Raw genomic sequence first — 57,671 nt, 5'->3', positions numbered from 1 at the left:
TGCTCCAACTCATGAAGGTTTATCCTGTCGCGATTTAGCCCATGAGCTGCATGACACGCCGTCCGGTAGAATTATCTTGCGGCAAGCAGAATCGGATGGTCCGGCGGAAAAACTAGCATTGTATGAAGGCCGCACACTGACGCTTGGTCAGCGTCGACCGCGACTGGAATTGCGCGACAAGTTGAGACGCCTCGAGAACCAGGAGGCCTATCTTGCTACAGGAATCAAGCTGATGCTGAGCGACCCTTCGGTGTCGCCATACTTGCTGGAGGTCTACCGAGATACGGGGGATTTGCCCCTAGCGGTTAGCTCATTCATTCGCCACGAGCTCGATCCGGAAAAAGGTCGCATCTTGCCGGCACAGGTCAGGCTAAGACTTTACGCGCCTCAAGATGCTGAAGTTCGAAGATCAATGTACATGAGCCAAGCACAAGGCTCCTTGATCATGAAGCTCATGCAGAAGCGCATAAAGAAATACAAGAAGCCCCTCACCGATACAGTCGACGAATTACCCGACAAGGTTCGCGCTCGGATCGCGATCCCAGGGGTGATTGCCGAGATTCTTCGCCAGCTCGAAGAGGGCCGATCCATCGATGAACTCCGGCGTGGAGGGTTTCTCGATATTGGCCACTGGAAAATTGAGATGGGTTGAGAGAATGCCGCCATCAGCGAAGATGCTTCATCTCCTCGACCAATCTCGCCCGCGCATCCATTTGCTCTCGCGTCGGCAGGTATATGAACATCTCGCGTTGCCATTGACCGAGACCTTGCACGTCAAAATCCACTCGAACGGATAACCTATTGCTCGTTGGTTCTTCCGCCAGCAGTTCGACGCCGCGGACGCGAGTAACGCAGTGCAGAGGCGTTCGTTTAACGCCCATCGAGCTATCGTCGCGGGGAATAGCGGCCTGACGCACAAGGTCGAGCTTCATCATGAGCGCGAGCCACGGCGTTCCCTTGAAGGTTTGGTAGTATTCAAAAAAGCGCATCCCGGCAGAGGGTGCAAAGACATTTTCATCGCGTTGCATCGACAATACGGATTGAACTTTCTGCGGGAAATAATCCAGACCCGAAAGGCGCGCGATGCTACCCTTGGAATCCAGATAGAGGTCGTGTGTTTCCGGGTGCAGCGCCAGGCCGCTTCCCAGCCTTTGGACATCAACGCGAGGAAATCCCGGAGCGACAGGGCACAACAGACTGTAGCCGTCATCATGCTTCGAGAGCCGCGGCGCGTTTGATAGTACCCGTCCATCGCCAATTGCGTTGGAGAGTACATATTTGTCTTGAGGCGCAGCCTGACCGAATTCATCGACGAAAGAAATCAGAGCATTTATGTCACCGACGACGAAATGCCGTAGCCTCAATGTCCAACTTGCGGCTGAAATATCGGTGACATCGCCAGCGAAGACTACATCGGGACCGACAGCTAGAAGGTCCGCACCTAAGTCTGGATTTGCACCTGTCCGAAGCGCCTTCGCGCAGGCTGCTTCGTGACGAACTTTCATCGTGCGAAGCGTTTCGATCGGGTATGAAACTTCATCCCTATCAATCAATGCGGCATGATCTGCACAAAGCCAGATAGCGTTGTCGATGCTGGAGCGCTCATCGCTGGTCATCTTGGCGTCGTAACGCCGACTTCCTGGTCCCGACGCCGCCCCGCTGATATGTGCGGTAATGCCGATTGAGGTGACGGCTGTCGATGACTCCTCGCTTGGACCGACGGTGAGCTTTGGACACCCGTCAAAAGAACAACGCCACCCCGCGCGTGCGGCAACCGCCCTTTTGATCCTAGGAGAGAACTCGTCGCGGTTGTTCATGTCTCGCTGGCGTTCTGCGCGCTTCCCTGCGAATGCAGTTCGCGGCATGCCTCCTGCTCTTTTCGATTGAGTTCGGCCACGTAGTCCTTCAGCTCTTTGTTGTCGTCAACGGCGAAGAAGCGGAGTGGCAGCGGCGCGGGCTGGCCTTGCACCATTATGGGGTCGGCGGCGTCATCGGGCAGGAACTTGATCTTCCCGTTGCGGTCGAGGGGCGCATGGCGGCGCTCTGGGTATGGTGTCACGTCCACACGTTCTCCCTCGGGCGACACCCACACGGCATGATGGGTCAAGTAAATATAGAGCGGGAGCCCTTCGATATTCTGGGCGAACCGATGGTGGAAGGTATAGCCGGACTGGGCGCTGCCTCCGCATTCGGCAATCTTGCGCGCGACATTGCGAAAGCAATCCGTCGGCCGGGCCCACGGCTCGGGCCGATGAACCACCAGCTCGATGGGCTGCTGGCTCACCTGTTTGCCTATCGTGGCAAAGATCGCATCTGAAACTGACCTAACGATCATGTGGCCATGCGGCTTCCGGCTCAAAGACATGCAACTCCTGAAGTTAGGGTGCCCCGTTCTGCCTTCAAGGTCCAGGGCGCTCATCATCGGAGGCGTCGGTGATGACCATGATCGACCTGTTGATGTTGTTGATGCTGCTGCCGGTGATGATCGAGATCATCATCATGTTCACCTACGCCGCCCCGCCCTTCAAGGCGCGCGCCTTCCCGGCCCGAGGCATCAGGAATTCCGCGAGCGTGTTCGCGACCTCGGTCAGCGGTCCGGGATCGACCGCGACCTGCTTGGTGAACGCCGCCCACTGATCCTTCTTGCCGGCGTCCTCGGTGAAAGCCGCAGTCAGCGCGTCGGGGCGCACGGTCGGAATCTCCGTCTTGCGGCGCTCAAACGTGGCCTTGATGGCGCGCGCCAGCGCGTCGCCCTCGAACTTGTAGGAACGGATCAGCACCCATACGTCATAGAAATCCTTCATGCGGCTGCTCGCGAGCCCCAGCGCGACCATGGCCTGGAATTTCTCGGCGATCACGGTCTCGCGGGGATAGGAGCGCAGCTTCGGCGCTGGGAAGTCCAGCAACACCGGCAGGTCGGTTTCCTGCAAGCCGGGCTCGGTCGCGTCGCCGAAGGCGATGTCGATGACGACACGGACGCGGGCGTTGTCGACCGTGGCGTTGCCCTTGATCCGCACGCCGCCATATTCGGTTTCGTCGCGGATGCGGTCGACCGTGAAGCTCTTCGGATCGAAAGTCACGCCATCCGATGCGTCGATGGCGGCGAGTTCCTTGAAGATCGCCAGCAACGCCTCGGGGTCGGGATTGCCCATGCCGAGAAGATCGAGGTCGCGGGTCGGCCGGAACTGGTTGTCGACCCAGGTCGCGAGCAGCATCGCGCCCTTGAGGACGAAGCGCTCGCGGTACTCGGTCGAGCCGAGACGATAGAGCAGCCGCTCCAGCACATAGCGCGTGAGAAGCAGCTCGAAGGGCTGATTGCGCTCTTGGCTAAGCGCGAGCAGCCGCGCGCGCACCGAGGCGCCGACATTGCGGAGTTGGTCAGCCATTCGCGGTCATCGCCTCCAGATAGGGCTCCATCGCCTTCCATACCCCGGCCTTGCGCGCGTAGTCCGCGATCTCGGCGGGTTTTGCCTTGCGCGTACGCAGCGCCTCGCGCAGGCCTTCGAGCGCGAGATTGAGGCCGGTGCTATGGCGATACCGTGTTCCCGCGCTCTTGCGGTAGCGAAAGAGGTCGACCACGGTCTTGGCCGGATTGAAGATCTTCACGGGCACGCCTTCGATGAGATGGGTCTCAACGCCCTCCACCAGCCGTTCGGGCTTGAAATGGACGAACTGCATGGGTGGATGGGTCTGACGAGGTTGCCGGTCCTTCGGGCCGATGGCCAGCCAGACTCGCGAGGGGATGGTGTCCGTCAGATCGTGATAGGCGAGCGCCGAGGTCAGCGCGACGACCCCCTTGGGAGCGCGCTTGGCGGCCTCGGCGAGCGTATGATGCGTGTCAATCGGCGCGTCGGGCAGTTGGTAGAGCCCGCGGCCAAGCTGGCTGACGAGTCCCTTTTTCTTCATGCGGGCGATGGTTGCCGGGGTGATGCCGGCGGCGACAAGCTCGGAGAGACGCACGATGCCGCGCTCCTTGAGGAGCGTGATGGCTTTGTCCTGCTGGGTCGGTGACTTTGTCATGACACACATATGGTTTGTTCCGCAGGATATAAAATATCTATATCCTACTTTTTATATCATAAGGGAGCCAACCCTAACAACCGGTAAAACGCCATCTAACCCTTTGATCTAACTATCTTTCATCATGGCACAAAATCCGACCAGGTCCGATTTGCATTCTTGACCGGTGCGGGCTTGGTCGGGCTTTCGATGGTCGCCGCGATCGCATCCATGGCCGCCGCGTGGCTGTCGGACCGAAACAGATGGCCATATCGATCCATGGTGACTTGCAGGATGGAATGCCCCGCGAAGGTCTGCACCGTCTTCGGCGGAAGGCCCGCGTCGATCCAGCAGGAAATCGCGAAATGACGCAGCGCGTGCCAGTTGAAGAATTCCGGCCGGTCGTTGCGCTGCTGCTCCTGCCAACGCGCGGCCAGGCGCTTGAACAGCGGACGCCATTTCGATTTGACCATGGCGTCATGACTCCAGTACCCGCCCTTGAAGTTGGGGAAGACGAGGTCGGCGGGCTGCGGATAGCGCGTCTTCTGCCGCCAGCCTTGCAGGGCGCGGATAACGGCTTCGCCGAGCGGGACGGAGCGCAGGCCCGCGCGGGTCTTGGGCACGTCCTCGGTCCGGAAGCTATCGACGCGGGTCTCGATGCGAACCTCGCGGCGCTGGAAATTAACGTGCTTCCAGCGGAGGGCGTGAAGCTCGCCCGCGCGGACGCCGGTCGAGGCCGCGAACATCAGGAGGACGCGAAAGCGCTCGTCGGCAAGTTCGATCAATTGCCGCATCACGTCGGGATCGGGCGGAACGATCTGGCGGGCCTCGTCGGCGCGGCTCGCGATCACTTCAACGTCCTTGGCGGCGTTGAAGGCGAGAAGATCAATCGAGATGCCATAAGCCAGCATCACTTGCAGCATTCCGATGATCTTGCGGGTGGTCGCGACGGAAAGGCCCGTCGCGCGGAGATCATCGCGGAAGCGGTTGACGACGCCGACGGTGAGGTCGGCGAGCTTGTGGCCGCCAAGGCCTTTGTCGAAGTAGCTGAATTCCGTGCCGGGCTTGGCGTGCTTGGCGGCGTGCCATTCGGGATCGGGGCAGATGTAGTTGCGGACGTAGCCCTCGTAGACCTGGAAATTCCGGCGGGGCATGCGCTCGCCGCGCTCCATGCGGCCGCGGCAATGGTCGAGGAACGTCTCCGCCAGCTCGCTAACAAGAATCTTTGTGGCCTCCGGCCGATATGTGCCCGTGCGGATTACCACCGCTCCCGCCCGCGCGATGACATCCGCGCGCGAACACATCCTCGCCGCGCAAGGCCTCGATCTCGGCTTCGAGGCGCTCGGCCTCGGCCACCGCCTCTTCGGAATCGTAGTCGATTTCGAGGGCCTCGTATTGCTCTTCGAGCGCCGCGAGGCGCAATTGCTCGTCCTCGCTCATCGGGCGCGTGTCCGGATAGACGCGGCGGCACGCGGCGAGCGCGGTATGATCGAAGCGCGGCATGATCTCGACCCACTTCCAGCCTTCCGCCCGCACGGGTCCGGCGGCGGCTTCAAGCTTCTTGGCCGCGAGATCGAACAGCAGCGCGGCATCGGTGAAGAAGCCTTCGTGTTCCTCGTCGAACAGGTCGGAGAGGATCGCGCCGCCCGCCGCGCAATAGGCGTCCTTGCCAATAAAGATAGCGCGGGGATCGGACGCCGCGACATGCGCTTCCGTGAGAGCGTCGATGATTTCCTGCCGCGTCACGTCGGGCCCAAGGTCGTTCCAGACCTGCTCCTGACGTTTGGTGTCATCGGTGATGGCGAAGGCGCTCAATTCAGCGAGCGAAAAGCAACCCTCGCGGTAAGCTTCAATCAGCAGCGGGCTGACGGCGGCGAGCTTGAGGCGCTGCCTGACCACGGCGGGGGTCACGCCGAACCGTGCGCCGATGTCCTCGGCGCCGAGGCCCTTTTCGGTATGGAGCGCATGGAAACGCTCGAACTGGTCGGCGGGGTGCATCGGGGTGCGTATTTCGTTCTCGGCGAGCGAGATTTCTTCCGCGTCATGTTCGGTCTCGATGATGCAGCGGATCGGCTCGGTCTTCTTGATTTCCTTGCGCTTGACCGCTTGACGGATCGACCAGGATTCTCGGTTTTAGCCGGAACAGCACCCCGGTCGGGACGTGGCGAAGATCGAGATAGGTCGTCGCAATCCGCCAGTCGTGCGATTGCCTCACAAAGTCTTGCATGGCGAACCTCAGGAGATTTTCGATCCTGTAGAGGTTCGCGCAGGCGAAGCGGACGCGCCATGGACGCTTCCCTTGCGTTACATAATCGCGCCAAAGATTCCGCTCGCTGCATCAGGGCCGGGCGCCCAGGCCGGAGCGAAGCGGAGGCAGGAGAGATGGCACCCGCAGGAGGGTCAGCATAGCGCCGACGCGGAACGCGGCGGGACCCGGGACCGAGTGCAGTCGCGAGACCGGTTAACAAGGCACCCGCGTTCGGGGCAGTGATAGCGGTGCCGCGAAGCGGCAGCCCCTAACGCGAGTGCCTCCGGCGAGCGACACCATATCGCGCAAGGGATCGAAGCCGAATGGCCGAGACGCAAGGCGACTCGGTTCACGAGAGCCCGTTCCGCGACCAGCGGGTGCGCCAAAGCTCGCTAGTTGGGAAAGCACCCACAGCCACCGTTGCCCCGATATGAATGCATTCTGGTGCATTGGTCCGTTGGCAATCGACGCACGCGTAGTGCGTTCCCATGTTGCAGCCGTTGTGTGTGCGTCGCCACTCATCCCGTTGCCGCGCGAGTGCCTGTTGCTGCTCCTGCAGCTGCTGCTGCCGCTGGAGCTGCAATTGCAACTTTTGCTGGGCAATTGCATTCTGGCGGTCAATTTCATCCTGAGCGGCTTTCTGTTTCGCCTGTTCCTGAGCGCGGATGCGATCCTGCTCATCTTGCTGGCGTTGGCGGGCCGCAGCGGCTTGTCGGTCAAGCTCCTGTTGCCGTGCTCTTTGGGCCTCTTCAGCACGCCGCCGCTCCTCGGCCTTTACCGCGGCTGCCCTGGACATAATGTCCTGGGCGATCTCTGACGTAATGGGCAGAAGAGGACTTCCTGTCATCGGATCAAAACCTGGCGCGTCGTAGAGCGTGTAGGCCCCTGCTTGACTCAGCAAGTACCAAATGCGCGGCTTTGAAGTGGTTGGATCGAAGAATTTTAGCGTCGCGACGTCGGCTGTAATTTCGTGGGGCGCTGGCGTCCCATACTCAAAATAACGGTCTCGAATAAAATAGCCCGTGGTGACTAAAGCGACGAGACCGGCAAGGACGGCCAGAGCCTTATGGTTCTTGCCCCAGTCCGAAAATACGGCTCCTCCGGTCGCAATGTATGGGAGCGCAAACAAGAACCACTCGATCAGGCGCATCGATCGTCCATTCGGCAAGCGGGTTCTCCGATTGACGTACAGCGATGGCTCAACCTTGACAAGTTGAGTATCTAATTACCGCCTCGTTGCTCGGCCTGATGACCCTCTGTCGCGGCACCTGCGGGGTGGCGGCGCGGAATTCCCAATGAAGCCGCCACAGACAGCAACTCTATGAGCCGAGCCGCCGCTCCAAGAGACGCCGCGACTGTTCCTCATAAGTTTCCTTCGATAACGCGAGTGCCTCCGGCGAGCGACACCGAAGGGTAACTTGGTCTCGACTATCGAAAAACTTTGGATCCAATCTAGCTGGACAAAGTATCGCGAAGCGATTTCAGAAGACTAGATGCTTCGTCGATCTTCTTGAGGATATGGGGATCCTTCTTTAGGTCGTTTAGAGCGGTCCAAGGCAAGCCTTTCACTGACTCAACGATCGTGTCGAGATCACCCGAAATACCGCCCTTCTCTTTCTTCGGCGCCCCCGCCAATCGAAGCATCGCGGTCTCTAGGTCGCCGTCTTCAGAGAGGAAATTCTGTCTTGCAACGGGATCTGGCAATATCTGTCGCAGCTTGCGCAAGTCCTTGGAGTTCGTGATGCGTTTCTCGGCGACTTTTTTGACGACTGCGTCAATGACGCTTGGTGTTCTCAGGTTCTTGCTGACACCAATCAACTCCCTCGCCCAGGTGATGCTTGAACTAACGTCCTTTAGCTCCTTGAAGCGCTCGGATAACTCAAAGATTTCGACCAGCCGGTCGAGTTCTTTGAAGGAAATTCCTAGAATGTCGGCAGCGCTCGCTTTGCCAACGAGCTGAATAAGCTGGTAGGCCACCATCTCCTTCTCTTTGGCGTCCCATTCCTTGCGTTGCCTGTGTATATAAATCCAGACACGCAAGCGATCTTCGTCACTCAGCGTGCGATCTGTAACCTCGACTGGAATTTTCCGATATTGGTCTTTGCCATTCGCAACTAGAATACGCGAATTGGTCCAACGCCGTTCGCCGTCAATAATCCGGAATTTTCCTTTGAATTCGGGATGCGGCTCGACGAGCACTGGCTCAAATACACCTTCATTCTCCTTGATCTGCCGCTGCAGCTCGTCATCTTCTTTTGGACCGAGACGGGGCTGCTTGGGATTTGGAATGAGATCGTCAATATCGGCTTTGGTCCGATACGTTCTCAATACGGTTCGACCAAGCGGTCGCTCCTGGAGGCCGATAACGCGGCCGCTGCTTGTTTCGACGTTTGGCATGGCTACTCCGTGTCTGCGGTACCGACGATGCGCGCAACGTCTAACCGCAATTTTGCATGTAGTCGCCGCGACCCCAGATAGAGCTTCTCGCGCGACTCTGACGTCTTCTTATGACGCTTCCTGTCTTCTTCCTCAATTTCGATAAGTTTGTCGACGTTGGTATCGAGAGATACGAGAACATTGTTGAACTGCTCGGAAGTGATGAATTCGTACAACCGCAGTGTCTTTTTGCCTCGGTCCTCGTCACTCATGCGTTGGGCGAAGTTGCGGACGACCTCGTCCCTAAGAAGTTCGGCAATTACCAATGCGCGAGCCGGATGCACGAGTACAACACCACCAGAAATATGAATCTGCTGCACCCCTCTCGGAAACTTGGTCGTGGTGAGTATCGCGTGCATCGCCTGTGCGTTGACCAGGTCGTCGTGAAGGTTGTTCGCGAACTTGTCCTGCCAAATCTTCCGATTTCTGGAGTCATAAACAATCTTGCCGCAGATTTTCTTATTGTGCTTGACGGTGTGAATGATGTTGGCGCCGTCCTTTTTGTCGACGCTCACGATGTCGTCATTTGGAAAGGTTTCTTTCAGGGCTTCCAAAAGGTCAATGTCCTCGCCCTCACCTTCTACGCCATCCAATTTGCGCTGAACGGCTGCCAACTGGTCCGACAACTTCTGTATGGCGGCAGCGTGCTCGGCATCTTTCACCTTCATCTTGTCGGCGTTGTCCTTTTCGAGGGCGGTCCGTGTCTCGGCTGCGCGCGCTGCCGCGATGGTTTCGGTTTGAGCTTTGAGGGCCTCAAACTGGCTGACGGCCTCTAGGCGCTTGCCTTCGGCTTCGGCGGCTTTCAGGGTAGCGGCTTCGCGCTCGGCACTTAGCGACTCGATTTTTTGCCGCCCGGCTTCTTCGGCTGCCTTCTTGGCTTCCTCCAAGGCTGCGTTTTTCTCGGCAAGAGCCGCAGCCTTGAGTTTTTCAATTTCCTCCTTCTTCGCCGTCTCCATGGCCACCTGGGCGTCGGCGATAGCCTTGTCGGCCTGCACCTTCAGCGCGGCCGCGGCCTGCTGTTGCTTGAACTCAAATCGCGAGCGGACCTCTTCGGCACGATCATTCGGGATCGGCTGATCGCAATACGGGCAGGTCTCGTCGGCGGGATGCTGATGAGCGGCAATGGATGGCGAAAGCGCAGTTTGGGGCGTAGCCATGGGTTACCTCTTGACTAGGATTAAATTAGGTCCTAACATTTTCCCAATTAGCGAGTGCGGTCAAGCATTCCCGTTGAAGATTCTAGGAATTTTAGCACAAAGAGGTCCGACATGAGCGAAAATCTCACCGAAAATGCCCGAAACGACGAGATTCGGGTCCACATTGATCAGACTCCCTACCATTCGCCCAGCCCCACCACGGGGGCTGCTCTCTATGCCCTGGCCCATATTCATGAGGGTCATGAGCTGTTCCGCGAGGTAACCGGCGACCATGAGGACGAGTTCGTGCCCAACAACGGCAACGAAATCCGCCTCAAGCAGGACGAGCACTTCCACAGCGCGAAGGACCGCAAGTTCAAGATCATCGTGAACCTCGAGGAAAAGGTCGTCGACAAGCGGGTGCTCACGTTCCGCGGCGTGGTCAAGCTGGCCTACCCGCATGTGCAAGACGGCCCGGACGTCATCTACACGGTTACCTTCAAAAAGGCAGTCGGGCCCGAACGCGAGGGCACCCTCGATGAAGGCCAGAGTGTCGAAATCAAGAACGGGACCATCTTCAATGTCCGCCGCACTGATCGCTCGTAACGCCGACCTCGCGCGGCTCCGCGACGAAGGATACTTCGTCGCGATTAAGGGCAGCTCCCTCCTCGTGAGGGACGTGCCCTATGTCACCCAGAAGCAGGAGGTGAAGCGCGGTATCCTCGTCTGCCCGCTTGATCTCGCGGGCGACAACACCATCCGGCCGGGCGACCATCAGGTCCAGTTCATCGGTGAACGGCCCTGCAACAAAGACGGCTCGCCAATGACGAAGCTGATCGGCAGCGAGATCAACAATGAAATCGCGCCGGGCCTGGTAGCCCGCTTCTCCTTCTCCCATAAGCCCGCATGTGGCTATTACGCCGACTACTACGAGAAGATGACCGCCTACGCGACGATCCTTGCAGCTCAGGCAACTTGGCTTGAGCCGGGCGCTGACGCACGCGCGAACCGCGTGGTAGAACCCGAGCCCGACGAAGACACACCGTTCCACTACCTCGATACAGCTTCAAGCCGCGCTGGAATCAACGGCGCCACGGCGAAACTGAAGCTACGCAAGGTCGTCATCGCGGGTGTTGGCGGCACTGGTTCCTATGTTCTCGATCCGGTGGCGAAGGCTCCTGTTGCCTCGATCCACTTGGTGGATGGCGACGTGTACAACACGCACAACGCCTTTCGTTCCCCGGGAGCGCCATCGATCGAGGAGCTTCGCGCGCAACCGTTCAAGGTGGATTACTTCAAAGCCATCTATGACAAGATGCACAAGGGCATCGTCGCGCATCCGGAGCACATCAACGAATCAAACGCAGAAAAGCACCTGCGCGACGCGGATCTCGTGTTCGTATGCGTGGACGACGGAAGATCAAAGGCATTTATAATCCGAAAGCTCCAGGAATACGGCGTGCCGTTCATCGATGTCGGCATGGGCTTGGTAGAAAAAGACTCCCAGCTGAGCGGCATCCTGCGTGTTACCACGAGCACGCCCCAACAGCGCGGGGCTCATCGCCGAATCCCTTGCAGCGAAGCCGATCCTGAGAACGAATATGACAGGAACATTCAGATCCCCGATCTGAACATGCTGAATGCCGCGCTAGCTGTGATCAAATGGAAGAAGCTTTTCGGCTTCTATGCCGACAACGAGGGCGAACACTTCAGCACATACTCGATCGACACCAACCTTCTCACGAGCGACGAAACGTGATGGCGCGCCAAACACACCTCACTCCGGAATTCGTCGAGCTGGCGCCGCCTCAACTGAAGGATGGCGTGCTCTACGTCTCCATGGTGCACAGCTGCGTCATTCATCGCTGTTGCTGCGGCTGCGGCGAGAAGGTTGTCACTCCTTTGAGCCCGGGCGAGTGGCAGCTCTACTTCGATGGGGAGAACGTTTCGCTGCATCCCTCGATCGGTAATTCGCGATTCCGCTGCCGATCCCACTACTGGATAAGGCAAGGTCAGGTCATTTGGGTGAAAAAGCTCACGCCTGCCGAGACCGAGGCTGCCTGGAGACATGATCGCGCCGCCCGGGACGCACATTTTGGTGCACGGCAGGGCCCCCAAGTTGAGCCGCCGGCTCCAAAGTCAAAACGGGGCTTCTGGCAGCGTCTTTTGGGTCCGTCCGAAGAGTCCTGATTTGGTTCATGCAAACGATGCGCGCGGTGCCATGAAGATCGCATGTCGAATAGCGCGCGGCCGAAGACCGTCCGCCGCAATCGGCACGCGCCTGTCAAAACGTGGTGCCGCGATTTGACGTCCATCCCGGACCGGCGCGGCGACAAGACGGTGCCGTTGAGATAATTTTCGGAATTCGTTGCACGGGCCGACCTCGGAGATTTCCGATCGGTGTCGTTGGTGCGTTGGGTTTTCCCTTGCGAATTCTTCGCTGTGTGTTCCAATGCACGGATACGGAGCGGCACGCGACCGATGCAGCTCTCGGTTGCCGTTGGCAAGACCCCAGTCGTTCCTGAACAGGCGACTTCACCAATGTGAGTTGCAACCCTCCCTGCCACCACGTCGCCGGCAGCTTGTCACCGCGGGAGCGTGGCGCTGGACATGCTTTTCAACTTCTAGACAAGGAGGCTGACAAATGAAGATCTTGCGTTCAAAGGGAATTAGCTTCACGCAGCGAAATCGGGAAAAGGCAGAGATGACCCGCGGCTTGGTCACGAACGCGGATAATCTACTAACTCCAGCGGACTACGTGGGGGTGAGAGCGATCTTGCCGGACAGGTTGGCCGACTATGTCGGCGAAGACTATGCGCTGGTGCTCCGACAAACGGTCTCGGTTCTCGACAAGATTGTGCGCAAACCAAACACTCTCCGCGCATTCGAGGTTACTGCCTATGTCGACCGGACCCTCCTGGCCGAGCAATTGTGGCGGCTGCTATGCGAAAGATATCGGACGCCAATTCTTGCGCTGGCCAACGGACAGGCGGCATTCGAGCTTTTTCAGGATAGCTGGAATTGGAAAATTCATCCTTACCTTCGCAAAGCACCCGATCCCGTCAACCCGATAAGAGATTCGAATGCAGACTTTATCCGTGAATTCGGTGACCCGACGAAGAAGCGCCAAGATTTCAATGGGCGCTGGCACGCCGCATTTTGGCCCGCCTCCGGCCGACCGGACTATCGCGAGATAGCAAGGGCGATCTTTGATCATTTGTTCGATCACGAATTGAAGATTTCAGGCAAACCAAGGCCAAGCAAAGCGGAGCCGGACAAAGGTCTCATCAAGAGGCGTGGCCTCGGTATCGTCAAGAGCGCAAACGACCCACGGGCGGAGAAAACGAAGTGGAAGCGGCCCCTGTGGGGGCCGAACGACGCAGATCTGTATTTCGGGGAAGATGTTTCGGGAGCGATCTACAATGACGTAGCCGCCAGCATCGCGGCGATTGAGCCGAAGTTCGACGGCTCGCCCCCCGCGCGGACCAATTTCGCGTCGCGTTTTGGAGAGATTTTACACGGCCACTTCAGCAAGGCCCGCGCGGCGTTCTCAGACGACCAAGAAAGCCGGGACCGGTTCTGGTCCATGCACAATGCGGTTCGAAAATTCTATCAGAAGCTGGCAAGATCTGACCGCTTCAGGAAGGCCATAGCATCGAACAGTTTGGACGAAATTCGGAGAATTGTGCCGGCCAACAAGGATAGATTGCTGTCGGCTCTCGGTGCGAAGCAGCGCAATGCGACGGTCAGCGAGTTGATCCGAATTGGAAAATTGATCGTCCACGCGACCGATATGCCTGATTATACAAGGGATGTCGCTGCGACATTCGATCGGCGCATGGATGCGCTCGTGGAAAGCGCCGGGCAGAGCGAAATCAAACGGAACGAGGCGTTCACGCGCGCGTGGCGGAATTCGGTCGCGCTTTCGCTGAGAACGCTGAAGGCCTGGGCGGATCCTGATGACGCCGCTCAGTTCGACAAGGACGTCCCGAAGAATGATGATCTGGCCAGCACGACGGTTGCACAGCGCGCCGTCAGCCGGATCGGGGACGATCACTTGAAGTCCCACGCCCAACTGGTTTTTGGGACCAGGCAGGTGGGCGAACTCCAGCGCGCGGCTCTCTTCTGCTCCGGCGACCTGACAACCAGGAAAGAGAGGCTGTGGGCGATGTTGAGACTGGCCGGGGAACTCAGAGACAGGGCGAATCATTTCTCGACCAAGCGGCGATTGATCAGATTGATCGAGGGCGGCATTCTGAAACCGACTGCAGACCTGGCCGATCACAACTTCTTCGAACGATCCGGCATTCTTGCGCATCCTGAGGCGCTGAAGACTTTCGATGAGCTTCTGGCGTTCGATCGAGTCTTGCAGAGCCAGGCCGTGGCCGATGAGCTGAATCAGATCGGCGTCGGCAAATTTGTCGCCGATGACAACCGCCAAATTCTGCTTGCCCAGGTCGCATCGTTTCCACAGGGACAAAAATTCCTGGTGCCGAAGTTCCGGTCCGTCATGAGCCGGGTACGCCAGTTGGCCGAAAACGACTCCGTCAAGGTGGCCGCGCTCATCGAGCCATTCGGCAATTTGAGACTGGATGACTTGCCAACGCGGGGGGGAAGCACGGCCTTCTGCCAGATTGGAATACTTCGACTGCTCTATGGGTCTGGATTTCAGCACTGGCTCGAGAAGTGCAGGGCGGAAACGCTGCGCACATGCATCAAGGACGTCATAGCATCGAAGGAACGGCGGGCTCAGCAATACCAGAGCGACATGGGGCGCGTCTATGGCCTGGCGGACACGCTGGTCAGCAGTCTCGCGCTCGATTCGTTGGACGATCTGGATACGCTCTTCCGGAAACTGGTTGCGTATTCCGCTGCGGAAGAGCGGCTGGGCCACCGCTATCGCATGGACGCGCAGAAGCAAAGGAAGGTCAGCAACTGGGTGGAGGATTTCAAGCGGGAGCTGTTTGCTCACTTGTTCGGGAGCTATCTTCGCGCATCTGAACTTGATTGGGTCTGGAACCTGACAGATCGAGACGGCTCTGTGCAAGACGACCGTCCAGTCGAACCAGGCGAAGTCGTGGTCGAACGAGACGCTAATGGTCGGGACATCAAGCCTTGGCACAGCCAGTTCTATGCCTGGCTGTACCTGCTGCCGAACGAATATGTATCCCTGTTGCGGCACGAGTTTCGCAAGACCGCAGCCCTGGAGGGGAAAGCAGGCGGCACGTCCGAGAGTTCATCCCAGTTATTGAGCGACCTGGACCAGTTGATGGGACTTTATCTGCGCGTCCAGTCCGCCGGCTTTGCGGGAAAGGAGCACCTCCAGCTCGGCGAGCTTGGAACTCTGCTCTACGAAGATCCAACGCAGTTCGCCCGGGTGTACTCGGACGAGATGGAGCACCACCATGTTTCGTTTTCCGGAACGCGCCGCGGGCTTCGTCAAATCATGCGTTTCGGCCATTATCGGGTGCTGCAGAGAATCTTTGAAAAGCACAGGATCACGACGGACGAGGTGGATGCGTTTACCGCGATCGAGACGGACGCTACGAAGCGGCTGTTCGAAGACAAGTATGAGGCGCATAAGGCCGTCATCGCGCTCTGCAAGGAGAAGAAGCCGGATCCGGCCAGGCTGAGTGCCGCCGCAAACAACTATCGGGAGCTCGCGACGAAGACGAGGCTCTACGATTTCAGCGCCAATGCCGCGCGGCTGGCGGAGCACGCCCGTTTGCATCAGCTCATGATACGAATAGTTGGCCGTCTGACCGACTTCACGCTGATGTGGGAGCGCGATCGGGCCTATCTTTTTCTGGGAATGCTGTATCGGCAAGTCAAGACCCGGGGCACGGACCTCACGGTCGAGGTTTCGACCCGGCGCTCCGTTGATCTCGGCGGCAAGATGGAGGCGGTGCCTCGCCGGATCGGGATCACGCTGCCGGACGATCTGAAAGCGACCCTTCGGACGCATTTCGAAGCTTCGTTTCCACGGCGAGACGAACGGCAGAGGCTTGAGCACGCCCTCGCATGGCACGATGTCGACGAGGGATTCATCTCGCTGTGGAATGACGATCACGGCTTCGACCTTGGCGGCTTTGGGCTGCTGTCATGCCTGCTGGACCCCGGCAACAAGGAGCTGTTTGAACGATATTTCACCGGTCCCTTCAAGGAAAACCAGAAAGATGTCGAGGCAAACGCGCATCGTCCGCCTGACGAACAGCGCTCCCATTGGAAGTTAGGCAAGGCCCAGATCAGGAACGACTTTGCTCACTACAACATCATCAGCACGCGCGTGAAGCGGGGAAGGAATGATCAATTGCGGCCGCAGAAGCGCAACCTGATCAACCTCAACTATGCCGTCAATGCGGTGCGCTCGTTGATGAGCTACGACCGAAAACTGATGAACGCGGTCAGCAAGGCCGTCGGTGACATTTTGCTCGATGAAGGCCTGGTCGTCACCTGGGCCCTGGAAAGGGATCGGCTGACACGGGCCCTCGTCCTACCCAACCTGGAGACTCACTTATCGATGGCCAGGGGACCGGAGGCAGGCGATATCCAGTTCAAGCTGCCGCAGGCATCCGTGCGGTTTACATCCATGGTCAAGGCTCTGTTCGATTTCGATACCGGCGGATACCGGATTCCGATCGGTGTTGGGGCAGAGCGAAAAAACAAAGGCGAGTTGACGTATCCGCCAGAGCTTTCGGCGCGGTATGGCAGAGATCTTCCGTCTGAGATCTTCGTGAGCTATCCTGCCTATGTAGAGCGACGGGACACCGCTTAAGCTGACCCTGAGGGTGGAGTGAAAGGACTATCGTTCAGCATGACTGCTCTTTGAAAGCAGACTGAACCGCCACGCGATTACACGAACTGTGTGGCACTCACGTTCAACATGACTGCTCATCTTTCAGCAGACTGGACCGTGACACGCAACAACGTTGCATGCAATGTTCCGCATGACTGCTCATCTCGAATCAGACTAACCCCGAATCAACGAAATGCCTTAAAGAGCTGCCGTTCAGCAAGACTGCTCTTTTGAAAGCAGACTGAACCGTTTGCGATCGCGAACCAATGAGCAACTTGTTCAGCATGGACTGCTCATCTCGAAGCAGACTGAACCTAGATGGGACGGACGCGCCTGCGAACTTCCGTTCAGCATGACTGCTCATCTTTCAGCAGACTGAACCGCTTTGCCTTATTCTGCTTGGTCAGCATGTTCAGCATGACTGCTCATCTCTAAGCAGGCTGAACTACGCGACCGGCGTTCTGGTTCAGCATGACTGCTCTTTTGAACGCAGACTGACCCTAGATACTCTTTGCGGAAACAAAAAACCGCGTTCAGCATGACTGCTCTCTTGAAAGCAGACTGAACCTCTGTAAAGTCACGCAACCAACATGCGCGATGTTCAGCGCGACTGCTCATCTTCCAGCAGACTGAACCGCTCGTTGTTACCGCCTTCGTAAGAACGTCGGCCAAATCGGGCCATCCACTCCGCATGAGCCATCCGCTGACGGTTGCCACCCGGCGGCGGGCCGCATCCAGTTACGGACCGCGAACATGAATGACGACCGCGCATCGGATCTCTGGCAAGCCATCACCTCCCACGAAGCCCTTCAGGCCGCCTGGTTCAAGGTCGCTTCCAACGAAGGATCGGCAGGCGGCGATGGTGTCGGCATCGCCGAATTCGGCGCTAACCTCTATGCCAACCTGACCCAACTGCGTGTCGAACTGCTGGGCGGCACCTACCGTACCGGCCCGTTCCGAAGGGTTACGGAACCTCGATGGCAGAACGATTTGCATGACGATGAGCGCCGCAAGGTTCGATTCAGAATTTGCGGAATTGCGCAAGGGACTTCAATCCCTTACAAAGGAACCGTTCAGCATGACTGCTCTTTGAAAGCAGACTACCCCTGTTCCTTACTCAAAGAACTAGGAAGAACAGAAGTTCAGCATGACTGCTCATCTTTCAGCAGACTGCCCCCAACCTCCAAACATCAAAGATCGATATTTGTCTGCCGTTCGGCATAACTGCTCATCTCTAAGCAGACTGACCACGATGGATGAACGCACATTGCGAACTTCCGTTCAGCACGACTGCTCGTCTTTCAGCAGACTGAACCTCGAAGTAGTACGAGAGATTTAAAGACCGACCGTTCAGCATGACTGCTCTTTTGAAAGCAGACTGAACCTCATAACCTCATACGCATGACCGCTGTACTCACGGCCGTTCAGCATGACTGCGACTGAACCTCGAGCGATTTCGGTGAATTGTAACCATCCCGGCAAACACCGCGCGGCGCTCCGGCATTGGAGGAAGCGATACGCTACTCGTCGTCGATCCGACGCCAGCGATTATCCGCCATCTTCGCCAGCCCGCCGATGACGGCGATGCCCAGGGCCGACGCGAGCAGATAGACCCCAAGCGTGCTCCAGGAGAAGCCTTCCAGCGCGTGGGTGCCGCTGTTCAGCAGGATGAAGCCACCGAGCAGATTTCCGAAAATCGTGAACGGGAATCCGATCAGGGCGATGGCGTTGATCATGCCGTTCGCCCTCACCTCGCTCGAGGATACCACCATCGCCTCGAGTTCAGCGACCTCCGACAGGGCCGTCGCCAACCGTTCCTTGGCTCGCCAGCGCGTCTCGCAGTGAGCGCGGAAACGGCGAACGAGCATGTCCTGCTCGAAACGCTCCGCCGCCGACCATGTCTCCCGCGCCCTCAGCTTTGCGGCATAGATCGCCTTGAGCGCCTCACGCTTGTCTCTCGCCGCGCCGGTATCGATCGCCTTGCGCACCAGATTGTGGATGCGATTGTCCATGTCGTCAGCGACCGTGCGGGCGCATTCGACCGTAATGGCGACTTCCGTCGCGGCTCGCGACAATTCTCTCATGGGAAAACCGCCCGATGTCGCAATTTCGATGAGCCCAATGCCTCGTTCGGAGACGAGCGCGATTCCTCCCCGGCTCTCGATGACATCGTACGCTTCGGAATCGGGAATTCCCTCCATGTCGATGCGGCCGACATCGACGAACGCGGCGAGATTCGATGACAGCGCCTGCGACCACCGCGCGGGTTCGCCCGATACGGAAACGAGCTGGAGCCTAACCGAGTACAATCCCGATTTGTCTCCGGGAAGCGGCGATCGAGCCCATGCGGCCTCCGGATCCATTAGATGCCAAGGTGGTTCCGCAGGTACATCGTACCGGCGGAAGCGACATGCGTCGATCGGAGCATAAAGCTTCCAAACCACCGTCTTGACGTCCGTCCAGGTCAACCGCGTTCCTAGCAAGCGCTCGCCGTCGATCTCAACCGCGCGGGGCGCCGCGATGAGCGTGTAAAGCGGCCGTCCCTCCCACCAGGGTTCGTTCGAGGGAATCGCGATCGGCGGGTCCTCAAGGAAACTCGCCATTCCGTCTCGCGGGCAGTCGCGTGGACGGGCAAACCCGTGGCCCGTGGATTGCGAAGCGAATGCAGCCCAAGCCTCCTCTTCCCTTGCTTCGAGTAGAATCCAGAGGTCTTTCAAAGTCGTGGAGGACGACGGATCGACCGAAACCGTCATGTCGTTGCCCGACCCGGCCAAGTCAGGCCTGTGCAACCCGATGAGACCGTATCCCCGGCCGAGCGGTGCCTTGCTGTCGGTTCTCAGAAACAGCTTCATGACGCCAGTAAGCTCGGTCTCACTGAAAAATATCCCATCGACGTCGGTGCGGCGGTCCGTTGTGGCGATCGGCAAGGACAGTTCCACCTTCAGCGCGCCGGCCACGACCCGTCGATAGATGTCATGTTCCCGCGCGAGGCTGGCGTGCGCCCTGCCGTGCAGGTCGTGAAGAGCTGGGTCGGCTTCCCGCGGAAGCACCCGGGGCAGATTGGCCGGATCGAGCTTCAGATCGATGAGGCCCCGCGCATAGCTGACCGCGTCGCGCAGCACGAAGGTATTGGCCACGTCTCCGTCGCGGAGCCGGAGGCGCTCCCGGTTGAAGGCGGCATGGACCAACGCACTGGCAAGGGCGACGAACGAGGATTCAGGCTCGCGGGCCCCATCCAAAAAGCCGAGTTCCCAACGGTAGATGCAATCGACCCAATCGGAAGGAATGGAGCGACCGGCCAGCCGCGCACCCAGGGCAACGATCGCCACACACGTATCGGGAGATGCATCCTCTACGGCGATCCTCATGCCCCGGAACGGCGAGGCGTCAGGCCCAAACGGAATCGCCGCGCGCCATGCGCGCAGCATCTCGCACGTGGCGGTCGCGACGTATTCGGTCGCCGAGCGGACACCCAGCTTCTTGCTCTTGTGATTGATCGAAAGCACGCCATCCGCCAAGCCCGGATCGTCTATCAATCCGATCTTCAACTGCGCGCCAAATTGGCTGTCGTCGCGGCCAAGCTGGATCAAGGCGTCTTCAAGCATCTTGATAATCCTGGTTTGATCGAACCGGATCACGCTGCCGGTGGATTCATTTCGATCGGACGCGATGCTACGCGCTCGTTTGCCCTCGCCGATCGGTCGTACTGCCGTGGCGTCCTCCGCAGTCGACCGTCGCCTTCAGGCTGGCTACCGCGACTTCGGCCTGCTCGATTTGACTGAGCAACTGCAGCCGCTCCCGGTGATCGATCACGTTGTCCTCAAGCGCGCTGGTCAGCTTTTGCAGCGCTTCAACAATGCGGAACAGCGCTTCATGCGACCATTCCAGCGCGTTCGCGGGCGCCGGATCGACCGGAGGCCGCTCGGCAAAAGTGAATCTGGTATTCTGGAGAAAATAGGAAATAAGCCTTTGGTCCTGAACTATGCCAAGCAGCGCGCGTATCTCGGCCGGGCGGAAATGCACCCGGCGGTTCAGGCGCGCATGCAATGTCGCATATTTCATTCCGATGGCGTTGGCCACCACGTCCAGTTCGACGGTCCTTTCCGTGACCAGAAGCTGATAGACTAATCGCGCAAATTCAAAATCATTGCTGGCCGGCATCGAGATAGCCTTTAGCCTTCAACTGGCTGAATTGAGCAAACTTAGCGCATTCCGCAGGTTGGGTCCAACCATCAACCCATGTCTCCCGCCCCCCGCAGATTAGGCCGCACGAATTGCCCAGAAGATCGAGTGAAGGCCGGCTGCACCACCGGGCGGGCCACTGCGCTGCAAATCAAGATCGACGCACGCATTTTGATGGCTGCGTTACGTCGGCGCCCCCACCTTCCGCCCTATGTCGGCGAAAGGAGGCGCAATTCATGTGCTTCCATGGCCGCCTCGAGAAGCCCGCCATGCGATCTTACGTCAAGAGGGTCCTTCAGCCCGAGGAGAGAATCATCATCACCGCACGACTGCACTGGGCGATCTACCTCGTGCCGGCGGCATTGCTGCTGCTTGGCTCCATTTTCGTTGGCATCGCCGCCGCACTCGGACTGCATGGGGAGTCACTCGTGCTACCTTGCGCTGTAGCCTACAGCCTTGCGATGGTCTCCTTTATTCGCCGCTGGTTCATACGGTGGATTACCGAGCTCACCGTAACGAACAGGCGGGTGGTTTACGGCCGCAGTTTTGTCTTCCGCAACACGCTTGAGATGAACATGGACAAGGTTGAGTCGGTTCGCGTCGATCAATCTGTCCTGGTGCGCCTGTTGGGTTATGGCACCATCCACGTGCTCGGCACCGGCCAGAGCATCGAACATCTTCACCAGATGAGTTCGCCGATTGAGATCCGGAACGCCATCGCGGCCTCATAGCAGGATCATCTATCGGTGAGATTCACATTTGCGGGGTAATGTTCCCGAAGATTCCAAAGCTGGTCGTACCGCCCGGCTTGGCCGGTACTGCCGTGCAATCCGAGCTATCGCCAAACAACAATTCTAGTCCGCGCTAGTGCCGTGCAGGAATTCGATCCGCGTCCAACAGCCCCATTTTCATGTGCCAATCATGTGCCATGTAGAGAATTGTAACGCGCGGGAGCCGATGGAAGTGCTGGCGCGTAAACATTTGATAATCAATAGCAATTCACCGGAATCCCTGACGACGCGCGGGAACGCCTTGCAACACATGAAAAAGCCCGCCAGAGGCGGGCTAATTCATTGATCTAATTCAGATAAGCTTGGTTGCGGGGATAGGATTTGAACCTATGACCTTCAGGTTATGAGCCTGACGAGCTACCGGGCCGCTCTACGCCCCGTAAGGGTCTTCTCAAAGGCAATTCACTGACTCGACTATGAGGCGAGCGAATTTCGCGGTCCACCGTTGAATTTCGGGCTCGATCTCACCGATTCAGGCCAATTGTCGGCCCGAACCTCAAGGAACCCCACCCTTCCCACGGATCGATCTGGAGATCGTACAATCTCATCCCCGATCGCGATCCGAATCAGATTCCTGAATTTTCGAGTCGTTCTCAAACTGAACCCAACCATCACTTGACCACCGATACGCCGTGAACGAAGGCAGAAGCTCGTCAGGTAACGTCACGAAAAACGTCAATGTTCTCCGAGACTATCGAGCAGGCAGGGCCGCTCATAACGGTGAGGTTGCAGGCTCAAGTTTCGCCTGCTTCTTCTCATGTATGAATGGGTTGCGGATGAGTATTGGCCACCAGGCGGGCCGCTGGACCAGAATCGCATCATCACGCGCGAATGATATCCTGGATTGATTGGGCAAAATCATCTTGCACCGAAAGGGCAACGGCGTGTAGGCATCCGATGGATATACAAAAGCCCGCCCGCTTCAGGGGCGGAGCAGATGATCCAGCGTTGGATCAGCCGCTCGCACGGCATGACCAGTCCAAGGCGAAACTGTCGTCGCGCTCGGCCCCAACTCTGAAGCTATCCCATTTGTACTCTACGGCGGCCGATCACTGTACGAATAAGATTTGTTGCTCTCAAAATCATTGAGCCTCGCATACATATTGCCCCTCGACCCCGCCTTCGGGCCGTTATCAACATTGTAGCCCATATGGCGAAGCGCCGCACCGACAAGTTAGCTCGAGTTAGAGCGCGTCCCAATCCGGCCCAATGGAGCGAGGACGAGGTGATGACACTTGTCGAAGCAACAGCTGTTTTCTTTCCGCACGGTCCGCTGACATTGTCGTCGTTACGTAGGGCAGCTGCTGCTGGGACTCTTGAAATCGCCAAAGTGGCAGGTAAAGATTTGACCACGCCAAGAGCAATACGAAGGCTGGTAAAACCGTCATGCCTGGCCGCAAAGCTAAGCCACCCCGCCTCTGGTATCGCGAAGACGATGACAGTTGGATCATCCTCGACCGAGGGAGGCAAATCCGCACAGGCTGCGGCCGCAATGACACTGAAGGCGCAGCGAAAGCGCTCGAAAAACACATCGGGCAAAAGCATACGACCACCCTTGGGGCCACGGACCCTCGCCTCCTCGGGATAGCCGACGTCCTTACCGACTACGAAATAGCCAAGCGACCCAAGGGGGACGATCCCCGCGCTTGGGCACAGCACGATCTACTATTGATCCGTCTGCTCGATCTTAATACGTTTTTCGGTGACAAAAATGTAGCAGACATCAAAGGCCAGCTCTGCCGCGACTTCGTCGACTGGTCGACCGGAACGCCGAACGAGAACAACCGGCGTTCCGGCATCCCTCCTCGTGCCGGCAAGGTCTCGGATCAGACGGCACGGCGACGCTTGGAAGACCTGCGCGCAGCTGTTCGTCGCTATCACGGCGAACATACGCTCGACGTGCTGCCGAAGATCACGCTGCCCGAAAAGGTCGAGGGCCGGCAGCGTTGGCTTACCCGCAATGAGGCCGCGCGATTGCTGAGTGCAGCGCTGGGCTATGTCTGGGACGCGCAGCGCGAGAGCTGGAAGCGTACACCCGCCGGCGTTCTACTGCGGCGCGAGCGTTGGATCATCAACCGGCGCCGGCCAGCGGCCCGCTTCATCCTAGTTGGACTCTATAGCGCTCGGCGCGAGGAGACTATCCGCCGAACACAATGGGTGCCGACGACCACGCATCCATGGATGAACCTCGATGCCATGGTCTACCAGGGGCGCGGTGCAGAGGAGCGCAGAACAAAGAAGCGCCGACCGCCGGCCAAGATTGCCAATCGGCTGCGGCCGCATCTAGTGCGTTGGCGCAAGATCGACGGACGCCGATCTGCAGAGCTGCGCGCGACCGGCCTTCTGGACCCTGGCGAGGAGATCCGCTTCGTCATCAACCGCATGCACGATGGCCAGCCGCTCGCTGGCAAGATCCGCTCGGCATGGGATGGCATTTTGGAAGACGCAGGGCTTGGTGATGACGTAGTGCGCCACTCCCTGCGCCATACCGCCGCGACGTGGCTGATGCAGCAGGGCACCGACCGTTGGCAAGCGGCCGGTTGGCTCGGCATGACCGTTGAGCAGTTAGAGCAAACGTATGGCCACCACCATCCGGATTTCCAGGGCGAGGCGGCTGAGGCGTTTGGAGGACGGCGGTAGATGCTCACGAACAGCCGACATGACGCAGACGGCGCGGTTAGCCGTCCTTTTGCACCAATTCGTTGCGCATTTCGTTGCGCTTCTCGGGAGATAAAAAGCTAAGTGCTTGAAAAAATGGTCGGAGCGGCAGGATTCGAACCTGCGACCCCTGCGTCCCGAACGCAGTGCTCTACCGGGCTGAGCCACGCTCCGACTTGGGAAGCCGGCTTATAGCGTTGGGTTTCCGTCTTCGCAAGGACACAAGGCAGGAAATCGCATCGAAATCGCTGATCGTCGGCAGAGGGGTTAACCGCTTGAGGCCGTGGGGCTTTGTCCGGCGGCCATGGCGCGAGCGCAATGCGACAGGCGATTTGCGCGCTTCATTCGAACGTCCGCGCCCGCTATAGCCGAGCGCGGAAGCCACTGCCGTCCCGTACCATCGATGCCCGCCCCAGACATGCAAGCGATCGAGACCAGGATCCTGCCCGCCGACGCGGCTGGAATCGCGCAAGCCGCGGCGACGTTCGCCCGCGGCGGACTGGTCGCGTTCCCGACCGAGACCGTCTACGGCCTCGGCGCCGATGCGGCCAATGCCGCGGCCATCGCCCGCCTCTATCAGGCCAAGGGCCGGCCCGCCTTCAATCCGTTGATCGCCCATGTCGCCGATATCGCGGCGGCGCAGCGCATCGGCCGCTTCGATGCCACCGCCGAGCGTCTGGCCGCCGCGTTCTGGCCGGGACCGCTGACTTTGGTGGTGCCGCAGGCCGCGGGCTGCACGGTCGCAGATCTCGCGACGGCCGGTCTCGACACGGTCGCGATCCGCATTCCCTCGCATCCGATCGCGCGAGCGCTGCTCGCGGCGTTCGCCGGCGCCGTGGTGGCGCCCTCCGCCAACATCTCCGGCCACGTGTCGCCGACCACCGCGGCTCATGTCGCGGCAGATCTCTCGGGACGAATCGACCTGATCCTGGACGGCGGGCCGGTCGAGGTCGGTGTCGAATCGACCATCGTCGGCTGCTTCGACGAGCCGACCTTGCTGCGCCCGGGCGGGGTTCCCAGCGAGGCGATCGAGGCGGTGCTCGGCCGTGCGCTGGCGCGGCCCGCCGCAGAGACCAATACGTCCGAGCAGCCGCTGGCGCCGGGCATGCTGGCCTCGCACTATGCGCCGCGCGCCGCCGTCCGCCTCGACGCCAGCGAGGTCGCGGCCGGCGAGGCGCTGCTCGCCTTCGGTCCGGTGACCTTGCCCGGGGCCGACCAAGCCGCCGCGATCCTGAACCTCTCGCCCTTGGGCGATCCAGCGGAGGCGGCGATGCATCTTTTCGGCTATCTTCGCAGCCTCGATGCCAAGGGTGCGCGCAGCATCGCGGTGATGCCGATCCCGAACGACGGACTGGGCGAGGCCATCAACGACCGGCTGCGCCGCGCCGCCGCGCCGAGATAACACTGGAAGCGACTGACCATGAACATCAGCCAGCCTGCCCTGCCGCCGCTGCCGCCCGATTTGATCGCGCAATTCGCCGCCATCGTCGGCGAGCGCCAGGCGCTGACGGCGGAGACCGACGTCGCGCCTTACGTCACCGAGGAGCGCAACCTGTTCCACGGCCGCTCGCCGCTGGTGCTGCGCCCGGGCTCGACGGCCGAGGTCGCGGCAATCTGCAAGCTTGCCAGTCAGCACCGCATCGCGCTGGTGCCGCAGGGCGGCAACACCGGTCTCGTCGGCGGCCAGACGCCGCACAATGGCGAGGTGGTGGTGTCGCTGAAGCGCATGGACAAGATCCGCGACGTCGACACCGCCTCGAATACAATGATCGCCGAGGCCGGCGTCGTGCTGCAGGTGGCGCAGCAGAAGGCCGCCGAGGTCGACCGCCTGTTTCCGCTGTCGCTCGGCGCCGAGGGCAGTTGCACCATCGGCGGCAATCTCTCGACCAATGCCGGCGGCACCGCCGCGCTGGCCTATGGCGTGGCGCGCGAGATGGCGCTCGGGGTCGAGGTGGTGCTGGCCGACGGGCGCGTGCTCAACGCGCTGTCGAAATTGAAGAAGGACAACACCGGCTACGATCTGCGCAATCTCTTCATCGGCGCCGAGGGCACGCTCGGCATCATCACCGCGGCGAGCCTGAAGTTGTTTCCGAAGCCGCGCGCGGTCGAAACCGCGTTCGTCGGCCTGAAGTCGCCGGATGACGCGTTGAAGCTCTTGGCGATCGCGCAACGCGAGGCCGCCGGCAACCTGACGAGCTTCGAGCTGATTGCCGCGATCGCGCTCGACTTCTCGATCCGCCACGCCGCCGGCAACCGCGCGCCGCTGTCGGGCGCCCATCCCTGGTTCGTGCTGATGGAACTGTCGTCGTCGCGCGACGATGCCCGCGCCACGCTGGAGACGATCCTGGAAAAGGGTCTCGAGGACGGCATCGTCGACGACGCCGCGATCGCCGACAGCCTCGCCCAGCGCATGGCGTTCTGGAAGCTGCGCGAGGACATCTCGGCGGCGCAGAAGCCGGAGGGCGGCTCGATCAAGCACGACATCTCGGTGCCGGTCGCCGCGGTGCCCGCCTTCATTGCCGAGGCCAACGCGGCCGTGGTGAAGCTGATGCCCGGCGCGCGCCCGGTGCCGTTCGGTCATCTCGGCGACGGCAACATCCACTACAATGTCAGCCAGCCGATCGGCGCCAACACGGCCGACTATCTCGCCCGCTGGCACGAGGTGAATGCTGTCGTGTTCGAGATCGTGCTGCGCATGGGCGGCTCGATCTCGGCCGAGCACGGCATCGGCGTGCTCAAGCGCGACGAGCTGCCCGACGTGAAGGACCCGACCGCGATTTCGCTGATGCGCGCGATCAAGGCGCAATTCGATCCGCTCGGGATCATGAATCCCGGCAAGGTGCTCTAGGCTTTCGACGCTCCCATGGACAGTGCCCCTGCTCTCGCGATTTCCGACATCACCGATGCCGACGTGCCAGCCCTCATCGCGCTGTGGCAGCGCTGCGGCCTGACGCGGCCGTGGAACGATCCGGCCGCCGACATCGCGCTCGCCCGCCGCGGCGACAATGCGACCGTCCTGGTCGGCCGCAGCGGCGGCGCGATCGCAGCCTCCGTCATGGTCGGCCATGACGGCCATCGCGGCTGGGTCTACTACGTCAGCGTCGATCCCGAGCATCGCGGCCACAACCATGGCCGCGCCATCATGGCCGCCGCCGAGGACTGGCTGCGGGCGCGCGGCATCGCCAAGCTGATGCTGATGGTGCGCGGCGACAACACCAAGGTGCAGGAATTCTACCAGGCGCTCGACTATGCCGTGCAGGACAGCGTCGTGTTCTCGAAATGGCTCGACGGGCGCCCGCCGACGCCCGGAATGAAATAGAGGCGAGCGATGAGCATCTCCGACCGCATCCGCGTCCACGAGACGCGCGTGCTCTCCGACCATTACGGGACGCTGACCTCGACGAAGTTCGAGTGGCGGCGCGACGACGGCACGTGGCAGATGCAGAGCCGCGACGTGTTCGAGCGCGGCAACGCCGCGGCGATCCTCCCCTACAACCTCGCGCAGCGCAGCGTCATCCTGGTCAAGCAGTTCCGCTATCCCGCCTTCCTCAATGGCTACGACGATCTCCTGATCGAGGCCGCCGCCGGCCTGCTCGACGATGCCTCGCCGGAGGAGCGCATCCGGCTCGAAGCCGAGGAGGAGACCGGGTTCCGGCTGCACGACGTCAAGTTCGTGTTCGAGGCGTTCATGAGCCCGGGCGTCGTCACCGAGAAGATCCATTTCTTCGTCGCCGAATACGAGCCTCGCATGCGCGTCAGCGCCGGCGGCGGGCTCGCGCATGAGGGCGAGGAGATCGAGGTGCTGGAACTCTCGATCGACGACGCGCTGGCGATGATCGCCGACGGCCGCATCCAGGACGCCAAGACCATCATGCTGCTGCAGCACGCCGCGCTGAGGATCTTTGGCTGAGCGCGGCCAACGCTCGGTCGCGGGTCTTGCTTCTCTGTCGTCCTCCGCGAAGGCGGGGGACCCAGTCTTCCACCGGCAGCCGTTTCGGCACGAGAGGCCACGGCGTACTGGATCCCCGCTTTCGCGGGGATGACGATCTTCTCTGTCGATATATCCCGCCTCAGAACAAACTCCCCTGCCCGTCATCCGCAGCCGCAGGCGAAACTTTACGAGATGCAACCTTCTTCGCCGGCTTGCGCTGCGCGTCCTCGGCGGCGCGCATCTCCGCGGTCATCGGCAGCAACAGCTGCTCATCGTCGTTGGCCACCGCATTGACGCGCGTGGAGACCTCGTACCACGCGAACTCGCCCTCGCGAGGCGGGATCAGCAGCCGCATGGCCTCGTCAGGATCATCGGAACGGCAGTCGAGCCACAGCGCGAAATCATCCGGCCTGATCGTCACGGGAACACGATGATGCAGCGTGGCGAGATCGCGGCTCGCAGCTGCGGTGACGATCGCCACCGTATCGACCTCCTCGCCGTTCGGCCCGCACCAGGTCTCGGCGAGGGCCGCGAAGCCGAGCAGCGCGCCGTCACTGCGGTGGATGAAGAACGGCCGCTTGCGACCATCGATCACCTGCCACTCGTAATATCCATCAGCGGGCACTAGCACGCGGCGCCGCCGGATCGCATTCTTGAACGCCGGCTTCTCGCGTACGGACTCCGAACGCGCATTGATCAGCAGCGTGAAATTACGGGGATCCTTGACCCAGGCAGGAATGAATCCCCAGCGCATGAGCCGAAAATGCCTGATGTCCTGGTCCAGAAGAACTACGGGAATCGGCTGCGTCGGAGCAATATTGTGCCGCGGCGGAAAGTTCGGCTGTTCCTCGTAGCCGAAAATCTGCCTGAGAGCCGCGGGTGGTGAAGTGATCACGAAGCGTCCACACATAATCTCACTCAAATCGTCGTGTGTTCAGCACCTTTTAACTTAGGTTGCCAACACTGCAGCGGATGACCGCAGCGGCGACCCATTCCGTGCCTACCGATCGCACGACCCAACGACCGGCGGGCAGCGCCATTGACCCGGCGCGGGCCGCGATGCTGCGCGCCGCCAACATCAATCCGCGCACCGGGCTCGCCACCGACTATCTGAATCATTTCAACGAAGCCGTGATGCTGCTCGAAATGATTCCCGATATTCCGGAATGCGCCGAGGATTTTCTGGCGTGGTCGCCGCTGACCTATCCAGAACATTTCACGCACACCAATTTCAAGGCCCGCGATCTCGTCATCGAGGCCTATGAGCAGGCCGACCCTGCGATTCGCGACAAGTTCGATCATCTCACGAAGACCATGACCGACATCCTGCTCGCGGTTGGCAGCGCGATGCGCGCTGCCAAGCAGGACGCCACCAAGGCCAAGCTCGCCGAGCAGGCCGCGGCGTGGGTCAAGCCGCTGGTGACGCAGGCCGGCGGCATCATCAATGGCGACATCGAGGTCGACCCTGACCCGGTCGACGAGGTCGACGCCGTCGACGCCATCATGGCAAGCTTCTGAGCAGCACGGGCTGCCGGCCCGGTCGTCTTCACGCTATGGTGCAGACCACGCCTGGAGCCATTGCATGACCGCCCCGACGCCGCCCCGCCACCCCCAACTCGCCGTCAGCGCCGCCATCTTCCGCGACGGCAAGCTCCTGCTGGTGCGCCGGGCGCGTTCCCCCGCCAAGGGCGTCTACACGCTGCCCGGCGGCCGGGTGGAGCTCGGCGAAACCCTGCACGAGGCCGTCGCGCGCGAGGTCATGGAGGAAACCGCACTCTCGATCGCAATTGTCGGGCTGGCCGGATGGCGCGAGGTCCTGCCGGCCCAGGGCAGCGGCGGCCACTATGTGATCCTTCCCTTTGCGGCCCGCTGGCAGGCCGGAGAGCCCCGGCTCAACCCGGAACTGGACGACTTTCAGTGGCGCCTCCCCGATGCGCTCGAGGGCCTCACGCTGACTGACGGACTGCCGGAGATCATCGCCGCCGCACGGACCCTGGTGTAGGCGCCTTGCGTCCGCCGTCCGGCAAAGGCATATGACGTCGGTGTTCCCCATGATCCCCAAGCGCCTCCTGGCCGTCCTCATGCTCGTTGCCGCCTGCGCCATTGTGCCCGCGCGCGCGCAGGATGCGGCCGCGCCGTTCGATGGCGATCTGCAGCGGCTGGCCGAGATCCTCGGAACCCTGCATTACCTCCGCGGCATCTGCGGCAGCAATGAAGGCGCCAAATGGCGCAACCAGATGCAGGCGCTGATCGATGCCGAGACGCCGTCGGGCGAACGCCGCGCCCGGATGATCGCCGGCTTCAACCGCGGCTATAACGGCTTTCAGCAGACCTACCGGACCTGCACGCCGGCGGCGATGGTGGCGATCCGCCGCTACATCGACGAGGGCTCGAAGATCTCGCGCGACCTCACGGCGCGCTACGCCAACTGACGGCCCATGGTTGACGGCGCACGGGCGTTATCCACGTTTGCGTTAACCTTGTTAACCTTTCCTAAAGAACTGGCCTAGGCGTCCGCCGCCTGCGTGGTAAACCTCACTGGTCCGGCGCGTCCGCGTTCGGAATTCAACGCGCCTCGCGGCCCCGCCAGACTGAATTCAATGAGCTTTCCCGTCACTTTCAGCGCCCTCCCCGCCGTCCTGCCCGACCACGAGCAGAAGCAGGCCGCGCTCAGCTACCTCAACGAAGCCTGGGCGGAAGCGCGCCACGACGGCGTCGACGGCGACTGCCTGGCGCAGGCCAGCCTGTTCGCGGCGCTGGCCGAACTCGTCACCACCTATGGCGAGGACGCGGTCGCAACCTTCGTCGAAGGCCTGCCGGAGCGCGTCCGCAACGGCGAGTTCTCGCTGTCGCGCGCGACGCAGTAGGTTCTCACGCTCCTCGCGCGTAGCCCGGATGAGCGCAGCGACATCCGGGGTCTCATCCGCAGCCTCGTTGAACCCGGATATCGCTGCGCTTATCCAGGCTACGACAACTACGTCGACAAACTCCGCGTCATTGCGAGCGCAATGACGGAGCCAAAACGAAGAGCGCCCATCGGTGCCGAGATCCGTCTCCACATCTCAAACAGCATCGAGACACGCCTCATCGTCCTCGCGGCGCGATGCGTCCGAGCGATGACCGACGTTCGGCCCTCATTCAATCGAGGGCGCAGGGAAGGCTGGGCGTCTGCTGACGCCCATGGCCCCCGTGCGAACAAAAGTGCACGGGGCAGGAACCACAGGTGCAGCCGGATGAGCCCAGCCTTCCCTGCGCGATGGTTTTAACGCTTCTTTCGCGCTCTCCCTGGGGACCGGCTTGATTGCCCCCATCGCCTGCGCCGATGCTCTCGCATCACGCTCAGGCTTGACCTCGGCATCGGGAGGCCAGGACCACGCGACTTAACGTCCGCATCGGGATTGTTCGTCCGCGCAGCCAAAGCCACGCTGCAACCCGACACGTCCACCGCCTGCCCGCCTCGCGTCTCGTGACGACCGCGCGTACGCCCCTCTCGTTGAGGCGGGATGGGTGGAGGATAGACACGTATTCTGGAAAAACGAAAGTGAAATCTTTCGCCCGGAAGGTGCTGCGGGCGCGATCACGTTGAGACAATGCGCAAAATTGCCGTTTCGGCACAGGCGTTTCGTGTAGTTGCGGCGAACCCGAACGACGGCGTTACAAACAAGATCGCGCGACTGATTCGCCCGACGGGCTCTTTTGCTTTGCGTTTCTTGCGGCGCTTCAGTCCCAATCCATTCCGCCGATGACGCCAAGAAACCAGCCGCCGATAAAAGCGGCCGTAAGCGCCATGAGATCGATCGTCACGGAGGGACCAAGCTCCTGGTTGTCTTGAACATGACTAAGTCCAATCAACCCAAACTCAAGAATTGCCGCGCAGAATACAGGCCAAAGCGCCCGCCGCCGCGCTGCCAGCCGCTGGGCCGGGCCAGCCCCCCGAGCGTTCCGTGATAGAGCCATGGATCGACGAAGCGACACCACGGCAGTCAAGACGACCACGATCATAAAGGCGATGAAGTACACCAGACACTATCCTTGGGGCCAACCCTACCGTCTTGAAGGTCACAGGCGAATAGCGCGAACCGGTTTTCTCAACCCTAAGAAGACAACAAGATACAGCCCCGTCGGAGCCCTGTTGCCGGGCACCTGCTTCCGGTTGAGCATCAGAAGCAGACCTTCACGCGAGCCGGCGACCAGATCCGTTATGGGCCTTTTCACACAGCCAGGGCCACAAGCGGACATTTGTCTCGTGTTGAGGGATCGAGCTACGTTAACGTCGGCTGCCTAGAGGTATCAACCGATGATTGTGATACGGTTTTGCTTGCTGACCGCTCTACTGTGTCTCGGCGTACTGTTGTGGCGATCAGAAAAGATTGAGGCTCAGGGGATGATCTCGCCCGAAATCCAGCGTCGAATCGATGATGTCTGCGCGTGCCTCAGGACGAAGGTGGTGGAGAAGGACGATCCTCACATTTGTCAAAGGCTCCCGGACCGCATGGCCGCTGATCGAGTGCCGGGCGTCAGCATTGCGGTGATCCATAATGGCGCCGTCGAATGGGCGCAGGGATTTGGCGTCGCACAACTCGGGGGCGGCCCCGTGACGGCCGATACCCTGTTCCAGGCCGGTAGCATCAGCAAGCCGGTCGCGGCGATGGCTGCGCTTCATCTCATCGAGCAAGGCAAGCTGGCGCTCGACTCGGACGTCAATCAGGCACTGACCTCGTGGAAGATCCCCGCAAGCGCAGCTGCGCCAGGCGCCGTGGTTACGCTGCGTGAGTTACTCAGTCACACTGCCGGGCTCACGGTGCACGGATTCCCGGGCTACTCGGCGGGTGCTCCGATTCCCTCGCTCGTCCAAGTCCTAGATGGAGAGAAGCCAGCCAACACCGCCCCCGTTCGCCTGGAGGCTGCTCCGGGAAGCCGTTGGAAATACTCCGGCGGTGGCTACACGGTGATGCAGCAGTTGCTGCTCGACGTCTCGCATCAACCGTTCCCTAAGCTCATGCATGACACAGTGCTTGCGCCTATCGGCATGACCCGCAGTACCTACGAACAGCCGCTGCCGGTGGAACTGCGCTCCAGCGCTGCGACGCCCTACAAGGCAAACGGCGCTCCTGTAGAGGGCGGGTCCCACATCTATCCGGAAATGGCGGCTGCAGGACTTTGGACGACGCCGACTGACCTCGCGCGATACGCGATCGAGATTCAGCGTTCGCTGCTGGGCGATTCAAATCGAGTGCTTTCGACTGAGATGACCAAGCAGATGCTCGTTGCCGGTCAAGGCAATCACGGTTTGGGTTTTCCGATCGGGGGCTCGCAGGAAAATCCCTTCTTTTCGCACGGTGGTATCGACGAGGGTTTCGAAGCGGTGCTCGTCGCCTATCAGCATAGTGGCGATGGAGCGGTCATCATGACCAACGCGCAAGGCGGCCAGCTACTAGCGACCGAGATCTTGCGCAGCATCGCTTCGGTCTACGGCTGGCCGGATTTTCATCCGATCGTCCGCACGAGCGTAGAGGTCGATCCCGCTATTCTCGCGACATACACTGGCGTCTATGACTTTACGCCGACGTTCTCGATCACCATCACTCTGGAGAATGGGCAACTGATGTCGCAAGCGACCTATCAACGCAAAATCCGGCTATTTCCCGAGTCGCAGAGCAAGTTCTTCGCGAAAGTCGTTGACGCCCAGTTGGAGTTTTTCTCGACGGACGCCGGGCAGATCTCCCATCTAGTTCTTCATCAGAATGGCAACGACGCGCGGGGCGAGAGAAGGCATTAGCGCGTCAGACCTGACCACATTCCTGGGCTGACCATGCACCGCGAACAACGTCGGCCTCGGGTCACAAGCGGCCCCTGCGCTTCCACGGTCGTTAACTTCCGGTGCACCCCGACAGCGGACGTCGCGGGGCCGGGCGGAAAGGTCCGAGATGGGTCACAAGCAGATATCGGCGGAGAGCGACGGCACCACGTTCGTCCGTCAGCCCCCGGGGCCGTCCTTCATGATGTAGCCCATCAGGTCGTCCACGTTGTGCTCCAAGTCCCGGATGATGTTCTTGACGACGTCTCCGACCGAGATCACGCCCACGACCTTGCCCGCGTCCAGCACCGGCAGATGGCGAAAGCCACGTTGAGCCATCATCGCCATGCAACTGTCCAGCCGGTGATCCGGCTTGACCGTCACCGGGTTGCCCGTCATCACCTGACCCACCGGCGTCTGCTTGGCGTCGAGCCCGGGCAGCAGCACTTTGATGGCGCAGTCCCCCTGCGTCACGATGCCGACCAGCGCGCCGTCGTCGATGACGAGCACCGACCGGACCCGGTTGTCGCGCATCTGGCGCAAGGCTTCGACGACCATGTCGTCGGAACGAACATGGATCAGGGCGCCACTCTTCTGGGCCAGCGCGCTTCTTACTGTGCTCATCGATGTCCCCTCCTGGACCCCGTCCTGCCCCGCCTTGATGGTCCGGATGGCAGGATAGTCGAAATATCCGGCTTCGTCAGCGCCTCGCCGATGCGGTGCGCCTGGCCGCGAACCGAACGATGATCGGGGGTCACAGGCGGCCTAGCGATTCCTGGGATTGCAGACGTCAGGTCGTCCCCGAGAGCGGAACCATCGGGTGCCGGCAAAAATGTTGCTCGGCAAAACGCAAGTCGATCGACGATCGCGGTCAGTAGAGAGCTCTGGGTCAAGAGGCGGCGTACTGGAATTTCTCCCCCACGTCCGCGTCGTCCCTGGCAGCGGACATTCGCATTCGTCTTGGCCGGCCGCCGCCGCCTGCCTCCTGTCGTGACGCCCGCTCGGACATCCAGGCTCCAAAGGCCGTCCCGGCGTCGCGGAAACCGACAGCAGACCGAGAACTGCCCAACGGCCCCCTCGGCAGCCATGTCGCTCGGAAACTCTTCACAAAGCAATTTGAAGGCTTTGACGTGAATGAACATGCGCCCTTAACGAAAACGGGCAAAAATGGGTCGCTGATCTTCACCTACCTGACCACAGTGCCGTTTCGAGCTTACGCGAAATCTCGATAGCCGCGTCGCGAGCCGGTCACCGCCGAAGCGAAATCCGAAATGCCTTCACAGAAGAGCAGGCCGGGGTTCGCAACTGCCGCGTGAAGAATTGGTAAGGAAACGTTAAGGAAAAGTCGGGGATTTCTGATGATTGCGCCGGAAGAAGAGAGGTTGCTGAAAACGTACCTGGTCGAGATGTTCGGCCAGATTAGCAGCATGCGGCGCGAACTCGCCGCTCTTCAAGGCGACGGCAAGGGCAGTTTCGCGACGATGACCGACACCCTCGACGCGATCGTCGAGAATACGGAGGTGGCCGGGAACGCGATCCTCGAAAGCATGGAGGCGATCGGCGCCAGCGTCGCGAAGTTGCAGAGCGTCAAAGACCCGACGGCCGCGGCGGTCAGCGACGAGATCGTCGACAGCACGAACAAGGTGTTCGAGGCGTGCGCGTTCCAGGACCTCACAGGGCAGCGGATCACGCGGGTGGTCAAGTCGCTGCAGTTCATGGAGGACCACATCAACAAGCTCGTCCGCATCTGGGGAAAAGAGGAGCTGGCGCGGCTGGCCACCGAGCTTGCTGCCCCCTCGAGCGTCCCAGACTTGCTGGAGGGCCCGAAGCGGCCCGGCGTGGCGATTTCCCAGGACGACATCGACAAGCTGTTCGCGTGAACGACGGCCGGGCGTGATGCCCGCTCCGCGTCATTGCGAGGAGCAGAGCGACGAAGCAATCCAGGGCCGCGCAAGGACTCTGGATTGCGTCGCTGCGCTCGCAATGACGGAGCAAACTAACGCGTAGCGCCGTTACGGCCGCAGCGTCTCCGTGAAGCGTACCGGCTCGCCGATCGCTGGCGTCAGCAGCTCGCCCTGCCACATCACGCGTTGACCGCGGACGAACGTGCCGACCGGCCAGCCGGTGACGCGTAGGCCATCATAGGGCGTCCAGCCGGCTTTCGAGGCGACCCATTCGTTGGTGATGGTCTCGCTGCGCTTCAGGTCCACGATGGTGAGGTCGGCGTCGTAGCCGGCGGCGATGCGGCCCTTGCGGGCGATGTTGTAGATGCGGGCGGGGCCGGCGCTGGTGAGGTCGACGAAGCGTTGCAGCGACAGCCGGCCGGCATTGACGTGGTCGAGCATGATCGGCACCAGCGTCTGCACGCCGGTCATGCCGGAGGGCGAGGCCGGATAGGTCTTGGCCTTCTCCTCGGCTGTATGCGGCGCGTGGTCGGAGCCTAAGATGTCGACGATGCCCTGGTGGACGCCCCACCAGATCACGTCGCGATGATCGACTGATCGCACCGGCGGATTCATCTGCGCGTAGGTGCCGAGCCGCTCGTAGCACTCCGGCGCCGCCAAGGTGAGATGATGCGGCGTCGCCTCCACGGTGGCGACGTCCTTGTGGTCGCGCAAATACACGATCTCTTCTTTCGTCGAGATGTGCAGCACGTGGATGCGCTTGCCGGTCTCGTGCGCGAGGGTGACGAGACGTTGCGTGGCGCGCAGCGCCGCCTCCTCGTCGCGCCACACCGGGTGTGAGCGCGGATCGTTCTCGACGCGCAGGTCCTTGCGCTCGTTGAGGCGGTACTCGTCCTCGGCGTGGAACGCGGCACGGCGGCGGATCACCTGGAAGATGCGGCGCAGGCTGTCGTCGTCCTCGACCAGCAGCGAGCCGGTGGAGGAGCCGACGAACACCTTTACGCCGGCGCAGCCCTCGGCGCGCTCCAACACCGGAAGCTGCTCGACATTCTCGCGGGTGCCGCCGATGAAGAAGGCGAAGTCGCAATGCATGCGATGGTGGCCGGCAGCGACCTTGGCGGCGAACGCCTCTTCGGTCACCGTCAGCGGATTGGTGTTGGGCATCTCGAACACGGCGGTGACGCCGCCCATCACGGCGCTGCGCGAGCCGGTTTCGAGGTCCTCCTTGTGAGTGAGACCAGGCTCGCGGAAATGCACCTGGGTGTCGATCACGCCGGGCAGCACGTGCAGGCCCTTGCAGTCGATGATCTCGGCGGCCGAGGCTGTGCCGAGATCGCCGATCTCGACAATACGTCCGCCTGAAATGCCGATGTCGCGGACGCCCTCGCCGTCCTGATTGACCACGGTGCCGGATTTCAGAATGACGTCGAAGCGCGCGCTCATGAAGCCCTCATAGGATTTCATTCTCCTGACCGCCCCAAGACAGATCGATCATGCTGCGCGCCTGCCCATTTGCTGGCCTCCGGTGGCACGCGAGTCTCGATCTTTAGAATGAAGCCACCGCGCGGCGGCGTTTCAGCCTTGTGGTTTATGCCTGGGCGGCTTACGTTTCAGTGCGGCCTGTCGCAAGAGGTTTTTCGGATGAAGGCGACGTTTCTCGACGACCGGGGCGTGGTCCAGGTCAGCGGCGACGATGCACGCAAGTTCCTCAACGGTCTCTTCACCACCGACGTCACCAAGCTCACGCCCGGCGATGCCCGGTTCGGCGCGCTGCTGACGCCGCAGGGCAAGATCATCGTTGATTTCCTGGTGGCGCAGGTGCCGGCGACCGACGCCGGCGAGCGCTTCCTGCTCGACTGTCCGCGCGCGCTGGCGCAGGCGCTCACCGACAAGCTCAACCTCTACAAGCTCAGGGCCAAGGTCGCGGTCAGCAATCGCTCCGGAGAGCTCGGCGTGATCGCGGTCTGGGATGGCGCCATCGGCGCCACGCCGGAGCCGAGCTTCGCCGATCCGCGTCATGAGCGCCTCGGCGCGCGCGTCATTGCGCCGCAGGAGGCGCTCGCGGAGATCGCCGCACGGCTCGGGGCCGAGATCGTCGAGACCGACGCCTATGAGGCGCATCGTATCGACTGCAGCGTGCCGCGCGGCGGGCTCGACTTCACGTATGGCGATGCCTTCCCGCACGAGACCAATATGGACCGGCTGCACGGCGTCGACATCGGCAAGGGTTGCTATGTCGGCCAGGAGGTCGTGAGCCGCATGCATCATCGCGGCACCACGCGCACGCGCGCGGCGAAGGTGCTGCTCGACGGGCCGAGTCCCGAGCCGGGCACGCCGATTCTGGCCGGCGACAAGACCGTCGGCACCATGGGCTCGGCCGCCGCGCAGAAGGGCATGGCGCTGCTGCGCATCGACCGCGCCGCCGAGGCGTTGGAGGCGGGAACGCCGCTTACCGCCGGCGGCCTCGTTCTACGCATCGCTGATCCCGACGCGCTGCAGGGCGCGCCGAAACAGACGGTCGCCTGAGCCGGTCTCATGGGTCGCGCTGCTGTCGTCCATCCCGATGGCCTGACGCGCTGCCCCTGGCCGGGCAGCGATCCGCTCTATGTCGCCTATCACGACACCGAGTGGGGCGTGCCGGAATATGACGACCGCGCGCTGTTCGAGAAGCTGATCCTCGACGGCTTCCAGGCCGGGCTGTCGTGGATCACGATCCTGCGCAAGCGTGACAATTTCCGCCGCGCCTTCGACGATTTCCAGCCGGAGAAGATCGCTGGTTACACCGACAAGAAGATCCACGCGCTGATGAACGATGCCGGCATCGTGCGCAACCGCGCCAAGATCGAAGGGACGATTCTCAGCGCGAAATCCTGGCTCGACATCCAGGACAAGGGTCCCGGCTTCTCCAAGCTGCTGTGGGACTTCATGGACGGCGCACCCAAGGTCAATCAGTTCAAGACCACCGCGAGCGTGCCGGCCTCGACGCCGCTGTCGATCAAGATCTCGAAAGAGCTGGCCTCGCGCGGCTTCAAGTTCGTCGGTCCCACGATCGTCTACGCCTTCATGCAGGCGACCGGGATGGTCAATGACCATCTCGTCACCTGCTTCTGCCACGAGACCTGCAGCGGCAAGCGCCGCACCCCACGCCTCAAGCCTCCCAAATGACGACTGACAAGGCCCCGAGCGGGCACGACCGCGTCTGGCAGCGCATGCTGTCCGGCCGGCGGCTCAACCTCATCGATCCCTCGCCGCTCGATGTCGAGATCGCCGACATCGCCCATGGGCTCGCGCGTGTCGCGCGCTGGAATGGCCAGACCACCGGCGCGCACATCTTCTCGGTGGCGCAGCACACGCTGCTGGTCGAGACGGTGATGCGCGCGCGCAAGCCGAACATCGATGCCCGGCTGCGGCTCGCCGCGCTGCTGCACGATGCGCCGGAATACGTCATCGGCGACATGATCTCGCCATTCAAGGCTGTGCTCGGCGACGGCTACAAGAGCGTCGAGAAGCGGCTGCTCGGGGCGATCCACATCCGCTTCGGGCTGCCGGCGGAGATTGCTCCTGAGATCGAGCGCCAGATCAAGGCGGCCGACCGCGGCGCCGCTTTTCTGGAGGCGACCCGGCTGGCCGGCTTCTCGGAGAGCGAGGCGAAGAAGCTGTTCGGTCGCGACCCCGGCCTGCCGGATGCCACTGTGACGGACTATCTGACGCCCTGGAGCGCGGCCAAGGCCGAGAAGCAGTTCCTGACCCGCTTCAACACGGTGCTGGGGTCGTGCTGAGATGCCGCTGACGCCGGACGAGCGCCGCAACGAACGGCTGAAGCTGGCCGCCAACTGGGTCAACACGCTGGCGACGGCCATCGTCACCGCCGGAACGTTCGTGCCGCTTGCCCAGTTCGTCTATGGGGTGCTGCCGCCCAGCACCCCCGCGGGCTTGATCTACGGGTCGGGCGTCGTTTGCATTATCACCGGAGTGCTCATACATTTGCTGGGTCAGTGGATCCTGGGAGGTCTTCGATGACCCTGCACCAGCTCGTTGCCCTGAGCTTTCCGCTTCTGACCGCCTTGGCCGTCGCCATCGTGGCCCTCTTCGTGCGCCGGCCCTGGTCCGAGAAACCGGTCGAGATCGCCCCCCAGAACCGTGAGCGGCTCCTCGACCATCTCGAGCGACTGAACGCGGAGATCGAAGGCAAGGCCCATCTGGTTCGCCAGGAGCTGCGGCAGCTCAAGAACGCGCGCTGAGGGCTGTCGGCGCATATATGCGCCAGCCCGACAGCAGACATCCAAAACCCGCTTTTGCCCTTGTGCCCCCATTCGTATAATCGGGCCTCCAAAGGCTCGCCATGATCCACGTCTGCTCACTCGCCGCCCTGCCCGAGACCGTGCGCCTGACCGGCGCCAGCCACGTGCTGACCATCATGGCCAATGTCGAGCAGGTGAAGCGGCCGGAGACGATCCGCCCCGAAAACCATCTGCGGGTCTCGGTCGACGACATCACCGAGCAGCTTCCGGGCTTCATGGCGCCGAGCGAGGATCACGTCGCCCAGGTGCTGGAGTTCGTGCGCGGCTGGGATCGTGCGGCGCCGCTGGTGATCCACTGCTATGCCGGCATCAGCCGCTCCACCGCGAGCGCCTTCGCCACGGCCTGCGCGCTCAACCCCAATCGCGACGAGCTCGATATTGCCTGGGCGATCCGCCAGGCCTCGCCGATCGCCTCGCCGAACCGGCTGATCGTCAGCCTGGCCGACAGGGCACTGGGCCGCCAGGGGCGCATGGTGCGCGCGCTGGACGCGATCGGGCCCGGCGCCATGATGGTCGACAGCGCGCCGTTCCGGATCGATCTGGACTGAGTTGCGACGCGGCGGAGCCGCGTACCGGCGCGCCTTGAACTTTTGTTCCGCGGTTTGACACAGAGGGAACGACGGCCATCGGGTGACCCGCCGTGGGTCGTCGGCCGATTCGCTGCGCCAGCGGTCCACCCGCAGGCCGGCACCTTCCACCCCTGACGCCCACCGGCGCCATCGATTGAGGATTCCCCGCGTGATGTTCGATTGGCCCCTGGATTGGATCGCGCTGCTGGTCGCGTTCGCGGCGCTCGCCTTCGCGCGCCGGATTTCCGATCGCCTGGCCGAGGTCCAGGCCCGGCTGGCCAAGCTCGAGGCGGCACGCCCGATCGCGGCTGCGCCGGTGGTCGCGCCGCCGCTCAGCCCGCTTCAGGAACCCGCTGAAGCCCCGCCAATGCCGCCGCCATTGCCGGAGCTGACCGAGCCTGCTCTCCAGCCCGCGGCGATGGCGAGCGACGACGCGGCCGAACAGCCGCCGCCGCTCGCGTCCCCGCCACCCGTGCCGCAGCCTGCGGCCGGCTTCGAGGAGCGCATCGGCACCCGCTGGGTGGTGTGGATCGGCGGGCTGACCTTGGCGCTCGGCGGCTTCTTCATGGTGCGCTATTCGATCGAGGCCGGCCTCGTCGGCCCCGAGGTGCGCGTCGCGCTCGGCGCGCTGTTCGCCGCCGCGCTGCTTGCGGCCGGCGAATGGACCCGGCGCAAGGAGAGCATCTCGCAGATCGCAGCGCTGCCGATCGCCAACATTCCGGCGATCCTGACCGCGGCCGGCACGGCGGTCGCCTTCGCCACGATCTACGCGGCCTACGCGCTGTATGAGTTCCTGCCGCCCGCGATCGCCTTCATGCTGCTCGGCATCGTCGCGCTGGGCACGCTGGCGGCGGCGCTGCTGCACGGCCCGGCGCTGGCCGGGCTCGGCCTCGTCGCCGCATTCACGACGCCGGTGCTGGTGTCGACTGGCGAGCCGAACTACTGGGCGCTCTACATCTACCTTGCCATCGTCACCGCCGCCGCGTTCGCGCTGGCACGCGTGCGGCTGTGGCGCTGGCTCGCGATGACCACGATCGGGCTGTCGTTCCTGTGGACCTTGCCCGGACTCGACGCGGGCGTCGAGACGGTGGCGCCGCATGTCTTCCACGTCGCTGTTGGTTTCGCGCTGGCCGCGCTGATCGTGGTCTGCGGCTTCATGTTCGGACCCGCGGCCGAGAACGACGAGGTCGAGCCGATCTCATCCGTCGGCCTGGCGGTTTATCTGCTCGGCGCCATGCTGGTCGTGCTGGCGAGCTTCCATGACGGTCTGGCGCTGATCGGCTTCACGGTGCTGGTCGCGGCGACGCTCGCGGTCGCCTGGCGCGCGCCGAGCGCCGTCGGCGCGGTGGCCGCCGCCGCTGCGACCGTGTTCCTCGTCTTCGCCGAATGGGCGCTGCGCGACAATCCGGACCTGCTGGTGCTGCCCGGCGGCGCGCTGCCCGGGATGGGGCCGAACCCGCTCGGCGCGTCGGTCACGTCGCATCTGGTGACGGCGGCGATCTTCGCGCTGGGCTTCGGCGGCGCCGGCTTCCTGGCGCAGGGCCGCTCGCACAACGCGGTCGTGCCGGTGGTGTGGTCGGCGGCCGGCGTGTTCACGCCGCTGGCGCTTCTTGTCGCGCTCTATGCGCGCATCGCCCATCTCGACCGCTCGATTCCGTTCGCGATCCTCGCCGTCGTGCTCGCCGCCGCGTTTGCCGTCGCCACCGAGGCGCTGACCCGGCGCGAGGAGCGCCCGGGCCTCAGCGCCTCGATCGCATTGTTCGCGACCGGCACGCTGGCCGCGCTGGCGCTGGCGCTGACCTTCGCGCTGGAGAAGGGCTGGCTGACGATCGCGCTGGCGCTGATGTCGCTCGGCACCGCCTGGATCTTCGAGAGCCGGCCGATCCCGTTCCTGCGCACGCTGGCGGCCGTCTTTGCCGGGCTCGTCGTGCTGCGCATCGGCTACGATCCGCGTATCGTCGGCGCCGATGTCGGCACCACGCCGATCGTCAACTGGCTGCTGTGGGGCTATGGCGTGCCGGCGGCGTCGTTCTGGAGCGCGAGCTATCTGATGCGCCGCCATGGCGACGACGCGCCGCTGCGCGCGGTCGAGGCCGCCGCGATCCTGTTCACGACCCTGCTCGCCTTCCTGGAGATCCGCCACGCCGTCAATGACGGCGACATGCTGGCGGTGCCATCGCTCGCCGAAGTGGGACTCGACGTCTGCGTGGCCCTGGCGCTGGCGATCGGGCTGGAGCGGCTCCGGGAGCGCAGCGGCAGCATCGTGCACAACATCAGCGCCGTGATCCTGACCGGCTTTGCCGGCGGCGCCACCGTGCTCGGGCTGCTGCTGCTCGAGAATCCGATGATCTCGGATGTCGCGATCAAGGGCGGCCTGCTCAACATCCTGATCCTGGCCTATGCGTTCCCGGCGGTGCTGATGCTGCTGTTGTCCTACGCGGTCGCAGGCCGCCGTCCGCCGGCCTATGGCAATACGCTGGCCGCGGGCGCACTGATCCTGGCGCTGTCCTATGTCAGCCTCGAGATCCGCCGGATCTATCACGGCCCCGATCTGACGGCAGGGCCGACCAGCGCGGCCGAGCAGTACACCTATTCGATCGCCTGGCTCGCCTTCGGCGTGGTGCTGCTCGGGATCGGAATCATCGTGCAGTCGCAACGCGCCCGTCTGGCGTCCGCCATCGTGATCGCGCTGACGATCCTGAAGGCCTTCCTGATCGACATGTCGGCGCTGACCGGCGTGTGGCGCGCGCTGTCATTCATCGGGCTCGGGCTGGTGCTGGTCGCGATCGGCTGGCTGTACCAGAAGGTGCTGTTCCGACGGCAGCAGCAGGCGCCGCCGGCTCAGCCGGCGGCGTAGCGCCATGTCGGATTAGGCCGCGCGCACCGACTCCAGGAACGACGCCACCTCACGCTTCAGCCGGTCGCTGTCCGAGGCCAGCGATTGCGCCGCGGCCAGCACATGCGTGGAGGCCGTTCCGGTTTCCGTCGCGCCGCGCTGCACGTCGACGACGTTCACAGAAACCTGCTGCGTGCCCTCCGATGCCTGCTGGACGTTGCGCGAGATCTCCTGCGTGGCGGCACCCTGCTCTTCCACGGCAGCCGCGATCGCCGACGAGATTTCCGACAGCCGCTCGATGGTCGTGGAGATCGCCCGGATGGCGCCGACCGATTCCTGTGTCGCCGCCTGGATGCCGGACACCTGCTGGCCGATCTCGTCGGTCGCCTTGGCGGTCTGCTCGGCCAGCGCCTTCACCTCGGACGCGACGACCGCGAAGCCGCGGCCGGCCTCGCCGGCGCGCGCCGCCTCGATGGTCGCATTCAGCGCCAGCAGATTGGTCTGGCCGGCGATCGTGTTGATCAGTTCGACGACGTCGCCGATCCGCGCCGCGGCCTTGCTCAGCTCGCTCACGCGATCGTTGGTCATGCGCGCCTGGTCGACGGCCTCGGTGGCCATGCGGGCCGATTCCTGCACCTGGCGGCTGATCTCGGTGATCGACGACGATAGCTCCTCCGTCGCGGACGCGACCGACTGCACGTTGGTCGAAGCCTCCTCCGAAGCAGCCGCAACCGCGGTCGAGATCTCCTGCGAGCGCGTCGCGGTGGATGACAGCGCGCCGGCGGAATGCTCGAGCTCGGTCGAGGCCGACGATACCGTCTGCACGATCTCGCCGATGGTCGCCTCGAACTGGCGGGTGATGTTGTCGACGCGCCGGCCGCGTTCGATCTTGACCTCGGCATCGTGGGCCGCGAGCTCGTCGGCCTCCTTCTTGGCGATCAGCGCCTCCTTGAACACCTGCAGCGTATCAGCCATGGCGCCGATCTCGGTCGGCTCGCCGCGATGCGTGACTTCCGCGCCGAGATCGCCCTTGGCGAGCTCCTGCATCGGCTTGATGATCGACGCGATACCGGACGAGACGTTCTGCACCAGATAGAATCCGACGGCGATGCCGGCGATGACGGCGGCGGCAATGATCGAAACCACGAGCCAGATCGCGCGCGAAAAGCTCTCGGCAGCCTGCCGCGTCGCGTTGTCGGCGCCCTTGTTGTTGAACTCGATGTCCTGGATGAAATACTTGTCGGCGTCGCGCGCGATCGCCGCGGCCGACTTTTCCAGCATTTCGGTGGCCTCGTGCGGAATCTTTCCGACGCTCTTGTTGGATTCATCCATCACCTGCTTGACGGCGACGACGTACTTCTCCCAGGACTGCACCCAGTTGTTGTAGATCGCGCGTTCCTCGGCCGAGGTGATCATCGGCTCGTAAGTCTTGCGGTCCTTGTTGATCGTCTCGAGGATTCCGTTGACGCGCTTCTCCGCGGCCTGCTTGGCCTCGGTCGTCTCCGACATCACATGCGCGCGCAAGGCGATGCGCAGCAGGTTGATGTCGGCGCGCAGCTCGCCGATCGCGCGCACGCTTGGCAACCAGTTGGTGGCGATGTCGACCGTGTTGGCATTGATCGACTGCATGCTGGTGACGGCGAGCACGCCGAGCCCGCACATGGTGACGAGCATGAAGGCGATGACCGAAATGATCTTCGTACGAATGGACATTGTTGACACGGAGGACCCCAGCTGACTGCGTGGTTCGGCCGCGTTCTGCCAGCGCCAGAGACGGCCCGAACATCCAGGTCTGCGCTGCGCTGCGCGGTCGAGGTCAGAGGATCAGAGGGCTCCGAAAATTCCGAACCCGCATGTCGTCCCTGACGACCTCATTGGGCGCGAAACAGGCTTATCGGAGGTTAATGCTGGAACCGTAAGATTACTGACAATGCGCGTAAAATGATGGCCCTCAGGAACGGCGCGGTGCTCCGGAACCGGCGCCCGAGGCACCGGGTCTCCTGATACCGTTGACGGATCGTGTGGAAGCAAAACCACGAACTGCGTTCGGCAACATCACAAACGCCGTCTGAGCGCGAGAAGTGTGACAGACGGAGAACACGCCCTCAGCGGATTGGCGCCACGGCGCACCGGACCTCGAATCCGATGGCCAGCGGCGCAATCACCCGGACAGTTGGAACTCAGCCGACCGCTTCGGACATCAGGCGGATCCGGAACACTGGCTGCTTGGCTTCGTCGAGCAGCTCCATCTGCCACTCGGCCCCCTGCTGCAACGACTTCGAGATGCCACCGATCAGGTCGGAGCAGACAGCCGTCAGCTCGTTCCAGGCGGTTTCCCGGTTGGCGAATTCATAAGGCTGATCAGCAGCGCCAGAATAGCGGCCCTGGCTGATTCGGAAGAAATAAAGCGACATAACGACCCTTTCTCGTGGGCCACCCCCCTGGTTGCAAACTGCACACGAGTCACTACCGAGGCATGAATTTGAGATTCCGTACGACTACGGCGCAATGACCACTAACGTGCGGTCAGCTTAAAATATTGCTCTATGTTAATAGGGGACTGGTTTTTCAATAATCGGTGAACTAACAACTAATCGGTCGAGCGACGCAGCTCCGGCGCCGCATCCGACTTCGCGTTATCGGATCTGGTAATTTCGGTCTTCGCGTTTTCGGCCTTGGCGTTTTCGGCCTTGGCGGTTTCGGGCTTCGCGCTTTCCGCCTTGGCGGCCTTCGCAGGATCCGCCTTCAGGGGTTCTACCTTGCTGCGCTCCACCCGCGGGGTCTCGACCCGCGCCGCCACTTCGGTGTGCAAGCCGTCGGCAGCGGGAACAGCAGCGCGCGCGGCGCGCGGCCGCGCCACGGCGCGCGCCATCAGCATGGTGGCTCCGCCCTGGTGCTGGAAGTCGCAATAGGCGAAGGCGCCGAGCCCGGAGACCGAGCCGCGGAAGCTGCGGTCGTCCTTCTTGTCGAGGTTGAAGCACGGCTCGAACGGCATGCCCTTGATGGCAGCGCAAACGTTCTGGCCGCGAATCTGCAGGGTGTTGCCGGGCAGGCGGATGTGACGCACCGGGCCAGAGCCGGAGAACTGCACCGCGCCCGCCGCGCCCATGTCGTCGAGGATGCGGCCCGCGCCACGGGTGCCGTCGACGCAGGTGAAGGCGAACACCTTTCCGGCGACGAATTTGCGGGCCTCGTCGGCTGTCATCGAACCCGCAACCGCGGGAGCAATCACGGCACCGGCAGTCACGGTCCCCAGCAATATACGCGCGAGCATGCATCAAACTCCCACTTAACCCAACGCAGCGGGTAAGGCGGTATCTTTACCCCATGCTTACCATACCAACCATGGCAACAATGGAGCAGCATGGTTTGAAAAGTCTGAACATCCTCAGGATATTCTTACCACCGTACGGCCGCGGACCTGGCCCGCGAGAATCTGCAGCCCCAGCGACGCCACCTGGTCCAAGGCAATTTCGTGAGTGATTTCAGCTAGTTTTGCGCGATCCAAATCAGTGGCGAGGCGCTGCCAGGCCGCCTTGCGCGCCGGCAGCGGGCACATCACCGAATCGATGCCGAGGAGGCATACGCCGCGCAAAATGAACGGCGCCACCGACGATGGCAAATCCATGCCGGCAGCGAGGCCACAGGCGGCGATGGCACCGCCATATTGGGTCATCGCCAGCAGGTTGGCGAGCGTATGCGAGCCGACGCTGTCGATGCCGCCCGCCCAGCGCTCCTTCGCCAGCGGCTTGGCCGGCCCGGACAGCTGGTTGCGGTCGATGATTTCGGCGGCACCGAGCGACTTGAGATAGTCGGCTTCGGCCAGGCGGCCGGTCGAGGCGATCACGTGGTAGCCGAGCTTGGCGAGCACCGCCGTCGCCACCGAGCCGACGCCGCCGGCCGCGCCCGTCACCACCACCGCCCCGCTGGCCGGCGTCAGCCCGTGCTTCTCCAGGGCCAGCACGGCCAGCATCGCCGTGAAGCCGGCGGTGCCGATTGCCATGGCATCCCGGGCCGACAGGCCCTGTGGCAGGCCGACGAGCCAATCGCCCTTGACCCGCGCCTTCTCGGCATAGGCGCCGAGATGGGTCTCGCCCATGCCCCAGCCGGTACAGATCACGGCGTCGCCCGGCTTCCAGACGGGATGGCTGGACTGCTCGACCGTGCCGGCAAAATCGATCCCCGCGATCATCGGGAAGCGCCGGACCACCGGCGCCTTGCCGGTCAGCGCCAGCCCGTCCTTGTAGTTCAGCGCCGACCACTCGACCTTGACCGTGACGTCACCGTCCATCAGCTCGGCTTCATCGAACTGCGTCAGCGTCGCGGTCGTTCCCTTGTCCGCCTTGTCGATCCGGATCGCCTTGAACGTTCCCACAGCGGCACTCCCTGCGCTTTCTTTGTCTCACGCCATGTTTAGCCGATCGGGTCGGCCGCGCAACTCAGGTCGCGGGAACGGCGCGCGCGACCGGCTTCTCGACGATCGGCAGGTTGATCAGCGCCGACAGCACGCCGAACAGGATCGAGAGCCACCAGATCGGCGTATAGGAACCGTAGCGCTCGAACACGATGCCGCCGAGCCAGACGCCGAGGAAGCCGCCGACCTGGTGGCTGACGAAGGCGAAGCCATAGAGCGTGGCGAGCCAGCGGGTGCCGAACATGATCGCGACCAGCGACGAGGTCGGCGGCACCGTGGAGAGCCAGGCGAGCCCGGAGACCGCGCCGAAGGCGATCGCGGAGGCCGCCGTGACCGGGAACGAGATGAAGGCGAGCGTCGCCAGCGCACGGGTGAAATAGATGAAGGACAGGATGTAGCGCTTCGGCAGCCGGCTCTGCAGCCAGCCGACACTGAGCGAGCCGATGATGTTGAACAGGCCGATCGCCGCGATCACCCAGCCGCCAACCTGCGCCGACAGGCCACGATCGACCAGGAACGCCGGCAGGTGCACGGTGATGAAGGCGAGCTGGAAGCCGCAGGTGAAGAAGCCGAGCACCAGCAGCACGTAGGAGCGGTGGCCGAACGCCTCCATCAGCGCGGTCGTGAACGACTGCTGCTCGGCCTCCGACGGCTTGGCCTCGGCCGCCGGCGGCGTCGCCACGGCGAGCGACAGCGGCACGATGAACAGCATCAGCGTCGCGAACACCATCAGCGCGCTCTGCCAGCCGAACTGGTCGATCAGCGCGACGCCGAAGGGAGCGAACAGGAACTGGCCGAGCGACCCGGCCGCGGTGCCGGCGCCGAGCGCGATGCCGCGGCGCTCCGGCGGCAGCAGCTTGCTGAACGCCGACAGGATGAGATTGAATGAGCAGCCCGACAGGCCGAAGCCGACCAGCACGCCGGCGCCGATGTTCAGCGACAGAGGCGAGCTGGAATAGCGCATCATCAGCAGGCCGCCGGCATAGAGCAGCGCGCCGACACAGATCACGCGCATCACGCCGAAACGATCGGCGATCGCGCCGGCGAGCGGCTGACCGAGCCCCCACAACAGGTTCTGCACCGCCACCGCAAGCGCGAACACGTCGCGTCCCCAGGCGAATTCACGGCTCATCGGCTGCACGAAGAAGCCGAGGCTGGAGCGCGGACCGAAGCTCAGCAGCGCAATCGCGCAGCCGCACACGATGATGACGACCGGCGTCCGCCAGCTCTGGCTGCGGGAGGCCGTGCCGAGATCGCCTGCCTGTACCGACATCCGTGTCCTCCCCTGCTGCGGTCGCTGTCCGCCGCGGCCTTCCGATTAATGCATTTGCATTGAACTCCCAAGCTCAAAAGCGGAACCCAGTCATGAAAAATTTCGATGCGGCGGCCAGCCATGAGTCCGTGTCATCCGAAGCGAGTTCCCGCAGCGGAACTCGCTCATGCGTCCTTGTCCCGGCGCGAAACGTCCTGATGCGCGAGTCGCAAACGACGATTCATCCTGTGCGGGAGTGACCTTCAGAACAGCCGCTATTTGTCGCCAAACACCGATAAACAGCGAAGGAAGTCTCTGAAGAAGAACTAACAGGTACCGCGGTACACATGCGCACGGAATGTGGAATTTGGACATCACATGGACCACGATCAGATCGAGACATCCGGCCACGTCGTGATCGTCGGTGCCGGAGTTGCCGGACTGTTCTGCGCGCTGAAGCTCGCACCGCAGCCGGTCACGCTGATCTCCGCGACCGCATTGGGTGAGGCCTCGTTCGGCGCGACGATGCAGGCCGACATCGCGGCAGCGGTGTCATCCGGCGACAGCCCCGATAGCCATGCCGCCGACATGATCGCTGCCGGTGGCGGCCTGGTCGACGCGACGGCCGCGCTGGCGCTCGCGCGCGACGCTTCGGCTGCAATCGAGGACCTGGTCCGCCTCGGCGTGGCTTTCGATCGTGATCACAGCGGCAGGCTGGCGACGTCTCGTGCGGCTGCGCACACCGCGCGACGGATTCTCAGCGTTCGCGGAGACTTCACCGGACAGGCGATCATCACCGCGCTGTCTCAAGCCGTGCGCGCAACGCCCTCGATCCGCATCATCGAGGGCCATGTCGCCGACGCGCTGCTGACGGAAGACGGCGCGGTGCGTGGCCTGCAACTGCGGCCGACCGACGACGATGCGGCCGCGCCGGTGCTGATCGCGGCGCCGGCAATCGTGCTGGCCACCGGCGGCATCGGCCGTCTGTTCGCCACGACCACCAATCCGCCGCACGCCACCGGCATCGGCCTCGCCATCGCTGCGCGCGCCGGCGCGGTCATTGCCGATCCGGAGTTCGTTCAGTTTCATCCGACCGCGATGATGACCGGTCACGATCCGGCGCCGGTTGTGAGCGAGAGCCTGCGCGGCGCCGGCGCCATCCTGGTCAACCGGCGCGGCCAGCGCTTCATGCTGCCGCGCCATCCGCTGGTCGATCTTGCCCCGCGCGACACGGTGGCGCGCGGCGTGATGGCCGAGATCATCGCCGGACGCGGCGCCTTTCTCGACGCACGCGACGTGCTCGATGACGACGTCGCCGAACGCTATCCGATGCTGCACCGGGCCTGTAACGCCGCGGGGCTCGATCCCACCCGGCAGCCGATTCCGGTGGCGCCGGCGGCGCATTTCCACATGGGCGGGATCGCGGTCGACGCGCAGGGCCGCAGCTCGATCGAGGGGCTTTGGGCGGCGGGTGAAGTCGCCGCGACGGCAACGGACGGCGCCAACCACATCGCCGGCAACGCGCTGCTCGCCGCGCTGGTGTTCGCCCAGCGGATCGCCGAGGATATCTCCGGCCGGACGTTCACCGCGCCCTCCACGCTACAGGACATTGCGTTCGCCGATCCGGCCGGCCCCTGTGCCGGCGCTGCGGCGAGCTCGCTGCGCGAGACGATGACGGCGCAGCTCGGCGTCATTCGCGACGAGGAGCGGCTGGCGGAGGCCATCGCCGCGATTGCCAGGATGGAGCGCGACGCCGGCAGCCCGAGGCTGCGCAACATGGCGAGCGCCGCGCTGCTGATCGCCACCGCGGCCTGGAGCCGGCGCGAGAGCCGCGGCGCGCATTGCCGCGCCGATTGCCCGGCCGAGAATCCGAGCTTCGCGCAGCGGACGATGACCACACTGGCCGCTGCCCGCGAGATCGCCGACGAGCTCGCGGCACGGCCGACGGCGCGGCAGTCGCGGCCGTTGAGCGCGTAGCAAGAGCTGATCCGACTGCGTCACGACGGAGCTCGGCAGTCGCGTTTTCACCGTCATTCGTGATCACCGTCATTCCGGGTTCAGGGCCTGCGGCCTTGTCCCGGAATGACGGTGCTCATGACGAAGCAGCCATCGTCGCCCAATACAGATATTACGACTCGTTGTTATTTGCTGCCTCGCCGGTATTTGGGAGCAGGCACGATGTAATTAGTGCGTGCCGTGTCGGCCGCGTGCATCCATTGATCCGCGGGCGCTGGACGAACAAATCGGCCGTACCGTTGCGCTGGTGCTCGTCGTCATCACGCGCACGATCTGAGCGGCCCTCGCCAATGAGTTGGACGAGGCCTTTCGTCGAAGCAGATCACCGGCTGACGCTGATGCGAATCGCCGCACGGATCGAGCACATCCTCTACGCGCGCGACTAATTCGCATCGATCTGTGGGGATACGCCACATGCTCCTGCGCCATGGCTTCAGATCGTTCTCGGCCAGACGCCGCCGCACTATCTCGTGCGCCCCGGCGCCGACGGCATTTACCAGCACCAACTAAATGGCTGGACAGGTTCGCCATGATTTCGGCAAAAGAACCGCAGAACCTGTACAAATAAGAAAAAGAGATGGTCGAAATTTAGCGGTGCTCAAGTAGTAGCGCGCGTTTTGTCCGTCCTGCTGACGAGGAAATGGGAATTCACGGCTGCCAGATCGCCGATTCACCGCTTGGCATGGCCATAGATTCGGTCATCGGTCTCGCCGCCGGTTTGGAAGCCGAGTCGCCGAGCAGAAAGGCGCCAAACGGTCCAGGGAGTGTTGCGGGGCGACGCGATGGCGCGTGTCCGCAGGAGTAGTTGAGGATGAGTTCCTTATTGCGGAGTAGCGGATCGCGGATCACCGTGGGTGATGCGCAGAGCGAACGTTGGCGCCCGGCAAAGCCTGCCGCTTTGTCCAACAGCCTCGCGCATGCGACGTCTGCGCCTGATGAGGATGCGGCCATCGATCTCTCCCGGCCGTGGTGGCAAACCGCTTCAGCGGTTGACGATGCGCCGATGCCAATGGCGCCAGCAGAAGCGGACCGATCCTGGCAGATCCCTTCACTCGATCCCGTCGTGATGCCTCCACCTCCGCCCGAACGGCTCGAATTCGATTCTGTTTTCCGGTTCGGTGCCGCAGTGGCCGCGCTTGCGTGCCTCGCGTTCTTTGCGGTGCGCATCATGCAGGCTCCGAACATTGAAACAGTTACGAAGTCTGAAGCGACCGCTTCATCGTCTCCCCGAAACTTCGGGACAGCGGGGAAATCGAAATCCGATGACGGCCAAGCATCGCTGGACGCCGCGGCGCACACGATCGGACGGGCCGATTCGATCATGGCGTCGATCCCGATCGTCAAGCCGGCTCCGGGCGGAGGCGAGACCCCGCAGTCAATTCCGCCGAAAGCATCTCGGACCATCGCGACCAGGAGCCCTGCACCGGCGGCCGCGTCTGCGCTGACCAAGAACGAGATCAGCGAAATGCTGAAGCGCGGACGCGATCTCATCGGCGCGGGCGACGTTGCGAGTGCCCGCCTGATCCTGGCGCATGTCGCGGAAGCGGACGCCGAAGCATCACTGACGCTGGCCGGCACTTATGACCCCGCGATCTTGTCCAACCTGAAAGCCGTTGGCGTCGCGCCCGATCCGGCCAAGGCCCGCGCCTGGTACGCGAGAGCCGCCGAACTCGGGTCACTCGAGGCTCGACGGCGGCTCGAGTGACCCGAGCTTCGAAACCGGGTGATCCAGCGCGGTCTCACGCCGGTCGCTGCGCAGGAATTGCGGCGGGGCGCGGACCGCCGGATCCTGGTCGATGGTGTCGTGCGGGCGACGCGCGTCCCCGCAAAGTGTTGTGTTGCGTGATGAGGTCCATGATGGGAATGTTTGATCGTCTGTTGCAACCGGCCTTGTCGTCGGCGCCCCGTGGTCCTCGGCTGCTTGGCGCGCCGGGTTCTCCGACCGTGGCGTTGCTCCTCGTGCTTGCCGCCGTGCCAGGCCTGGCGCGTGCTGCCGAGGGCGAGATCCGGATCGGCAATACGACGCCCTACAGCGGGCCGGCCGCCGCCTACGGCAGCGTGAGCAAGGTCATCTCCGCCTATTTCCAGAAGGTGAATGACGAGGGCGGGATCAGGGGCCGCAAGATCACCTACATCTCCTATGACGACGGCTATAATCCGCAGAAGACGGTGGAGCTGACACGACGGCTGGTGGAGGAAGACAAGGTCGACGTCATCTTTGCGAGCGTTGGAACAGCGACCAGCGCGGCGGTGCGGCCTTATCTCAACGCAAACAAGATACCGCAATTGTTCGTCGGCTCCGGCGCCTCGATCTGGGATCAGCCTCGCGACTATCCTTGGACCATGGGAGCGCAACCCAGCTACCAGATTGAAGCTCATATTCACGCGCAATATCTGCTCGAGCAACATGCCGGTGGCACGCGCATCGGTGTGCTTTATCAAGACGACGAGTTCGGCAAGGACTATCTGAAGGGTTTGAAGGACGGGCTCGGCGGCAAGCTGCCGATCGTCGCGGAAGCGGCTTACGCGGTCACCGATGCCGACATCAATCAGCAGATCGCGAAGCTGAAGACCGCCGGAGCCAACATCCTGGTCGACGTCAGCACCCCGAAATTCACGGTGCTCGCGATCCGCCGCCTCGCCGAGCTCGGCTGGAGACCCGAGCACATCATCCCCACGGTTTCGGATTCGGTTGCCACCGTGCTGCAGCCTGCAGGCCTGCAGAACGCGGAAGGAGTGCTTTCCGCCACCATCCTGTACGAGGGCGGTGTGCAGGGCGGCGATCCCGGCTTCGCCGAGTGGTCCGCGTTCATGGATCGCTACGCGCCTGCAATCAGCAAGAACAACAGCTTGGGAATCGTGGGCTACGCGCTTGCCAACCTGATGGTTGCGGTCCTGCGCAATTGCGGCGACGACTTCTCCCGCGACAACATCATGAGGCAGGCGCGTTCCTTGAAGGGGACGCCAATTCCCATGTTGATTCCCGGGATCGTCGCCAATACCAGCGCCAGCGACCACGCGCCGATCGAGCAGATGCAGATGAAGCGTTTCGTCGATGGCCATTGGGAACGGTTCGGGCCGGTGCGCAGCGGAATCGACCCGGGTGCGGTCAGCGATTCCTTCAAGGCGATCTTCCGCTATGCGTCGGCCAAGCGGGACCTCGCGAGCCAGCTCAACGCCAATACGGTGAGCCTGATGACGGGCTCGTATGGCAGCACCTATTCCCAGATGGGCGCCGACGTCGCCTCGGTCCTCAATGACGGCATCAACCTGCGGGTCATGCCGGTCCTCGGCAGCGGCTCGGTTCAGGCGGTGGCCGACATCCTCATGCTCAAGGGCGTCGACGTGGGAATCGTGCGCAAGGACACGCTGTCCTATCTCGAACGCAAGGACTTCGCGAGCAACATCCGCAATCAGCTCGTCTACGTCACCAAGATGTTCAACGAGGAAATGCATGTTCTGGCACCGCGATCGATCCGCACCATGCGGGAGCTCGACGGCAAGACCGTTGCGGTCGACCTGCCGGACGGCAGCACCTTCGTGACCGCGATCAACGTGTTCGAGCGGCTCGAGATCAAGCCGCATCTGCTCTATATCGAGCCGCGCATCGCGCTCGAAATGTTGCGCAAGGGGGAGATCGACGCGATGATTGCGGTCGACGGCAAGCCGGTGCCCTGGCTCAGCCAGATCACGGATGCCAATCTGCATCTCGTCCCGGTCGGCTACGACAAGACCTTGCGCGAGGATTACCTTCCATCCAAGCTCACCGCGGACGACTACCCCAACCTGATCTCCAATTCCGAGTCGGTGGAAACGATCGCAGCAGAGGCAATCCTGGCGTCGTATAATTGGCAGCCGGGAAGCGACCGCGATCGCCGGCTGTCGCTGCTGGTCGAGTCGCTGTTCTCGCGCATGTCGCAGCTGCAGCGGCCTCCCTTCCATCCGAAATGGCAGGAGATGGCGCCCCGCGCGCCGGTCGCCGGCTGGACCAGGTTCCGGGCCGCGCAGGAATGGCTCGATGGGACGACACGGATTCCGGCGGCCACTACGGCCACCGTTAAACCGTCGAAGCCGGTCGCGGCCGCCGCACCGTCCCCGCGCATTCCTGTCACGGCAAAGCCGGCGGCCGCAACGCCGCCGGACCAGGCGCGCCAGACCGAGTTGTATCGCCGCTTTCTCGAGTGGAATGCGACGCGTCGCTAGATGATTAGCGCCGCGTCCAGTTCGGATTGCTCTCGGCCTCGCTCTTGGCGGCCTCGGTGAGCTCGGCCGAAATGGCTGCGGTCTGCTGCGGCGTGCCCCAGCTCGGCGCGTCGCTGCCGTCGCCCCATTTCTTCGGCCGGTAGAAGGTGTGAACGCCAAACTTGTACATGCGCTTCATCTCGGCGACCCAGGACGGCCGCACCCAATAGGCATGATAGTGGGTCGACTTGCCCACCTCCGGCAGCCAGATCAGCCCGTCCAGCATGGCCTTCGCGATCTTCTTGGCGCGATCCCACATCTCGGGCTCGCGGATCACATCCGGATTGTTGTCGCAGGCGAAGGTGAACTGGCAGGCGAAGTGGCGGTATTTGTTCTGGTAGACGACGCCGCACACCGTCGTCGGATAATAGCCGGAGAACGCCCGGTTCAGCACGACCTGCGCCACGGCCATCTGGCCGCGCACCGCCTCGCCGCGGGATTCGAAATAGATCGCTTCGGCAAGGCACTTCTCGGACTTGAAGCGCGCCTTCTCGTCCGTGAGGCTCAACCGTTCGGCCGGAGTCCTGTCGCGCTGATTGTCGGTGTTGACCTCGCCTTTCGGCGCGATGCTCTCGCCGCCATCACCGGCCTTGGCGGCATCGTCGGCCGGATGTGACAGCACCGCCATCGGCTTGAGGTCCGGATCCGGCATCACGATCAGCGGCGCCTCGCCCGGCAGCCATGTCTCCATGGTTCCGGCGGCAACGCCCAACGACGACGTGCCGAAATAGAGGTTGGACGTCTTGATGTTGAGGCCGTCATAGCTGACGGCGCCATCTGCCAGAATTTGGTCGGCGGCAGGCTTCAGCTCGCCCGATGGCTGGATCTCGGACTTCGCCGCGTCGTACTGCACGAGCGGCGGCGCGCTCAGCGCCTCCTGCAATTCGGGATCGAGTGCAGAACGCTGCGGGAGTGGCGCCTGCGCCGGCGCTTCCGTCGTCTTGGCGCCGAACACCGAGGAATTCGAATCCGGTTGCGTCGATGGCGTGGGTGCGGGCTCGGAGGGCGCAGGCTCGACGGGCGCGGCCGATTCGGTCGGCTGCGCCGACGGCGTCGGGGGGCGCACGACGAGACGATCGCCCTTCAGCGTGCGATCGACCTTGGGGAAGTCGGAGGCCTGATAGCGTGGCGGAACCTGCAGCGCCGGATTGCGCGGCGTCGATCCGGTGATGTCGAGATCGCGCCCATCGAGGCTTGCGAGGCGGATGCTCACCGCCTGCGGCGCCGAGGTTCCGATCGGACGACCGAAACTATAGGTGGCGAGCTGAATGGAGGCCGCAGCCGAGAACACACGCTTCTGCCAGCGTTCGGCGACGCCCGGCTGGCGGGCGAGCAGAGAAGCGATGTCTTGATACCCGGTCTCTGTCGGCATCAGAGCGAAGACGCAGAGACCGAGTCCGAAGGACGCAAATCGCGCGCCCTTCGGATCGGGACGCAGAACTAACATCGATACGCTCAACGCAACGCTTACTGGATCGACCGAACAACAGTGCTTCCGTGCAATTCGATCTTCTCTCTTCGTATCGGGTTTAGGTTGCCGAGGAGTTAATCCGCGTTGCAATTGTGAAACAGGCAAGCGGGGAAGTTGCAGAGCGCCGAGCGATCGAGATGCTTGGTAAACAGCGCACCGACGAGAACGGGTGAACATTCAGTCAACAGATGCGGTGAATGAAAATCATCTGCACATCATGAGGCGGAGTGTTCCATCGGCCTGTGACGTTCGCTCTCTCCACTCGTCATTCCGGAGCGCCCCCGGAATGACGGCGGTGGTGGAGAAGAAGTGCACCTTGCGTCACGTGCGCGCCGCATCGCGACGAACCCTCACCAATGAAAAAGGCCGGCAACATGTGCCGGCCTTCATCAGGATTAGATCGATCGCAGCAGGATCAGGCCTGGCTCGCGATCTCCTTGCCGAGCGCGGATTGCGCGGCGGCGAGGCGCGCGATCGGCACGCGGTAGGGCGAGCACGACACGTAGTTCATGCCGACCTTGTGGCAGAACGCGACCGAGGCGGGATCGCCGCCATGCTCGCCGCAGATGCCGACCTTGAGGTTGGGTCGCGTGGCGCGGCCGCGCTCGACGCCGATCTTGACCAGTTCGCCGACGCCCTCGCGGTCGATCGAGATGAACGGATCGATCTCGAGAATGCCCTTGGCGACGTAG

The 57,671-nt window shown here is 62.6% G+C and carries 50 protein-coding genes and 2 tRNA genes (1 of these 52 only partly in view); 28 read left to right on the top strand and 24 right to left on the bottom strand.

Annotated features, from left to right (window positions below; translation table 11 throughout):
* Nucleotides 1-76 precede the first annotated feature (76 nt).
* Nucleotides 77-652 (top strand): hypothetical protein, encoded by a 576-nt coding sequence (locus QX132_RS21800; RefSeq protein ID WP_316162845.1) that lies wholly within the window; start codon nt 77-79, stop codon nt 650-652.
* A gap of 13 nt (nt 653-665) precedes the next feature.
* On the opposite strand, the gene QX132_RS21795 is transcribed toward QX132_RS21800, so the two are convergent.
* The 9 genes from QX132_RS21795 to QX132_RS21755 form a co-directional block, all read right to left on the bottom strand.
* On the bottom strand, nt 666-1,616 hold the full coding sequence (locus QX132_RS21795) for a hypothetical protein (protein ID WP_316162844.1): 951 nt from the start codon (nt 1,614-1,616) through the stop codon (nt 666-668).
* Nucleotides 1,617-1,813: 197 nt separating this feature from the next.
* Complete coding sequence (locus QX132_RS21790; RefSeq protein ID WP_316162843.1) at nt 1,814-2,365, bottom strand: hypothetical protein; 552 nt, start codon at nt 2,363-2,365, stop codon at nt 1,814-1,816.
* Nucleotides 2,366-2,507: 142 nt separating this feature from the next.
* Complete coding sequence (locus QX132_RS21785) at nt 2,508-3,386, bottom strand: nucleotidyl transferase AbiEii/AbiGii toxin family protein (protein WP_316162842.1); 879 nt, start codon at nt 3,384-3,386, stop codon at nt 2,508-2,510.
* Complete coding sequence (locus QX132_RS21780) at nt 3,379-4,020, bottom strand: type IV toxin-antitoxin system AbiEi family antitoxin domain-containing protein (RefSeq protein WP_316162841.1); 642 nt, start codon at nt 4,018-4,020, stop codon at nt 3,379-3,381. Before QX132_RS21780 ends, QX132_RS21785 begins: the two co-directional genes overlap by 8 nt.
* Nucleotides 4,021-4,142: 122 nt before the next feature.
* The gene (locus QX132_RS21775) at nt 4,143-5,153 is read right to left on the bottom strand and encodes a tyrosine-type recombinase/integrase (RefSeq protein WP_316162840.1); all 1,011 of its coding nucleotides are present in this window, start codon (nt 5,151-5,153) and stop codon (nt 4,143-4,145) included.
* A 58-nt stretch (nt 5,154-5,211) separates the two neighbouring features.
* Nucleotides 5,212-5,997: a hypothetical protein gene (locus QX132_RS21770; RefSeq protein WP_316162839.1), complete on the bottom strand. Its 786-nt coding sequence runs from the start codon at nt 5,995-5,997 to the stop codon at nt 5,212-5,214.
* 599 nt (nt 5,998-6,596) lie between these two features.
* Complete coding sequence (locus QX132_RS21765; RefSeq protein WP_316162838.1) at nt 6,597-7,397, bottom strand: hypothetical protein; 801 nt, start codon at nt 7,395-7,397, stop codon at nt 6,597-6,599.
* Nucleotides 7,398-7,699: 302 nt separating this feature from the next.
* Nucleotides 7,700-8,644, bottom strand: a complete 945-nt coding sequence (locus tag QX132_RS21760; protein WP_316162837.1) for a ParB/RepB/Spo0J family partition protein — start codon at nt 8,642-8,644, stop codon at nt 7,700-7,702.
* Nucleotides 8,645-8,646: 2 nt separating this feature from the next.
* On the bottom strand, nt 8,647-9,840 hold the full coding sequence (locus QX132_RS21755) for a hypothetical protein (protein ID WP_316162836.1): 1,194 nt from the start codon (nt 9,838-9,840) through the stop codon (nt 8,647-8,649).
* Between the two features lie 111 nt (nt 9,841-9,951).
* Between QX132_RS21755 and QX132_RS21750 the strand changes: the two genes are divergently transcribed.
* The 5 genes from QX132_RS21750 to QX132_RS21730 all read left to right on the top strand — a co-directional run bounded on the left by QX132_RS21750 (nt 9,952) and on the right by QX132_RS21730 (nt 17,839).
* On the top strand, nt 9,952-10,425 hold the full coding sequence (locus QX132_RS21750) for a multiubiquitin domain-containing protein (protein WP_316162835.1): 474 nt from the start codon (nt 9,952-9,954) through the stop codon (nt 10,423-10,425).
* Complete coding sequence (locus QX132_RS21745; RefSeq protein ID WP_316162834.1) at nt 10,400-11,578, top strand: ThiF family adenylyltransferase; 1,179 nt, start codon at nt 10,400-10,402, stop codon at nt 11,576-11,578. The genes QX132_RS21750 and QX132_RS21745 overlap by 26 nt, the downstream gene beginning before the upstream one ends.
* Entirely contained in the window at nt 11,578-12,009 is a 432-nt protein-coding gene (locus QX132_RS21740) for a DUF6527 family protein (protein ID WP_316162833.1), read from the top strand. Before QX132_RS21745 ends, QX132_RS21740 begins: the two co-directional genes overlap by 1 nt.
* Nucleotides 12,010-12,463: 454 nt before the next feature.
* Entirely contained in the window at nt 12,464-16,594 is a 4,131-nt protein-coding gene (cas13a, locus tag QX132_RS21735) for a type VI-A CRISPR-associated RNA-guided ribonuclease Cas13a (protein ID WP_316162832.1), read from the top strand.
* A gap of 774 nt (nt 16,595-17,368) precedes the next feature.
* On the top strand, nt 17,369-17,839 hold the full coding sequence (locus tag QX132_RS21730; protein WP_316162831.1) for a hypothetical protein: 471 nt from the start codon (nt 17,369-17,371) through the stop codon (nt 17,837-17,839).
* Nucleotides 17,840-18,135: 296 nt separating this feature from the next.
* Here QX132_RS21730 and QX132_RS21725 read toward each other — a convergent pair whose 3' ends face one another.
* Together QX132_RS21725 and QX132_RS21720 are read right to left on the bottom strand one after the other, a co-directional pair.
* Nucleotides 18,136-20,220 carry a hypothetical protein gene (locus QX132_RS21725; protein ID WP_316162830.1) on the bottom strand — a complete coding sequence of 695 codons (2,085 nt, stop codon included), beginning with the start codon at nt 20,218-20,220 and terminating at the stop codon, nt 18,136-18,138.
* Nucleotides 20,221-20,287: 67 nt separating this feature from the next.
* Complete coding sequence (locus QX132_RS21720) at nt 20,288-20,776, bottom strand: phage regulatory CII family protein (protein WP_316162829.1); 489 nt, start codon at nt 20,774-20,776, stop codon at nt 20,288-20,290.
* A gap of 290 nt (nt 20,777-21,066) precedes the next feature.
* On the opposite strand from QX132_RS21720, the gene QX132_RS21715 reads away from it, so the two are divergent.
* The gene (locus QX132_RS21715; protein WP_316162828.1) at nt 21,067-21,528 is read left to right on the top strand and encodes a PH domain-containing protein; all 462 of its coding nucleotides are present in this window, start codon (nt 21,067-21,069) and stop codon (nt 21,526-21,528) included.
* A 363-nt stretch (nt 21,529-21,891) separates the two neighbouring features.
* Here QX132_RS21715 and QX132_RS21710 read toward each other — a convergent pair.
* Nucleotides 21,892-21,970, bottom strand: a tRNA-Met gene (locus QX132_RS21710).
* A gap of 1,286 nt (nt 21,971-23,256) precedes the next feature.
* On the opposite strand from QX132_RS21710, the gene QX132_RS21705 reads away from it, so the two are divergent.
* Nucleotides 23,257-24,228, top strand: a complete 972-nt coding sequence (locus tag QX132_RS21705; protein WP_316162827.1) for a site-specific integrase — start codon at nt 23,257-23,259, stop codon at nt 24,226-24,228.
* Between the two features lie 115 nt (nt 24,229-24,343).
* On the opposite strand, the gene QX132_RS21700 is transcribed toward QX132_RS21705, so the two are convergent.
* Nucleotides 24,344-24,420 (bottom strand) — tRNA-Pro (locus QX132_RS21700).
* A gap of 229 nt (nt 24,421-24,649) precedes the next feature.
* Between QX132_RS21700 and QX132_RS21695 the strand changes: the two genes are divergently transcribed.
* From QX132_RS21695 to QX132_RS21680, 4 genes are read left to right on the top strand one after another with little or no spacing between them, the layout of a single operon-like run.
* Nucleotides 24,650-25,648, top strand: a complete 999-nt coding sequence (locus QX132_RS21695) for an L-threonylcarbamoyladenylate synthase (protein ID WP_316162826.1) — start codon at nt 24,650-24,652, stop codon at nt 25,646-25,648.
* 18 nt (nt 25,649-25,666) lie between these two features.
* Nucleotides 25,667-27,094, top strand: a complete 1,428-nt coding sequence (locus QX132_RS21690; RefSeq protein ID WP_316162825.1) for an FAD-binding oxidoreductase — start codon at nt 25,667-25,669, stop codon at nt 27,092-27,094.
* Nucleotides 27,095-27,109: 15 nt separating this feature from the next.
* A complete protein-coding gene (locus QX132_RS21685; protein WP_316162824.1) occupies nt 27,110-27,565 on the top strand; it encodes a GNAT family acetyltransferase in 456 nt (151 codons plus the stop codon).
* Nucleotides 27,566-27,574: 9 nt separating this feature from the next.
* Nucleotides 27,575-28,156 carry an NUDIX domain-containing protein gene (locus QX132_RS21680; protein WP_315739989.1) on the top strand — a complete coding sequence of 194 codons (582 nt, stop codon included), beginning with the start codon at nt 27,575-27,577 and terminating at the stop codon, nt 28,154-28,156.
* 160 nt (nt 28,157-28,316) lie between these two features.
* Here QX132_RS21680 and QX132_RS21675 read toward each other — a convergent pair whose 3' ends face one another.
* Nucleotides 28,317-29,087: an SOS response-associated peptidase gene (locus QX132_RS21675; protein ID WP_315739988.1), complete on the bottom strand. Its 771-nt coding sequence runs from the start codon at nt 29,085-29,087 to the stop codon at nt 28,317-28,319.
* An 86-nt stretch (nt 29,088-29,173) separates the two neighbouring features.
* Here QX132_RS21675 and QX132_RS21670 point away from each other — a divergent pair, with 86 nt between their 5' ends.
* The 4 genes from QX132_RS21670 to QX132_RS21655 all read left to right on the top strand — a co-directional run bounded on the left by QX132_RS21670 (nt 29,174) and on the right by QX132_RS21655 (nt 31,044).
* Complete coding sequence (locus QX132_RS21670) at nt 29,174-29,695, top strand: hypothetical protein (protein ID WP_315717204.1); 522 nt, start codon at nt 29,174-29,176, stop codon at nt 29,693-29,695.
* Between the two features lie 64 nt (nt 29,696-29,759).
* Nucleotides 29,760-30,179: an NUDIX hydrolase gene (locus tag QX132_RS21665; protein ID WP_315739987.1), complete on the top strand. Its 420-nt coding sequence runs from the start codon at nt 29,760-29,762 to the stop codon at nt 30,177-30,179.
* Nucleotides 30,180-30,210: 31 nt separating this feature from the next.
* Nucleotides 30,211-30,609, top strand: a complete 399-nt coding sequence (locus tag QX132_RS21660; protein WP_315717206.1) for a TIGR02301 family protein — start codon at nt 30,211-30,213, stop codon at nt 30,607-30,609.
* Nucleotides 30,610-30,777: 168 nt separating this feature from the next.
* Nucleotides 30,778-31,044, top strand: coding sequence for a hypothetical protein (locus tag QX132_RS21655; protein ID WP_315717207.1), 267 nt, complete (start codon nt 30,778-30,780; stop codon nt 31,042-31,044).
* 853 nt (nt 31,045-31,897) lie between these two features.
* Here QX132_RS21655 and QX132_RS21650 read toward each other — a convergent pair.
* Nucleotides 31,898-32,197: a hypothetical protein gene (locus QX132_RS21650; RefSeq protein ID WP_315739986.1), complete on the bottom strand. Its 300-nt coding sequence runs from the start codon at nt 32,195-32,197 to the stop codon at nt 31,898-31,900.
* Between the two features lie 364 nt (nt 32,198-32,561).
* Here QX132_RS21650 and QX132_RS21645 point away from each other — a divergent pair, with 364 nt between their 5' ends.
* On the top strand, nt 32,562-33,956 hold the full coding sequence (locus QX132_RS21645; protein WP_315739985.1) for a serine hydrolase: 1,395 nt from the start codon (nt 32,562-32,564) through the stop codon (nt 33,954-33,956).
* 198 nt (nt 33,957-34,154) lie between these two features.
* Here QX132_RS21645 and QX132_RS21640 read toward each other — a convergent pair whose 3' ends face one another.
* The gene (locus QX132_RS21640) at nt 34,155-34,598 is read right to left on the bottom strand and encodes a CBS domain-containing protein (protein ID WP_315739984.1); all 444 of its coding nucleotides are present in this window, start codon (nt 34,596-34,598) and stop codon (nt 34,155-34,157) included.
* 734 nt (nt 34,599-35,332) lie between these two features.
* On the opposite strand from QX132_RS21640, the gene QX132_RS21635 reads away from it, so the two are divergent.
* Complete coding sequence (locus QX132_RS21635; protein WP_315739983.1) at nt 35,333-35,854, top strand: protein phosphatase CheZ; 522 nt, start codon at nt 35,333-35,335, stop codon at nt 35,852-35,854.
* Nucleotides 35,855-35,986: 132 nt separating this feature from the next.
* Here the strand turns inward: QX132_RS21635 and QX132_RS21630 are convergent, their stop codons facing one another.
* Nucleotides 35,987-37,321 (bottom strand): dihydroorotase, encoded by a 1,335-nt coding sequence (locus QX132_RS21630; RefSeq protein WP_315776268.1) that lies wholly within the window; start codon nt 37,319-37,321, stop codon nt 35,987-35,989.
* A gap of 198 nt (nt 37,322-37,519) precedes the next feature.
* Here QX132_RS21630 and QX132_RS21625 point away from each other — a divergent pair, with 198 nt between their 5' ends.
* The 7 genes from QX132_RS21625 (at nt 37,520) to QX132_RS21595 (ending at nt 43,605) form a co-directional block, all read left to right on the top strand.
* Nucleotides 37,520-38,404, top strand: coding sequence for a folate-binding protein (locus tag QX132_RS21625; protein WP_315776185.1), 885 nt, complete (start codon nt 37,520-37,522; stop codon nt 38,402-38,404).
* A 9-nt stretch (nt 38,405-38,413) separates the two neighbouring features.
* Nucleotides 38,414-39,043, top strand: coding sequence for a DNA-3-methyladenine glycosylase I (locus QX132_RS21620; protein WP_315776184.1), 630 nt, complete (start codon nt 38,414-38,416; stop codon nt 39,041-39,043).
* Nucleotides 39,040-39,657 carry an HD family hydrolase gene (locus tag QX132_RS21615; RefSeq protein WP_316162823.1) on the top strand — a complete coding sequence of 206 codons (618 nt, stop codon included), beginning with the start codon at nt 39,040-39,042 and terminating at the stop codon, nt 39,655-39,657. Before QX132_RS21620 ends, QX132_RS21615 begins: the two co-directional genes overlap by 4 nt.
* Before the next feature lies 1 nt (nt 39,658).
* On the top strand, nt 39,659-39,898 hold the full coding sequence (locus QX132_RS21610) for a hypothetical protein (RefSeq protein WP_315717219.1): 240 nt from the start codon (nt 39,659-39,661) through the stop codon (nt 39,896-39,898).
* The gene (locus QX132_RS21605) at nt 39,895-40,119 is read left to right on the top strand and encodes a hypothetical protein (RefSeq protein ID WP_316162822.1); all 225 of its coding nucleotides are present in this window, start codon (nt 39,895-39,897) and stop codon (nt 40,117-40,119) included. Before QX132_RS21610 ends, QX132_RS21605 begins: the two co-directional genes overlap by 4 nt.
* 101 nt (nt 40,120-40,220) lie before the next feature.
* Nucleotides 40,221-40,727, top strand: coding sequence for a tyrosine phosphatase family protein (locus QX132_RS21600; RefSeq protein WP_315739978.1), 507 nt, complete (start codon nt 40,221-40,223; stop codon nt 40,725-40,727).
* 193 nt (nt 40,728-40,920) lie between these two features.
* Nucleotides 40,921-43,605, top strand: a complete 2,685-nt coding sequence (locus tag QX132_RS21595; protein WP_316162821.1) for a DUF2339 domain-containing protein — start codon at nt 40,921-40,923, stop codon at nt 43,603-43,605.
* A 12-nt stretch (nt 43,606-43,617) separates the two neighbouring features.
* Here the strand turns inward: QX132_RS21595 and QX132_RS21590 are convergent, their stop codons facing one another.
* The 5 genes from QX132_RS21590 to QX132_RS21570 form a co-directional block, all read right to left on the bottom strand.
* The gene (locus QX132_RS21590) at nt 43,618-45,306 is read right to left on the bottom strand and encodes a methyl-accepting chemotaxis protein (protein ID WP_316162820.1); all 1,689 of its coding nucleotides are present in this window, start codon (nt 45,304-45,306) and stop codon (nt 43,618-43,620) included.
* A 458-nt stretch (nt 45,307-45,764) separates the two neighbouring features.
* Entirely contained in the window at nt 45,765-45,998 is a 234-nt protein-coding gene (locus QX132_RS21585) for a DUF6894 family protein (RefSeq protein ID WP_315739975.1), read from the bottom strand.
* Between the two features lie 176 nt (nt 45,999-46,174).
* A complete protein-coding gene (locus QX132_RS21580) occupies nt 46,175-46,858 on the bottom strand; it encodes a hypothetical protein (RefSeq protein ID WP_315782173.1) in 684 nt (227 codons plus the stop codon).
* A gap of 114 nt (nt 46,859-46,972) precedes the next feature.
* Nucleotides 46,973-47,959 carry an MDR family oxidoreductase gene (locus QX132_RS21575; RefSeq protein ID WP_316162819.1) on the bottom strand — a complete coding sequence of 329 codons (987 nt, stop codon included), beginning with the start codon at nt 47,957-47,959 and terminating at the stop codon, nt 46,973-46,975.
* Nucleotides 47,960-48,023: 64 nt separating this feature from the next.
* Nucleotides 48,024-49,271, bottom strand: coding sequence for an MFS transporter (locus tag QX132_RS21570; RefSeq protein WP_315739972.1), 1,248 nt, complete (start codon nt 49,269-49,271; stop codon nt 48,024-48,026).
* Nucleotides 49,272-49,628: 357 nt separating this feature from the next.
* Here QX132_RS21570 and QX132_RS21565 point away from each other — a divergent pair, with 357 nt between their 5' ends.
* The 3 genes from QX132_RS21565 (at nt 49,629) to QX132_RS21555 (ending at nt 55,469) form a co-directional block, all read left to right on the top strand.
* Nucleotides 49,629-51,227 carry an L-aspartate oxidase gene (locus tag QX132_RS21565; protein WP_316162818.1) on the top strand — a complete coding sequence of 533 codons (1,599 nt, stop codon included), beginning with the start codon at nt 49,629-49,631 and terminating at the stop codon, nt 51,225-51,227.
* Nucleotides 51,228-52,077: 850 nt separating this feature from the next.
* Nucleotides 52,078-52,971, top strand: coding sequence for a hypothetical protein (locus tag QX132_RS21560; RefSeq protein WP_316162817.1), 894 nt, complete (start codon nt 52,078-52,080; stop codon nt 52,969-52,971).
* 152 nt (nt 52,972-53,123) lie between these two features.
* Nucleotides 53,124-55,469 (top strand): ABC transporter substrate-binding protein, encoded by a 2,346-nt coding sequence (locus QX132_RS21555; protein ID WP_316162816.1) that lies wholly within the window; start codon nt 53,124-53,126, stop codon nt 55,467-55,469.
* A gap of 4 nt (nt 55,470-55,473) precedes the next feature.
* On the opposite strand, the gene QX132_RS21550 is transcribed toward QX132_RS21555, so the two are convergent.
* Together QX132_RS21550 and ppdK are read right to left on the bottom strand one after the other, a co-directional pair.
* Nucleotides 55,474-56,955 (bottom strand): cell wall hydrolase, encoded by a 1,482-nt coding sequence (locus QX132_RS21550; RefSeq protein WP_316162815.1) that lies wholly within the window; start codon nt 56,953-56,955, stop codon nt 55,474-55,476.
* A 439-nt stretch (nt 56,956-57,394) separates the two neighbouring features.
* On the bottom strand, nt 57,395-57,671 hold the final stretch of the coding sequence (gene ppdK, locus QX132_RS21545) for a pyruvate, phosphate dikinase (protein WP_315782163.1). It continues 2,687 nt past the right edge of the window; only the last 277 of its 2,964 coding nucleotides appear in the window; its start codon lies beyond the right edge, outside the window — the gene reads right to left on this strand; it ends in the stop codon at nt 57,395-57,397.

The sequence above is a fragment of the Bradyrhizobium sp. SZCCHNRI20481 genome (assembly GCF_032485055.1).
Classification (GTDB): Bacteria; Pseudomonadota; Alphaproteobacteria; order Rhizobiales; family Xanthobacteraceae; genus Bradyrhizobium.
This window is presented reverse-complemented; position numbering and strand designations above follow the sequence as displayed.

Coding starts and splice junctions, on each gene's coding strand:
- QX132_RS21795 (WP_316162844.1), bottom strand. CDS start 1,616: ATGACCAGCGATGAGCGCTCCAGCATCGACAACGCTATCTGGCTTTGT.
- QX132_RS21790 (WP_316162843.1), bottom strand. CDS start 2,365: ATGTCTTTGAGCCGGAAGCCGCATGGCCACATGATCGTTAGGTCAGTT.
- QX132_RS21785 (WP_316162842.1), bottom strand. CDS start 3,386: ATGGCTGACCAACTCCGCAATGTCGGCGCCTCGGTGCGCGCGCGGCTG.
- QX132_RS21780 (WP_316162841.1), bottom strand. CDS start 4,020: ATGACAAAGTCACCGACCCAGCAGGACAAAGCCATCACGCTCCTCAAG.
- QX132_RS21775 (WP_316162840.1), bottom strand. CDS start 5,153: ATGCCCCGCCGGAATTTCCAGGTCTACGAGGGCTACGTCCGCAACTAC.
- QX132_RS21770 (WP_316162839.1), bottom strand. CDS start 5,997: ATGCACCCCGCCGACCAGTTCGAGCGTTTCCATGCGCTCCATACCGAA.
- QX132_RS21765 (WP_316162838.1), bottom strand. CDS start 7,397: ATGCGCCTGATCGAGTGGTTCTTGTTTGCGCTCCCATACATTGCGACC.
- QX132_RS21760 (WP_316162837.1), bottom strand. CDS start 8,644: ATGCCAAACGTCGAAACAAGCAGCGGCCGCGTTATCGGCCTCCAGGAG.
- QX132_RS21755 (WP_316162836.1), bottom strand. CDS start 9,840: ATGGCTACGCCCCAAACTGCGCTTTCGCCATCCATTGCCGCTCATCAG.
- QX132_RS21750 (WP_316162835.1), top strand. CDS start 9,952: ATGAGCGAAAATCTCACCGAAAATGCCCGAAACGACGAGATTCGGGTC.
- QX132_RS21745 (WP_316162834.1), top strand. CDS start 10,400: ATGTCCGCCGCACTGATCGCTCGTAACGCCGACCTCGCGCGGCTCCGC.
- QX132_RS21740 (WP_316162833.1), top strand. CDS start 11,578: ATGGCGCGCCAAACACACCTCACTCCGGAATTCGTCGAGCTGGCGCCG.
- cas13a (WP_316162832.1), top strand. CDS start 12,464: ATGAAGATCTTGCGTTCAAAGGGAATTAGCTTCACGCAGCGAAATCGG.
- QX132_RS21730 (WP_316162831.1), top strand. CDS start 17,369: ATGAATGACGACCGCGCATCGGATCTCTGGCAAGCCATCACCTCCCAC.
- QX132_RS21725 (WP_316162830.1), bottom strand. CDS start 20,220: ATGCTTGAAGACGCCTTGATCCAGCTTGGCCGCGACGACAGCCAATTT.
- QX132_RS21720 (WP_316162829.1), bottom strand. CDS start 20,776: ATGCCGGCCAGCAATGATTTTGAATTTGCGCGATTAGTCTATCAGCTT.
- QX132_RS21715 (WP_316162828.1), top strand. CDS start 21,067: ATGCGATCTTACGTCAAGAGGGTCCTTCAGCCCGAGGAGAGAATCATC.
- QX132_RS21695 (WP_316162826.1), top strand. CDS start 24,650: ATGCCCGCCCCAGACATGCAAGCGATCGAGACCAGGATCCTGCCCGCC.
- QX132_RS21690 (WP_316162825.1), top strand. CDS start 25,667: ATGAACATCAGCCAGCCTGCCCTGCCGCCGCTGCCGCCCGATTTGATC.
- QX132_RS21685 (WP_316162824.1), top strand. CDS start 27,110: ATGGACAGTGCCCCTGCTCTCGCGATTTCCGACATCACCGATGCCGAC.
- QX132_RS21680 (WP_315739989.1), top strand. CDS start 27,575: ATGAGCATCTCCGACCGCATCCGCGTCCACGAGACGCGCGTGCTCTCC.
- QX132_RS21675 (WP_315739988.1), bottom strand. CDS start 29,087: ATGTGTGGACGCTTCGTGATCACTTCACCACCCGCGGCTCTCAGGCAG.
- QX132_RS21665 (WP_315739987.1), top strand. CDS start 29,760: ATGACCGCCCCGACGCCGCCCCGCCACCCCCAACTCGCCGTCAGCGCC.
- QX132_RS21660 (WP_315717206.1), top strand. CDS start 30,211: ATGACGTCGGTGTTCCCCATGATCCCCAAGCGCCTCCTGGCCGTCCTC.
- QX132_RS21655 (WP_315717207.1), top strand. CDS start 30,778: ATGAGCTTTCCCGTCACTTTCAGCGCCCTCCCCGCCGTCCTGCCCGAC.
- QX132_RS21645 (WP_315739985.1), top strand. CDS start 32,562: ATGATCTCGCCCGAAATCCAGCGTCGAATCGATGATGTCTGCGCGTGC.
- QX132_RS21640 (WP_315739984.1), bottom strand. CDS start 34,598: ATGAGCACAGTAAGAAGCGCGCTGGCCCAGAAGAGTGGCGCCCTGATC.
- QX132_RS21635 (WP_315739983.1), top strand. CDS start 35,333: ATGATTGCGCCGGAAGAAGAGAGGTTGCTGAAAACGTACCTGGTCGAG.
- QX132_RS21630 (WP_315776268.1), bottom strand. CDS start 37,321: ATGAGCGCGCGCTTCGACGTCATTCTGAAATCCGGCACCGTGGTCAAT.
- QX132_RS21625 (WP_315776185.1), top strand. CDS start 37,520: ATGAAGGCGACGTTTCTCGACGACCGGGGCGTGGTCCAGGTCAGCGGC.
- QX132_RS21620 (WP_315776184.1), top strand. CDS start 38,414: ATGGGTCGCGCTGCTGTCGTCCATCCCGATGGCCTGACGCGCTGCCCC.
- QX132_RS21615 (WP_316162823.1), top strand. CDS start 39,040: ATGACGACTGACAAGGCCCCGAGCGGGCACGACCGCGTCTGGCAGCGC.
- QX132_RS21610 (WP_315717219.1), top strand. CDS start 39,659: ATGCCGCTGACGCCGGACGAGCGCCGCAACGAACGGCTGAAGCTGGCC.
- QX132_RS21605 (WP_316162822.1), top strand. CDS start 39,895: ATGACCCTGCACCAGCTCGTTGCCCTGAGCTTTCCGCTTCTGACCGCC.
- QX132_RS21600 (WP_315739978.1), top strand. CDS start 40,221: ATGATCCACGTCTGCTCACTCGCCGCCCTGCCCGAGACCGTGCGCCTG.
- QX132_RS21595 (WP_316162821.1), top strand. CDS start 40,921: ATGTTCGATTGGCCCCTGGATTGGATCGCGCTGCTGGTCGCGTTCGCG.
- QX132_RS21585 (WP_315739975.1), bottom strand. CDS start 45,998: ATGTCGCTTTATTTCTTCCGAATCAGCCAGGGCCGCTATTCTGGCGCT.
- QX132_RS21580 (WP_315782173.1), bottom strand. CDS start 46,858: ATGCTCGCGCGTATATTGCTGGGGACCGTGACTGCCGGTGCCGTGATT.
- QX132_RS21570 (WP_315739972.1), bottom strand. CDS start 49,271: ATGTCGGTACAGGCAGGCGATCTCGGCACGGCCTCCCGCAGCCAGAGC.
- QX132_RS21565 (WP_316162818.1), top strand. CDS start 49,629: ATGGACCACGATCAGATCGAGACATCCGGCCACGTCGTGATCGTCGGT.
- QX132_RS21560 (WP_316162817.1), top strand. CDS start 52,078: ATGAGTTCCTTATTGCGGAGTAGCGGATCGCGGATCACCGTGGGTGAT.
- QX132_RS21555 (WP_316162816.1), top strand. CDS start 53,124: ATGGGAATGTTTGATCGTCTGTTGCAACCGGCCTTGTCGTCGGCGCCC.
- QX132_RS21550 (WP_316162815.1), bottom strand. CDS start 56,955: ATGTTAGTTCTGCGTCCCGATCCGAAGGGCGCGCGATTTGCGTCCTTC.